Raw genomic sequence first — 57,671 nt, 5'->3', positions numbered from 1 at the left:
CCGGGCGGCCGTTCTCGGGATGCAGTTCAAGGGCATGAGCCTCTTTGCACAAGGCCACTTCACACAGGCGCGCGAATATCTCGAAGCGGCACTTCGCCATATCGCAGATGCCGACGAAATCGGCAGCGATTTTCCAAGCATGGCGATGTCGTATCTTGCATGGACATTACAACTGATTGGCTTGGAGCGCGAAGCCATCGAGTTGTATCGCGCCGCTGAGGCTGATGCGCGTCGGCATTCCGCCTATAGGCTTGCGGCCTACCTTGGCAACGGCTGCATCCTCCACGCATTCCGTGAGGATACTAAGCCGCTGCGCCGCATGGTCGACGAACTGTCCGTTCTTGCCGAAGAAAATGGCTTTCGCATGTGGCAGAACATGGCCTACTTCTTCCACGGATGGCTCATGGTGCGATTGGACAACAACTTGTCGGGCCTCGCAAAGATGCGACATACCTGCGACAACTTGGGAGAGCAGGAAACCGACAAGTCCTGTTATCTCGGCTTGCTTGCCGATTGCTATCTGCGATCGGGAGATCTCGACGGTTGCTTGGCCACCCTGAACCAAGCCCTGGAACTGGTCGCCAATACCGGCGAGAACTATTTCACGGCCGAGCTGTTGCGCTTGAAGGGCGAAGCTTTGTCACGTGCAAATTCAGCGCAGGGCGAGGCGGAGGACTGTTTGTCCAAAGCCGTCGAATTCGCCCGCCAGCAGGAAGCACGAACCTGGGAGGCGAAGGCGCTGGAAAGCCTCGATCGGATCCAGGGATTGAACGCGTGAGCCAAGTGTAAACGTCCCGTGGGCGTATCTGCTGGGAAGCAAGGCACGCCCGCGGGATTGGTACCGGAGATATGCTAGTTTATCGCGGTCAGCGTCACCGACGTACCGGTAGCAGCAACATTGAGCCCGAGCTGGCCGGTCACGCTGATTAGCTGGAGATGGACAGAGCCCGAGGAACCGCCAAGAAGAATGTTGGCACCAACGCCCGCGCCGACGGTCGCCTCGGCGGTAATGCCCGTATAAAGGCCGCTCAATGCACCATGATGATAGCCGGCTGTCGGCGCGAAGACGAGCCAGACAAGACGGCTGCCGGTCGTGAAGCCGAGATCGACGCCCAATTTTCTGATGGCGCCGTTGTAGTGGTCTATGCGCTCTCTTCCGACGGACGAACGGAAAACACAATCGACTTCCTTCGCCGATCCGAGAACATACCCGACACCGCCGCCGATATCGCAAGTGAGGTAACCGATCTTCACGCCGTTGCGCTGGTCCGGTTCCTCGTAGGCTTTCTGCAAATCGGCCGCACGCGTGGCCGCCGCGCCGGTGACGATCAACGCCGCTGCTGAAAATGCCATGGTGAGTAATTTTTTCATCTTTCCTCTCCTTGTCAGAGTATTCGGGGCGTAGGGCGCCCACTCGTCGAGCCATTGAAGTCGGCTCTAACTAACGCCTGTCATCACAGAACGATCCCAGAAAATTGAGGCGGCTACCATAATTATCACGATCATAATATAAGCGCTTACGCAAGGTCCGACCGCCATCGGACGCTTCACGTTTTGCGATCAGCGTTAACCACGTCAACGTACGACAATTGGATGGAGCGTTCGTCCCGCCGTCGGTATTACGATCGGGCTTTCTGACGTGCCACGCTATTTCCATTCGCCGCGAAAGCGAAGACGTCGACGGGTTCGCCAAGGCCCTTGAGAGGGAAGGCACCGAGGCTTTCCATCGCGACCTCACAGCCTGCCATCTCGACGAAGGCCTTGGACAACAGCACGGGCCGTTTGACCTCCTTGGTCAGCGTCTCCAGGCGCGATGCCACATTGACGGCCGGCCCGATGACCGTGAAGTCGAGGCGGCTGCGGGATCCGATGTTGCCATACATCACGTCACCGACATGCACGCCGACGCCATAGCGCAGCACCTCACGGCCATTCCGACTGTTTTCCTCATTCAGCGCGTCGACCGCCGCCTCCGCTTCGCTGATCGCTTGCAGAAGATTCGAACAAGCCTTGGGGTCGCTCAGCGGAAAAATCGCCAGCAGTCCGTCACCCATGAATTTGAGGATCTCGCCGCCATGTTTCTCGATCGGCTCCGACATCGCGTCGAAATAGCCGTTCAGGAGATCGATCACATCGTCGCGCGGCCACATGTCCGAAATCGTCGTGAAATCGCGCAGATCGCAGATGAGGATGGCCGCGCCGACGGTGGTGCCGCTGCCGCGGGTGGTCGCGCCGGCAAGGATCTGCTCGCTGGCATGGGGTCCCACATAGGTGCGCAGAAGCGTCCGGGCCAAGATGTTCTTCAGCCTGATCTCGCTCACGAGCGTCAGTGCAGGCAACAGATCCTTCAGGAAGCAGATATGCTCTTCGGTAAAACCGCCCGGTACATCGGCGGCAAAGGTGACGATGTGGCGCTTGCCGAGGGTGTGGAAGATCGGCCAGGCGATGTAATCGGTCAATCCTTCGGCATGCATTTCCTGGTATAGCGGGTAGGCCGGCCGATCGGTGTCATCCAGGTTTTCAAGGTTTTGGCGAACCTCCGTGGCGCCGTTGAAAATCTCGTTGATCGGGCTCGCCAGAAACTGCGGCGTCGTCTCGACGCCATAGCTGAATGTGCTGAGATTGGCCTCCCTAAGCCCCGTGCGCCAGAGAATTCGTGCACCGAGCCATTGCGGATGAAGGGTTCTGAAATGCAGCGTCGCCCTACCGACAGGGACGCCCGCCGCCCGCAACCTCTCGCACAGGTCCACGAGAATATTGTCGATGAAGCGCTGTTCGCGGGTATCATGCACCAACCAATCGAGGATCGCACTCCGCCTTGTTGGCCAGCTTCCCGGGCTCTCGACATGCGATCCGACTGCCGCTTCTGGTGAAAGTTGCATTACCCATACCCCACGAATACTTGCTCTTTGCTGGCGCGCAATGATCCGCGCCGAAGCGGAGAATATACGCCTGTTGTCGTGTCTCTGGAACGACAATTGACCTCGACCATCGATTTTGTAAACCGATGCGCGAAGGTATATCGCCTTCGCACACGGTGTATTCAAAGGCAGATAAGGTCAACCTCGGCGTTTGTTAAGAGTGAGGTGGTCGGCTTATTTGTCCGCCTGTTCTCTCCGAGATCAGGCCGAATGGGCAGCAGAATGAACCGCCGGTTCCTCCAGAGGCTTTGCCGTGGCCGTTTTTCCCAAAAGCTCCGAACCCGTCAGGGTGATTTGGCCGCTGGTGACGATCTGGTTCAGAGGTACGGGGCGGCCCAGCAAATATCCCTGTGCCTCATCACAGCCTTCCGCGCTCAAAAGCGCAAGTTGGCCATGCGTCTCGATGCCTTCCGCCAGCACCGGAATATCTAGGCTCTTGCCGAGAGCCAGCACAGCGCGAATGATCGCCTTGGCCTGCGGATTGGATTCGATTTCGCTCATGAACGAGCGATCGAGCTTGATCTTGTCGAAGGGGAAGGAGCGCAGCGTGTCGAGCGACGAATACCCCGTCCCGAAATCGTCAAGAGCGATGCTGACGCCGAGTGCCTTGATCTGGCGCAGCATATGTAGTGAGCGCTCCCGATCGGCGAAGATGGTCGATTCCGTCAGTTCCAGTTCCAGTCGATCTGCTGGCAGTCCCGTTTCAATCAGGATTTCGAGGACGAGCTTCGGCAGATCGCCATGCGCGAATTGAACCGGGGAAAGATTGACGGCAACCTTATACGGAGGGTCCCAGGACGCCGCCTTGGTACAAGCGGTTCGCAGCACCCATTCCCCCATTTGCTGGATCAGGCCATTTTCCTCCGCCAGCGGGATGAACTCCGAAGGTGGAATGAATCCATGTTGCGTATGCTCCCAGCGAAGGAGGGCCTCATATCCGCAGACTTCGCCGGTCGAGATGGACGTCTGTACCTGGTAATGAATATCCAATTGGTTGTTTTCGATTGCTTGCCGAAGCTCGCTTGCCAGGGTCCTGCGCGCTCTGACGATTTCATCCATTGATTGCTCGTAGAGGCAAACCGCGCGCGTGATGTCCGTCTTGGCGCGGTACATGGCGAGGTCTGCGTTATTGATCAAGGCCTCTTTGTTGTCGGCATTATCGGGGTAGAGGGCAACGCCAATGCTGGCTCCCGGGACGACCTCATAATCATCGAGCCGAATGGGCTTGAAGAGAGCGGCTTCGAGACGCGCCAGAAAATCGGCAAGGCCGGCCTGGTGCTGCATGCGGTAAACAGCAGCAAATTCATCGCCGCCGAGCCGGGAAGCGAATTCGCCGTCACCCAGAAGATTGCTCATGCGCCGCGCGAGGATCTTTAACACCTCGTCGCCGGCGGCATGGCCACGAAGATCGTTAATCTCTTTGAAGCGGTCGAGATCAATGCCAATCAGAGCAACCTTACCTCCCGTTTCGTCCGCGATACGGAGTTCATGATCGAGATGATCGTTGAAGCTTGCCCTGTTCGGCAGGCTGGTCAAATTATCATTCATGGCCATGTGCCGAAGTCGTTCATACGATTCCGCGCGCATGCTGGAATCGATAAGATAGCTGGCAAGCCCTGCACCGACGATGATTAACGCAACCCCGGCAACGGCCAGTGCAAGCGCCTGCAGGGCGGCTGGGTTCGAAAAAGAGCCGTCGATCAGCATCGGAGAAACGCGGAAAGCCGTCATTCCAGTGAAATGCAGGCTGACGATCGCCAGAACGAGAAAGCCCATCGCGATATATTTATCGTTCCGGGAGACGCGGCGCATCGCGAAATGCAGGGCCAAACCAGAAAATACGACAGAGAGGAAGATCGACGCCGCGAGGTAGGACCGGTCCCACGAGACGATGCCCTGCACGCGGTAGGCCATCATGCCGGTATAGTGCATCGCGACGATCGCAAGACCGACGATACCCCCTCCCACGGTAGGTGCCAGCCCCGTGAGGCCGCTCGCTGCCACAACAAGGCCCAGTTGAACACCGACCATGGCGACCAATAGCGACACAATGGTCATGACCGGATCGAAGCTCACCGGCGCATCCGGATAATAGGCCAGCATTGCGATGAAGTGCGTGCACCAGATCGCGGAGCCGGCCGCTGCCGTCGTCAGAAGATGCCACCCGATCCGCTGCGCGCCTGTCGTGCTGGCTGCCCGGTCGAACAGGCGGATGATAACCCAGGATCCCGCGATGCATACAACTGCTGCAACGATCACCAGCCAGATATTATGTTTGCCGACAATACAGCCCAATACGGTCATCATTATCTAATAGCTTTCAAGACGCAGAAGTGCGCTTAGCATTATTCTCTAAATTCCGTTTCTTTAATTCTAGTGAAGACAGTCAGCCCATTAAGGTGCGGCCATCCACAACGTCGAAACTGTTACCAAACCTCACCGACATTTCCGGTCCTCGGCGGCTACGAGCGTCTTGCCCTGAACAGCGGAAATCGGCGTATGGTTTGCAGGGCGCGATCTGCGCTCGCTTCGACTTGGCCTCCAATTGAAGACGCACATGCCGGGTATTAACCGCTTTTCCTATCAAGTGGGAAAGTGTGTCTGCAGTACCTTTTGCTGCTCGCAAATGTGATTATACCAGCATGCCGCTCAAGACTATGGCAAAGATAGTCCCGGACCGTTCTCCGTTTCGCGGGCGGCGGCAATCCGAGCGCCAACAATAGACCATCGCAAGGAGGCGATTCATGAACCCGTCCGAAACGTCGCGGATCATCGCAAACGAGGCCAAAAACTGGCGCCGCGAGATTCACCAATATCCGGAGCTTCTGTTTGACCTGCCGCGCACCGCGGCGATGGTGGCGGAGAAGTTGAAGGCCTTCGGCTGCGACGAGGTGGTGAGCGGGATTGCCAAATCAGGTGTCGTGGCGGTGATTAATGGCAACCGGGGCAATGGCAAAACCATCGCCCTTCGTTGCGACATGGACGCACTGCCGATGTCGGAACAGACGAACCTGCCCTATGCATCGAAAGTGCCGAACATGATGCATGCTTGCGGACATGACGGCCATACCGCCATTTTGCTCGGCGCCGCCAAGCGCTTTACGGCTAATCGGGATTTCGCCGGCGAAATCGTTCTGATCTTCCAGCCGGCGGAGGAAGGTGGCGGCGGCGGACGCGTCATGCTGGAAGAAGGACTGCTCGATCGCTTTGGCATCGATGAAGTCTATGGAATGCACAATCAGCCGGGACTTGCCGTCGGTTCGTTCGCCATCCGCAGCGGCCCGATGATGGCAGCAGGCGATCGCTTCGTTATCACCATCAATGGGCGAGGTGGACATGCGGCTTCGCCGCATCTTGCCCGCGACCCGGTGCTTGTCGCTTCGCATGTCATCGTCGCGCTCCAGTCGATCGCATCACGCTTTACCGATCCGTTCGATCCGGTGGTCGTCTCCGTCACCTTCATCAGCGGCGGTGACAGGAAAGCGCTGAATGTCATCCCTCCCGCGGTCGAAGTCGGCGGCACGATCCGGACGATGCTACCGGCGACGCGCAAGGCCGTCGAACAGCGGTTTCGAGATGTGGTCTTGGGGACGGCGAAGCTCTACGACGCGCAGGCCGAAATCGATTGGCGTCCGGGATATCCGGTGACCGTCAACAATGCCGAGAAGACTTCGGTTGCAATCGCTGCCGCCAGCAGCATCGTTGGCGCCGAGCGTGTCGACGGCAACTGGCCAATGACGATGGGCTCGGAGGACTTTTCCTACATGCTCGAAAAGCGGCCCGGCGCGATCATCTGGCTCGGCAATGGCGACAGCGCTGATCTGCACAATCCTGCATATGATTTCAATGACAATGCGATCGCTTACGGCATCGATTATTGGGCAGCCCTCGTGGCGCAACAACTGTCGTAGCTGAGCGGAAGACCGCAACCTCGGCTGCCATGGGTCGTCGCCCGTCAAGGGCGACCGGCCTATCCTATTTCCGAGCGGTCTCGATCCTGATCCAGTCCAACTCCAAGGTATCAGAAGACGGTATATAGTCGCGATACTGGCCGATCTTAAACTTTGTCATCGGCGGAGATAATGGGTCAGGCTCGTACCCGATCCTGCCCGTTATCTTGGCGATGAACCTGCCGTCCTGATGAATCTCGATGAATGCGTTGCCGTCGCGGCCCGCCTGCACACGATAGCGCATCTCGACCCACTGCCCTGCCGGCGTCGACAGGACGGGATTGCGCCCGTATTCCACCTTCAAATTGGGTGTGCAAGCTTTGCCGCTGCTGTCTTCCGGCCGGATGGATTGGCAATAGTGCGGCGTGCCATTTCTCCAGACGAGATTGCTTCCTTTTGCGGGCGCCGACGCGATCATGCATCTGCACATGTCATCCTGAACTGTTACATGTAGGATGCCGTCGTCAAAGCGCTGCGCGAGAAACGGGCTCGGCGACCAGCCCTCGAACTCCTGCTCATACCTTTTGTTGATCGGCTCCTGCTTCCATTGCGCCGTTATCCAGCGAATGGAATCCTTATCGTTCAATACATCCTTCGGCATGCGGAACCGGAAGGAATAGACGAGCGGCACGTCGGATCTTCTGAAGAAGGATTTTTGCAGACGAAGCTCTTCACGTTGAATGCATTCGTCCTCCTGATGGGCGGCCTTGACCCGGTCCCAGACGGCTTCGTCGCAATATCGATCAGGCTGGCCCGCCGTCGGCGCCCACCTCGCCTTCGGTTTGGCAAAGAAATTCGTTCCGAGAAACTCCGGTCTGCTGAAGTCTGTCATCAAATAGTGTTGTGCAGCCAGCGTGTCCTGCGGCGTCCTGCAGGCAGGCTCACACCTCTTGCCGCCGAGCGAGGTCTCGTTGACGGTAATTTCGGCAACATAATCTTTCCTGTCGGCAGGATTGGCGGAGAATGTGACAGGCGTATTTGTGTTGTCGATCTGGCAGGAACACCATTGGTTCGGATTGAGCGCCGGCGACCTGAAATCCTCGCGAAGAAGCTCTGCGGCCAAGGTGTTGGACGTGGCTGCGGCAAAAAGCGAAAGAAACATTGCACCAGGCGTCAAACGCCGCATCGTCATTCCCCACAGGTGCGTAATTGCGCCCTTGGAGGAAGTTTTAAACACAGAATTTCGCCAATGGGAATGTAGCCAAAGGACGAAGGCTCGATGTATTCCCGCCGCATCTTCATGGCGCCCCAGCGAGCTCACTTCGTCACCAAAGTGACTGCAATTTTTGCGGCGACTAGTTGGTTTAGGAAACGAGGGAGGGAGGATCATCCCGATAGGTTTAGAGGACTTCTCTTGAGAGCTATCCGCTCCGAATTCTGCTTCATTACCTTGGACGGATGCAAATTTGCGCCGGAGCTAAATGGCTGTTAAATTTAAGGCAAGCCGTCAAACGGAAGCAATCTGAGCATTTACTTCCGCCACCCCCTACTCCCATTGGGCGATCGAATTCCGATTGATAGGGGTGTTCCTGATAGGAAAGATCTGCGGGGTGCGAGAGACCAAGCTGAGACCGATTTGGACAGGGAGAAAGCTACTACAATAATGCCCGAACGCAAAGTGAAATAGGTGACATAATTGATCTTTTGGCGCAGATGTCGCCTGCAACGGCGTCTCAAGCGTTTGATCGACAGAACCTGAAGATCCGCTTCACTTTCCTCATATCGAAGCTTCAGCGCGACTTGCGAAATGAACTGCTCAGCGTCTTCCTCCACTGCCCTGAACAGGCGCCAAGAGGAATCTCGATCTCCGTTATCATCACCGTGGGACAGCCTCTCATGCCTGGTCATGCTCGACGAGGCTTCGGGCCGTAGATTGCGGAGAGAGCGGGCAAGCTCAAGGTCGTTGGCATATCCAATCACCCTTTCCGCCAGGACGCGTGGGACGACATGCTTCATCCCGCATGTCGCTCTAGCAGCCCGCGGGACCGCGCCAAAGCCATCAGCATCGGACCGATAGCGAACTCGCCGCAGTGCGCTCTCCGCGTCAGATGGCGCAGATAACCTCCTGCGGATTTGATGTGCTCGGCTCTTTGCAGCATGCAGGCCATAACGGTCGCCGCATTCTCGGGGCCCATCACGTCGCATGCCTCTTGGTAAACCGACGGACTGATGGCCAACATGGAACGAATGACGATTGCCGCCGTCATGAGGTCACGCCAGCTCTCAACTTTGCCGCTGGAGCCGTATGACACAACATCGGGGCAGGCCTGGATGACGAGACCGAGTGGGAATGATTTGAGCGGCGCAGATCTCGACGCTTGGACGGTCGTACCTGTCAGCTGTTCAGGTTCGGATAGGGCTGATTGAGGCGTGTCGGCTGTGCGTGCTGTCGGGTGTGACAGGTTCTCCTCGCGCTGGCATTGGCTGCTGACAGGTTCCTTCGTCAAATCCGGAGCGGAATTTGTGCCCGCGCATGGTTCAGATTCAAAAATGTTTTTAAGATTTGTATTCTGTATATGGCGCTCAGTTTGGGATTCTTTGGCGCTTTGTTTTTGTGTTTCCAGTCGTCTTTCCAATCGGATAAGCACTTCGCCGCGTAGCATCTCGAGTTCTTCAAGAACTGCGGTTAAATCGCTGATGTGCGGGGTGCGCGGTATCGTTCCGGCAATGGACTGGAAGGTTGATTGGATCATTAACCAATCGTCGGGTGCTTGTTCATCGAGCGCGATCTCGATCAGTTTCGCGATGTCGCGGCGGCAGATGGAGAGACGTTCTTTGGTGATACGCAAGCGGTCGCGATCGGCAGCGATCCGGGCGGCATGAGCAAAGATTTCGTCGGCACGTGCAACGAGAGCCGCCAAGCTGAAACCGAAGGCCTCATCGATCTCCCCTTTCCGATCCCGCCTGGCATATCGTTTTCCGTTCGGGCTGTCTTTTCGGATGAGCAATCCTGCGTTAACCAGTGCGGCGAGATGGCGCCTCAAGGTCGCGGGAGCAATTCCATGGGCCCGCAGCGACAATTGCGCATTGGATGGAAAGATCACCAGGCCGTTTTCCTGCGACAGAGTATTTTCCGGATAGAAGCTCAGCAGCGCATTCAAGACGGCAAGCGCGCGATCGGAAACTCCAAACACGGTCCTGGCTTCGCAGAGTGCGCGAAACAGTTTCCACTTGTCGATGGATTTTCCGGGCTCGATATCGCTGGCGTCGTATTGATTTGCCAACATGCCAAGCGTCATCGACCGCCGCCCAAAAGGCGTCGTTACGAAATTTGTGTTGTGCATATCTTCGCCTTTTGATCGCAGGCAAAACGAATACGGCCACCGAAACGACTTCGATGCGTTGACAACTGATTCGGGGGGAGCTATTGATATCTTCGCTACAAGAATGCAAAGGCTCTCGAATGGTTCGCCGTTTGGGGGCCTTTTCTTTTTGCCGTCGCTTACCTTTCTCTCTTCGTTTCAACCATGGTTTCTCGGTGGTTTCACCGAGTTATTCCGCTGATTAAGCGGACACCAAACGGTTCGAAGGTCGCGGCAAAAGAGCAATGATATCTTCGCTACAAGAATGCAAAGGCTCTCGAATGGTTCGCCGTGAGGGCTTCTTCCGTTGATACGTCAATTCCAAAAATCCACGCAGAACGTGGGGATGAAAACCCTGTCAGTTGACAGGGTTTTATGGATCATCCTGTTCGTCGCTCGCATCAAATTTCGCGATAAGCGCCGGCATTTCGCCCTCGATGAAGGCCGCAAACCGCGCTCCGCGCTCGGACTCTGGCACCAGTCGCAGCTCTTTCCTCGAAATCTGAAGCCTTGCCAGGGATTCACCGCGGCGATCGCGAAGATCCCGTCCAAGCGGACGCGCAGCCGCAGGTGTCTTCAGCACACCCATGGCCTGACTGAAGCGCTCATTAGACATCAGCTGCAAAACCCTGTCAGTTGACAGGGCTTTTCTGATGTCGGCCAGCGCATTAGGTTTCGCTTTTAGTGATCCACCGAATTCAACCCATCGCGGCCGTCCGATTTTTGGCGCGCGTCCAATCGCCTGGATGACGTCGATGGGGACGACACGATAGACTGCACGCATGCGCGAAAGCTCCGCGTCGTCGATCCCAAGCGCGGCATAAATGTCTCTCGGTCGGATGCCGGCTTCGTCCATGCGCCATGCAAAAAGCGCGCGTTCGATCCAGCTCAAATCTTGACGCGCAGCATTCTCAATACCTTGCACAACAACAAGGTCTCGATCCGACATCTCCAAAATCAACGCCTTTACGGGGCGTTGGAGCTCACGCGCAGCACGCAAACGGCGATGCCCGTAGATCACCTGATATCGACCCGTAAGCGTCGGGTGATGACGGACCTGTATGGGGATCTTCTGCCCTTCTTCTTCGATGCTCCTTTTGAACTCCGCAAAGGATGCATCGTTGTCGTCGGGAAGCCGGTCGGGGAAAGGCGATGGGTCGATCAAACCAGCGTCGATCTCCGTCGAACCACCCGATCCTGCTTCCAGCATGGCAAGAAGGCGATCGCGCTCGCCCCTAAGGTCGCTGATGGCCTTATGGGTGGCACCAATTACGCCGGCGCCTACACGCGCAGACACCGGGGATTGCGGCGCCTGTTGATCGGGGTTCTTCATAGTATCGGCATTGATGTCGGCTGCGAGCAGGCCAAAGCTTGCTGCGAGCGATGACCTTTTTGGGGGCTTTGTCATCCACGCCCCCAACTGCTTTTTATCAAGTCTAGGATTGCTTCATTTACGGCATCCATAGCATCTCGGGCTCGGCGATGCGTATCGCGGCCGACTTGGCCCATCTCCAGTTCGTAGAGGCTGCGCTTGGCGAGACCAGCGGCCTCGATTGCGGTACTTTCGATCGCGGTTGGCAATATGACATCGTCGCCGAAAAGATGGCGAAGCATGGCCACGACTTGGGACTGAGGCTGGTCATTCGGATCATGACGGGTGATCAAATAGCGGAAAAAATCCTGCCGCAACACGGCACCGCTCTCGCCCAGAACCTGAATAAGATCGCCCATCATCAGAAGGAATTGGCTCATCGAGGATACATCCAGCATCGCCGGGTGCACTGTCACGACCATCCCTGTCGACGCATGAATGGCGCTAAGCGTCAGAAAACCGAGGGAAGGGGGAGTGTCCAGAATCACCACGTCGTAGCGATCGTCGACCTCATTCAGGGCGAGCTTCAGGCGCTCAAAAAACATTCCTTCGCGGCTGCCCAGTCGCTGGGCGAGGATACGAGGGGTCTCGTGCTCATATTCCATTACTTCGAGATTACCCGGAATAAGATCAATGCCATCGAAATAGGTCTGATGGATAATCTCCTGCATCGGTCGACGTTCGTCGTCATATCGCAGGGCAGCGTAGATAGTCTCGTTTGCTTGCACATCGAGCTCGGGTTGGAAACCGAACATCGCGGAAAGTGAGGCCTGCGGATCGAGATCGATCGCGAGGACACGATAGCCATGGAGCGCGAGATATTGCGCAAGATGGACGCTGGTCGTCGTCTTCGCACTGCCACCCTTGAAGTTTGCAACCGCAAGCACCTGGAGATGCTCCCTATCTTGCCGATAGGGGAGAAACCGCAACGCGTCCGAAGGCTTTTGCTCGGCAAACATGGTACGCAGCTCATTGATCTGCTGCAGCGTATAGGCGCGGTGGTTGTTTTCAAGCCTGCTTGGGACTGGCCCGCGGCCCTCATTGGATAATAGCTTCAGGGTTGAATCGGGAATGGAGGTCAGTTTGGAGACTTCATTCGTCATGAAGTGCCGGAGACTCTTTTTTGCCCTCGGGGGATACATACGTGTCCGCAGCGCCTGGAGCTGGTTCGAAAGCATACCGGCGTGCCGGACGATCTTGGTCGCAGCATCCTCGGAAAAAGTAGCTTCCTGCTCGATTTGTCTTGTTAGCGCCATCTGTCCCTCTTGGCGGTCTACAGTCGTTCTATCGACCACCGCCCGCTAACAAAGGACATGATTCTGCGTTTACGTCCAGCAAAATAAGGTTTGCGTTATCTTAACGCCATCGCTCGGCAAAAAATGAAAAGCCAATTTCCATCATGTTTCCCGTATGTTAGCTATGCTACCGACTGAAGCGGGCGGCTACGTTAGAGCTTTGGCGTAGATAGCGGCGGTTGCATTCGAGCGGCAGAATTATCCTTCGAGCAGCCGTTAACATAGTGAGTCGCGACTCGCTCTTTGTGACGACTATGGTGGATAACACCAATCTCCTGACTATCCCGCGGCGCGCCAAGAAATAGCTGCGGGCTATGAGCGGTGAGCTTTCAGAAATTCCAAAAGCACGACTGCGTGGTTGTGTACAGGATCCTTTGCGCCGTAGACCAGCGTCACGGGCCCGTCTAAATGGAGCAGCGTCTGCACAGCCGGGTTCGATGCCAGCTCTTGCCGGTAGCTTTCGCGAAAGTCCGCGAATCGTTCCGGCTTATGACCAAACCACTTCCTGAGTTCAGGCGATGGGGCCACATCCTTGATCCAGTCAGCGAGCTTCGCTTCGCCCTTAGAGAGGCCGCGTGGCCACAGCCGATCAATGAGCACTCTATGCCCGTCGTCGTTTGCGGGTTCCTCATATACGCGTTTCAGCTTCAAGAGCGAGGGAGCCATCCAAAAACCCTTACCATCTCAGACCATGCCGCCGCCAATGTAAGCCAAGCGTTTACAGCGGCAATCGGTATTGAGTATATCCGACTGTCACGAAAAGGGGACTGCTCGCGCGACAACATTACCCTCGCCTGGTACAGGGCGGATCGGTAACGTCGGGAGATTGAGCCGCGTTTTCGTACGGGTTCTGGAATACCGCCAGTGAGGAGGATGATCGATGGCAGCCCATGCAGACAATAGAGACAGCCAGCCCAAAATAGCCGTGATAGGTCTCGGCTCCATGGGCCTCGGCATGGCGCTGTCGCTTCGAAAGGCCGGGCTGGACGTGACCGGTTTCGATGTCTCCGCGGCATCGATGGATCGATTTCTAGGGGAGGGCGGCAGATGCGGGCTGACCCCGGCCGAGGCCGCCGAAGGAGCCGACATTGTCGTTTCCGTGGTCGTCAATGCTGCACAAACCGAGGCGGTGCTTTTCGGTGAGGACGGCGTCGCGGCGGCAATGTCACCTGCCGGCGTTTTCATATCCTCGGCGACGATGGATCCTGCCATCGCCAGGAAGTTGGCTGAACGGCTGGAAAAAGACGGCCGGCACTATCTCGATGCGCCGATATCCGGGGGTGCCGCAAGGGCTGGGAGCGGCGAACTTACCGTCATGGCATCAGGTTCGACCACAGCTTTCGAAAAGGCGCGGCCGGCACTCAATGCCATGGCGTCGAAAGTCTACGAACTTGGGCCGACGGCCGGCACAGGGGCCGCGTTCAAGATGATCAACCAGCTCTTGGCCGGCGTCCACATTGCAGCCGCATGCGAGGCAATCAGCCTTGCAGCCAAGCAGGGCCTTGATCTGAATATGGTCTACGAAGTCATCACGGCGTCGGCCGGCAATTCATGGATGTTTGAAAACCGCATTCCGCATGTGCTGTCGGGCGATTACAGCCCGCTCAGCGCCATCGAAATCTTCGTCAAGGATCTAGGGATCGTTCAGGATATGGCGCGCGCCGAACGATATCCGGCACCGATTGCGGCCGCTGCGCTGCAAATGTATCTGGCCGCAGCCGGTGCCGGCATGGGGCGGGATGACGATGCTTCCGTCGCCCGGGTCTATGCGCAACTTTCCGGGGCGACCCTGCCTGCAAAGCAGAATCGCAAACCCTGACGCCATCGCGGGGCGCTGGAATTCAATCGGCCTGGCTGACTGAAACGGAACGGAGCGGGGCCGCACAAGAACTTGCGTCAGCCCAACTTTGCCAAATGACGCAGCCTTTTGAGAGATTCGATCAGCAGTTGCTCGTTTGCCAGCATCCCTCGCAAATGGGTTTTTGCCAAACGCTCGACCAACGCATCTCCTTGAGGAGTGAGGCCGACGAGCACGCTTCGCTTGTCTTCGGGTGAGGGGATGCGCAATGCGAGTCCCGCCGTCGTGAGCCTGTCCACGAGCTGCACGGCGCCGTGGTGCTTAATAAGCATTTGATCGGCAAGATCTCGCACCATGATCTGGCCTCGCGGCGCAACCTTGATGACCAATAGTGCCTGGTATTGCTGAGACGTCACTCCTGCTTCGGAAACGGCTGCCTCGCTGAATGAAAGAAACCGCCGCATGACAAGGCGCACACCCGCAAGACCTTCGTAGACGCCAGGATCGAGTGCTTCATCGGCCGATGATTCATATTTGCTTGGGCGCTTGAGCCGCTTCCCGGGAGACATTCCAAAATTTCCTTTATTTGCATCATATCATGATATATTTTTTAATCGTATCCGCCAGTAGAGGAGCGGGGCGGGCTCCATGCCGGGATACTGCAACCGTTATGGTTGCAAAGCATATCTTAAATCTCGGCGGTTGAAAGGGTCAGCACATGGACGACCTTAATGTCAGCATCGACGGCTCAATCGTCTTGGATCGCGACGTGCGATTTTTTGGGACGTTGACCGGCACCTTGACGGTTCCGTCTGGTCGCCGGTTCGAACTCCACGGAAGTGTTGGTAAGGATCTCATTGTCGAGAAGGGCGCGGCCGCAATCGTTGCCGGAATAGTTCACGGCACGCTTATCAATAAAGGCGGAGATGTCTTGTTGACGGGCGTTGCGAAGAACTTGGAGGATCGTGATCCCGCCAAGCCCACAAAGAGGGAAGCTATTTCCTGAATGTTTCAACCAGCTTTATTGGGCGCTATACATTGACTACCACTGATACAGATTGCAGAAGATGCGGAAGGAAAGCCGTGGTGCCGGCAGCAACCCGCCTCCCATCGTAAGGCGTCAACGGATGACAGCGAATTTGTGTCAACCGAATGAAGCGATAAGTGAAGCTCGTTTTCTTGGGCCGCTCACCCGTACATTGCTAAAGTACCGCAATCGCATGAATAGATTCAGAAATGCATTTCTCATATTTCCTATGCTGGCGGTTTCGGCATATGCCGAAACGCCGCGAGCAATTCCTGTTACAGATCGCGCAGCCGATTGCACCGAGGTCGTGGAAAAAGCCCTGGCGAAGACAGGAGGGCGGCTCCTGTCGTTTCGTCCAGGCAAGAAAAAATGCACCGTCGTCATTCTCCTTCAAAAAGAAGGTGAGCGCCCGGAAAAACTCGTGTTGCAAATCGATCGCGACCTGGCCGCCGATAATGTGGAACAGCTTCTTAAATGATGCGTCGAAACATAATAGGTGACGGTACGCGGGTCTGCTGCCGCACGTGAAGGCACAGATCGACTGATGACGATACAGGGAATTAATTGAAATCGTTCGTGGATGATCAGGAACAAGAATTGTTCCTGACGGCACGCTAATGGTAGCGTCAGGAACACAGACCGCCGCCTGCCTTGTTCCTCGGAGCCGTTTTTTCAATGACTTATGTCGTTTCTATTCTTTTTGGCCTGACCTATCTCGGGATGGCGCTGGGGCGCGTCCCCGGACTGCGTATCGATCGAGCCGGCATCGCATTGGTCGTCGCCGTCGTGCTCGTAGCGGCCGGTGCGCTTCCGCGCGGCGCGATGGGCGAGGCAATTCACTTCCCGACACTGCTGCTGCTCGCCGGATTGATGATCCTGTCGGCGAGGGTTGGCGCCAGCGGCTTTTACGGCGAGGTCGCCACGTGGATTGCGCGCCAGGCCGAACGGCCGCGCCTGCTCCTGGCCCTGACGATTGCCATCGGCGGCATCCTCTCCGCCTTTCTCGTCAATGACATCGTCGTCTTCGCGATGACCCCGCCACTTTGCGCTGGCCTTGCGGCCCGCAATCTCGATCCTCGCCCCTTCCTACTCGGGCTCGCCGCAGCAAGCAATGCCGGCTCGGCGGCAACCTTGATCGGCAATCCCCAAAATATCCTCATCGGACAGGCAGGTGCGCTCAGTTTCTGGGGTTATTTCGCCGATGCGGCTATCCCGTCGCTTGCCGGACTCATTATCAGCTACGTTTGCGTGGCTTACGTTTGGCGGGCAAGCCTCAAAGCACCGTCAACAGATGCTCCGTCCGAGGCAGTCTCCTTCGACCGTCTTCAGGTGGGCATATGCGGTGCGGCGCTGCTTCTGTTGCTCATTTTGTTTGCCTCGCCTCTGCCACGGGAGATCTCCGCTCTTCTCGTCGCCGCGGCACTGATTATCAGCCGCACGCTCCCGAGCAGGCAGCTGCTCGACGAAATCGACGTGCCTTTGCTAATCCTGTTTGCGGCGCTGTTCGTTATCAACGATGCATTTGCCCGAACCGGAATTCCGGAAGAGGCCGTGCGCACACTCGCGAGCTATAACCTGCTGCCCGATCGCGTCTCTTCCCTGGTGCCGATTTCGCTGCTTCTCAGCAATACGATCGGCAATGTTCCCGCCGTCGTGATGATCCTGAAGGTTTGGCACGGAATCCCGGAAGGGACCTTGGTAGGGCTTGCCATTCTTTCCACGCTTGCCGGCAATCTGCTGCTCGTCGGAAGCCTCGCCAACCTGATCGTCGCCGAACGGGCGGCCGTCCAGGGCGTACGGGTCACATTTCGCGATCACGCAAAGGCCGGACTGCCGATGACGATCCTTTCCATGCTTGTCGCGGGCCTCTGGCTTTGGATCGGCGGCTATATGCCGCTGTAGCCATCTGGACGAAGTGGATAACCGAGCAGGTCAGCCGGACGTATCGAACTACAACGCAGGATTAGGCGTGGTGAAGCTCCGTTCCCTGGATGGCCGAAAGCTTCCAGTTAGAACCCGGCTTGCGCACGAAGGTCCAAACCTCGGTCGTTTCCGAGGCATTGCGATCGTCGCCATCGACCAGTCGGCCGGTCGTGCGATCGACGAGCGCGTCAATGCTGGAATAGCGCATTGACAGGGTGGCATATTCGGCATTGTCCTCGCGCCAGGCTTCGGCGATGTCGCCCTGCAGCAGGCGAACATTGGTGACGCTGTTGCGGACGCCTTTGGTTGCGTTCTCGCCAAGCTCCTCGGCCAGATAGGACATCGCCTCAGGCGTCGTCAGCCGGCGCAGGGTGCCGTAGTCCTCGGAACCATAGGCCGACTGGATTTCCGTCAGAAGCTGCTCGAATCGGTCGAGATCGGCTTGCGATAGCCCGATCTCGTCATTGGCCTGCCGCGTTCTCGATCCGGTCGCCGCCGTTCCGCCTCCGATCGGCGGAATGGAAAAGGACGGACGCTGCGAAGCGTTGGCATTGTATGAGGCATTCGATCCAGGTGCCGCCGCATAGCGAGTTTGCTGGCGGTTCGTAAAAAACTGTATGGCGAAGCGGATGGCCAAGAAGATCAGGACGACCTGTAGCAGCATGCCGAGGAAACCGAATCCGCCGCCGAATCCGTGGCCGATCAACATGCCGAGGAGACCGCCGGCAATCAGTCCACCGATCATCGACCCGCCGAAACCGTTGAACAGGCCTGGACGCGGCTGCGCGTTGAACGGCGGTTGTGTGGCGGTCTGGGGCTGCGTTCGAGGCGTCATCGTCCGGTCGATCGGCGCGGCCTGCGTCGGGGCTGTCCGCGTTATGGCGGGAGCATCGAAGGTTCGCGTTCCGCGGCTACCGAAGCCGCCGAACCCACCGGCGCGACGTGCGTTGGCATCGTCAAAGCTTGCGAGGCACGAGGCGGCGGCAAGCACGACGATGGCGGCGATCTGAGCAAAACGCGGTACTGCACTGAACATTGGTTCTTCCGTCCTTAGGCAGAAAGATGATCTGCGGGATATATAGGGTCGTCATTTTGCGATTATAAGTCGGCGGAAAGGTGTCGGCTTGGAGAAGGCGAGCCAACCCCCTCAATTTGCGAGCAAATTTGCCGACTGCACAGCAGTGATTTCAGGTCAATGACGGTGCGCTGCCGTCGACCATCGTGGTCCAGCGCACTGTCCGTTGCTAAGCCGAAGCGACACAACAATTCTAGTCGCAGCAAAGCATGTAACCGACCCCGGGCTGAGTCAGCAAATATTTCGGTTTCGCCGGATTTGCTTCGATCTTGCCACGGATCTGCGAGACGTAGACGCGGACATACTGGATGTCGACCTTTTTGCTCCAAAGCTGGGAAACTAGATACCGATGCGTCAACACTTTTCCGGCGTGCCGAGCAAGGATGTACAAGAGATCGAATTCCTTGCGCGAAAGCGAGACAGCGAGGTCTCCAACGCTAAGGGCTCGCTTATCGACGTCGAGGTGAAGCTCCCCGATATGAAGGGACGTCTTCTGTTCCGATCGTACTGACCGACGGCGCAACCCCACACGAATGCGTGCTAGAAGTTCTTCCATATCGAATGGCTTCGCCATGAAATCGTCGGCCCCGGCGTCGAGAGCCGCCACCTTCATGTGCGTCTCGTTCACGCGCGAGGCAGCAAGGATAGGAGTCTCGCTGAAAATCTCGCGGAGTTCCCTCACCAATGCCGATCCTTCGATGTCCGGACGTGTAAGGCCAAGCACGATAAAATCTGGCTCCATAGGTGCCAGCTGTATGACCTGTGCCAGGGATATGGCCGTCAAGGTTCTGTAGCCCATTGAGCTAAATGCCAGTTGCAAGCCCTGCTCAGTTTCGGGTTCACGATCGACAACAAGTATTTTAGGGGCGTCTACTAACATTGCAGCTCGGTTTAACAATCGCCTCAACGCGGGCGCGCAAAAGCTCCGCTTTCGATCAATATCAAGCTGCATGTCAGGATGATGCTTTGTTTTCGCGGTCTTTATAAGGACGGCATAAACATTGTATTGCGTCCGGCCCCGGTCCTTACACCATCTTTATGTATTGCCATAAAAACTCGGCACTAACCTTATACGCGACGCAATAGATGATTGTCGGCAATTCTGATCCTTCAAGGAGTCGACAATATGTGCTCGCTTTACGCCTGGCAGTTGGCATCTGCCCGATTTTTCCTCCCGCCAGGACATTCGGCCAACTCGTTGCGCCTGATCCATCGGTCCCCGGGAGAGATACTGTCATGACGCCTTCGATCATGATCTGGCTGGCCGGCCTCTGCGCACTCGGCCTCTTCGTTTATCTGTTTTACGCCCTCGTGAAGCCAGAGCGCTTCTGAGGACGGAACAGACATCGCAACAACCAACTTGGTGGCAACTATGGGCGACCTCGTATTCGTGGCGGTGACGCTTGTCTTTTTCGTATTCACAGCAGGGTTCATCGTAGCCCTGGATCGAATCTGAGGGCGTTCACATGGCACAAGACATCACTCAATTCGTCCTCATCCTTGCGATCATGACCGGGCTGGTCGTGGTCCTTGGCAAATGGATGACGCATCTTTTCACCAGCCCGGCGCACAATTTCGTCGAACGCGGCACCTACCGCATTCTCGGCGTCGACCCCGCGGAAAAAATGTCATGGCGACGCTATGGCATGGTTCTGCTGGTCAGCAACGGCGCAATGATGCTGCTCGGGTACCTCTTCCTGCGGCTGCAGCAATACCTGCCGGGTGACTCGCTGGTGCGCGCATCTCAGGGGTCGGACCTGGCCTTCAACACGGCCGCATCCTTCATCACCAACACAAATTGGCAGTCCTATTCCGGTGAAACGAGCCTTTCGAACTTCTCGCAGATGGCTGTCATCACGTTTCTTATGTCCGTGAGCGCCGCGACCGGCGTGGCAGCCGCGGGCGGTTTTATCCGCGGGCTGAGCCGCAGGAGCGCTGCCGACATCGGTAACTATTGGGTCGACTTCACCCGCGTGACCTACCGCCTGCTGCTTCCTATCTGCCTGGTCATGGCGCTTGTCTATGTTTGGCAGGGCATGCCGCAGACGCTTAACGCCGATGTAGTTGCCGCTACGCTCGAAGGTGCCAAGCAGCAGATCATCCTCGGTCCGGTTGCGAGCCTTGAGTCGATAAAGCATATCGGCACCAACGGTGGCGGCTTCTTCTCTATGAACGCCGCGCATCCGTTCGAAAACCCGACTCCTCTCACCAACACGCTGCATATCCTCAGCATGTTGCTGATCCCGTCGGCTCTCACCTACACTTTCGGCGCCATGATCCTGCGCCGCCGGCAGGGCTGGGCATTCTTTGCCGCCTTCCTGGTCATGTTCCTGGGATTCCTCACCCTCGTCTACAGCGCCGAACAAAGCGGCAATCCGCTGCTCGCTTCGTTTGGGGTCGACCAGACCCATACGCCACTTCAGGCCGGCGGCAATATGGAAGGCAAAGAGCTGCGCTTCGGCATCGCCCAGACCAGCCTGTTCGTGACCACCACGACGGCGGCGACCACCGGTTCGGTCGACGCGATGCACTCGTCGCTCACTCCGCTCGGCGGCCTGGTGCCGATCGCGCAGATGATGCTGAACAACGTCTTCGGCGGCGACGGTGTCGGTCTGATCAACCTCGTGACCTACGCGATCCTGACGGTCTTCCTGGTCGGGATGATGATCGGGCGCACACCGGAGTTCCTCGGGAAGAAAGTCGAAGCTCGCGAAATGAAGTACGTCATGCTCGCCGTGCTGGCCCATCCCTTCAGCATCCTCGGCTTCACAGCACTCGCATGCTTGGTGCCGTCGACGCTTGCCAGCCTGGCGAACATGGGCCCGCATGGCTTCAGCGAGGTGCTGTACGCCTATACCTCTGGAACGGCCAACAACGGTTCGGCTTTTGCCGGCCTCAATGCCAATACACCGTTCTTCAACACGACGATCGGCCTGGCCATGCTGATCGGACGCTATCTGACGCTGCTGCCGATGCTGGCCGTAGCCGGTGTGATGGCGGCCAAGAAGACCATTCCGGAAGGGCCGGGAACACTGTCGACGGCAACGCCCCTGTTCACCGGCCTGCTCGTCTTCGTGATCATCGTCGTCGGCGGTCTGACATTCCTGCCAGCACTCGCTCTCGGCCCGATCGTCGAGCATCTGATGATGCTCTCCGGCACGACCTTTTAAGGACGAACTTCCATGCAAGCCACATTTAATGCAACCGAACCAGTTACTCGATCCGCAACCCGCGGCATAGTGCGTCCAGCACTGGTATCCGCGGTCTTCTTCATGGTCGTGACCGGCATCGCCTATCCTTTGGCGACGACCGGCCTGGCAAAGCTGCTCTTTCCCGCCCAGGCGGACGGAAGCCTGATCATGCAGAATGATCAGGTGGTCGGCTCAGAGGTCATCGGCCAATATTTCGTCAAGCCGGACTATTTCCACGGCCGGCCGAGCGTGACATCCGGCACCGATCCGAACGATCCGTCCAAGACTGTCGATCAGCCCTACAACGCCGGCTCGAGCGCGGCCAGCAACCAGGGCGCGATCAGCAAGAAGCTGCTGGACGCCGTAGCCGACCGGACCAAGGCCTATCGCCAGGAAAACGCGCTTGCGCCGGACGCTCCGGTCCCCGTCGACGCCGTTACAGCCTCCGGCTCAGGCCTCGATCCGCATATCTCGGTCGCCAACGCCAGGCTGCAGGCGGCACGCGTTGCCAAGGCGCGTGGGCTGCCGGCGGAAAACGTGCTGGAACTGGTGGACCAGAACACGAGCGGCTCGCAGCTCGGCATCCTCGGTGATCCGAGGGTCAACGTTCTCGAACTCAATCTCGCACTGGATGCGGCCACAGCCCGTCCAGCCGCGAAGTAAGAAAGCAATGTCATCATGTCACAAGTAGACGCAACGGCGCATGGCGCAAGTATCGTCAGTAAGCCCAAGCCGGTCGAGTGGACCTCGGTGATCGGCGAGGCGTTCAAAAAGTTGTCTCCTCGGGTGCAGGTTAAAAACCCGGTGATGTTCGTCGTCTATCTCGGCAGCATTGTTGCAACCCTTCTCTGGATTCAGGCCCTTCGAGGCAATGGTGAGGCTCCCTCTGGCTTCATTTTCGCCATCGCCGTCTGGCTCTGGTTCACGGTCCTTTTCGCCAACGCCGCGGAAGCCTTGGCGGAGGGCCGGGGCAAGGCGCAGGCCGATGCGCTTCGCGCGACGCGCCAAAGGGTCGTCGCGCGGGTTCTGAAGGAGCCGAAGCGCGAGAGCGAATCCTGGCTGACGCCGAGCAACGAACTCGACGTCGGTGTCCATCTGCTGGTCGAGACCGGCGAAATCATCCCGACCGACGGCGAGGTGGTTCAAGGTGCGGCTTCGGTCGACGAGTCCGCCATCACCGGTGAATCCGCTCCCGTGATCCGCGAGGCGGGCGGTGACTTCTGCTCGGTTACCGGCGGCACCCGCGTCCTGTCCGACTGGATCGTCATGCGCGTGACGGCGAAGCCCGGCGAGGCGTTCCTCGACCGCATGATCGCCATGGTGGAAGGCGCCAAGCGCGGTAAGACGCCGAACGAGATCGCGCTCACGATTCTGCTCGTCGCGCTTACCCTGATCTTCCTCCTGGTCTGTGTGACGCTTTTGCCGTTCTCGGGCTTCGGCACGATCGTCAACGGCTCTGGATCCGTGGTGACGATCACCGTGCTCATAGCGCTGCTGGTCTGCCTGATCCCGACGACGATCGGCGCCTTGCTGTCGGCGGTCGGCATCGCCGGGATGAGCCGGATGATGAAGGCCAACGTGCTTGCGACATCGGGGCGCGCGATCGAGGCGGCCGGCGACGTCGATGTTCTGCTTCTCGACAAGACCGGCACGATTACGCTCGGCAATCGCGAGGCCACCAAGTTCTATCCGGCGCCGCGCGTCGACGAGCGCGCGCTCGCCGATGCCGCCCAGCTTGCTTCGCTTGCCGACGAGACACCGGAAGGCCGCTCGATCGTCGTTTTGGCAAAGACCGCCTTCAACATCCGCGGCCGTGAACTTCATGGCGCCGAAGCGATTGCATTTAGTGCCCAGACGCGCATGAGCGGCATCAACATCGACGGCCGCCAGATCCGCAAGGGCGCGGGAAGCGCAATCCGCGCGCATGTCGAGGCGATCGGAGGGGTCTTCCCTCGGGAAGTCACCAGTATCGTGGAGGAAGTTTCCCGGCGCGGCAGCACGCCGCTCGTCGTCAGCGACGGCATCAACGTCCTCGGCGTGGTCGAACTCAAGGACATCGTCAAGGGCGGGATCAAGGAACGTTTCGCGGAATTGCGCGCCATGGGCATCAAAACCGTGATGATCACCGGCGACAACAAGCTGACGGCCGCCGCGATCGCGGCTGAAGCCGGCGTCGACGACTATCTGGCGGAGGCCACTCCCGAGGATAAGCTGCGCCTGATCCGCGAATATCAGGCCGAGGGGCGGCTCGTCGCCATGACTGGCGACGGCACCAACGACGCTCCCGCGCTGGCGCAGGCCGACGTCGCGGTGGCGATGAATAGCGGCACGCAGGCCGCCAAGGAAGCGGGTAACATGGTCGATCTCGACAGCAACCCCACCAAGCTCCTGCGAGTCGTGGAAGTGGGGAAGCAGATGATCATGACCCGCGGCGCGCTGACCACATTCAGTGTCGCAAACGACTTGGCCAAGTACTTCGCCATCATACCGGCGGCCTTCGTCGCGACCTATCCGCCGCTGGCAGCCCTCAACATCATGGGGTTGCACAGCCCTGCGTCGGCGATCCTGTCGGCGGTGATCTTCAATGCCCTCATCATCGTTGTCCTGATCCCGCTTGCCCTGCAGGGCATCAAGTATCGGGCGGAACCGGCCGCGCGTCTGCTGAGTCGCAACCTTTTGATCTACGGATTGGGTGGGATCGTCGCTCCCTTTATTGGTATAAAGCTGATCGACATTCTGCTGACGCCCTTCTTCTGACGGAAGTTCCGAACGAGGGAGACAGCAGTCGTGAGGTAAGTGATGACGGATCAACGACCCGATCCAGACGATCTTCTGGAGGTCGCCAAGGACGAGAACCACCGCTCCAAACGCGGGCAACTGAAGATATTTTTCGGTGCCTGCGCCGGGGTGGGCAAGACCTTTGCGATGCTCCAGGCCGCGCGCCAACTCCAGGCGGACGGCGTGGCGGTGGGGATCGGTGTCGTTGAAACGCATGGGCGAAAAGATACGCAAGAGCTGACGAGCGGGCTTCCCATCTTGCCGCGCAAGATAAACGAGCGCAGCGGGAAGCTCGCCGACGAGTTAGATCTCGATGGCGCCCTGGCCTCGGGATACCAGCTCCTGGTTGTCGACGAATTGGCGCATACCAATATCGCCGGCAGCCGCCACGCCAAGCGCTGGCAGGACGTCGAGGAACTGCTCGATGCCGGAATCGACGTCTATACGGCACTGAACGTCCAGCATCTCGACAGCTTGAACGATATTGTCGGCGGCATCCTCGGGGTGCGCGTCAGGGAAACAGTGCCCGACCGCATTTTCGATGCCGCAACCGATGTCGTCCTTGTCGATCTACCGCCCGACGACCTTCTGGCGCGGATGAATGCTGGGAAGGTCTATCTGCCAGTATCGATCGAGCGCGCCCGTCAGAACTTTTTTCGCCGCGGCAATCTGATCGCCTTGCGCGAACTGGCGCTTCGCCGCGTCGCCGATCGGGTCAACTCCGATGTGCGGACTTACCGCGTCTCGCATGCGATCAAGACGGTCTGGCCCACGCGGGAATTGCTCATAGTCTGCGTCAGCGCCCACCGTTCGCAGGACAGGCTGGTCCGCGAGGGCGCGCGTCTCGCGCAGCGCCTGCAAGCCAAATGGATCGTGGTGCATGTCGACCAGCCATACCATGGTGACGATTCCAACGCCCGCGAGACTCTGCTGAATATCGCCAAGGCCGCTCAGGCGGCAGGGGCTGAGTTCGCGAACCTGCCCGGACAGGATATCGCCGAAACCCTTCTGGATTACGCACGAAAGCGCAACGCGACCAAGCTCATCATCGGCAACCGGGGCGGCCGGCGGCTTTTCTCCTTCCGGCCGCGGCTGCAGGAGCGCATCGCGCAGGCAGATCCGGAAATCGGCGTGATTTTGCTGAGCGTCGACAACAGCCCGGCCGTCAAATTCAGGCTCATGGACGAGCAACATCAGGGCTATGGCCGGATCCTTGCGATCGCCACGCTTGCTTGCGGCGTCACGACCGCGGTCGCCGCCTCGCTGCTGCGTGTTTTCGATCTTTCCAACGTTGTGATGCTGTTTCTGATGACGGTGGTTTTCGTCGCCATGCATCTCGGCCGCGTCGCGGGTGCATGGGCGGCGTTATTATGCGTTGCCTGCTTTGATTTCTTCTTCGTCGAGCCGAGACTGTCATTCGCGGTCACAGATACCCAATATATCTTCACCTTCGCCCTGATGCTTGGCGTGGCCCTGGTCATCAGCCAGCTCGCCGCCCGCATGCGCTCCGAGGCGAGGGTGGCGCGAGCCGGCGAACGCCGCGCATCCGCGCTTGCCCGGATTGCGCGTGACCTGTCGAGCGCGATAAAAGTCGAGCAGGTGATCTCCATTTGCCGCGACGCCATCACGCCCTTGTTCAGGGTGAATGTGGTCCTCCTGGTTCCCGGCGCGAAGGACCGCCTCGTTCCTACGCAGGATGTCGAAGCCGTTGATCTATCCGTGGCGCAATGGGCTTTCGATCACGCCCAAGAGGCGGGTCTTGGAACGCAGACGCTAAATGCGGCCGACGCTCTCTACCTTCCGCTGAAGGCGTCGATGGCCACCAGAGGCGTACTTGCGATCCTGCCGGCGGGGGCGCCTCTACCGAACGATCCCGACGACCGACGTCTGCTGGACGCCTGCTGCTCGTCGATCGGGCTTGCCCTCGAGCGCATCCACTTCGTGGAGGTCGCTCAGGATACGTTGGTCAGGATGGAAGGCGAGAAGCTGCGCAATGCACTGCTCTCAGCGGTATCTCACGACCTCAAGACGCCGCTCACGGCGATCCGCGGGCTGGCCGAGACCCTGGAGCGCACGAGCGAACTCTCTGAAGAAGATCGAAGCGATCTTGCACGCTCCATTCGCATTCAGGCCGACGAACTCAAGAGGCTTGTCAGCAACCTGCTCGATCTCGCTCGGATGCAGAGCGAGGGGGTACGCCTCAACAAGGAATGGCATTCCCTGAGCGAAATCGTCGGCAGCGCGCTGGCACAATCAGCTCAGATCCTGAAGCCAAGGACAATTCGAACCAGCCTGCCGGCCGATTTGCCGCTCGTTGAGGTCGACGCCACGCTCATCGAGCGCGTCTTGATCAATCTGTTCGACAATGCGGCAAAATATACGCCGCCGCCAAGCACCATCACTGTCCGCGGCGTGTCTTCAGGCGATTCGATATACCTGATCGTGGAAGACGACGGTCCCGGCTTGCCGACGACCGACCCCGCGGTGCTCTTCGAACCCTTTACCCGAGGTCGGAAGGAATCGTCGATTGCGGGGGTCGGTCTCGGGCTTGCCCTGTGCCGTAGCATCGTGACGGCCCATGGAGGAAGCATCCGGGTGGCCGCGCGCAAGCCGCATGGCGCAGCCTTTGAAATCCGGCTGCCGCTCGGCGTTCCCCCGGAAATTGAAAGCGAGACAACGCATGATCAAACAGCGCATTCTTATCGTTGAGGACGAAGCCGACATTCGACGCTTCGTCCGCATGGCCCTCGAAAAGGAAGGCATGAACGTGTTCGAAACAGCGACCGGCGAGGAAGCACGGATCAATGCGGTCAGCCGCAAGCCGGATCTCGTCATTGTCGATCTCGGGCTGCCCGATGGAGATGGCAAGGGCTTGATCCGCGATTTGAGGAGCTGGGTATCCGCGCCGATCCTGGTGCTTTCCGCGCGCGAGCAGGAGACGGAAAAGGTGGACGCTCTCGACGCAGGCGCCGATGATTATTTGACCAAGCCCTTCGGCGTTCCGGAGCTGCTCGCCCGGGTACGCGCCCAATTGCGACGCGCGAACGCCGCCTCAAACGGTTCGGCGACGTCACCAATCGCAAGGTTCGGTAAAGTGGTGGTCAATCTTGCTACTCATGAGGTGACGTACGGTGGAGTGCCTATTCATCTTACTCCAAACGAGTACCGGCTGCTTACCGCTCTGATCCGCGGACATGGCAAAGTCCTCACCCATCGCCAACTCCTCATGGAGATTTGGGGCCCCGGTTACGCGGAACGATCGCATTACATCCGGATTTACATGGCTCAACTTAGACAGAAGCTGGAGGAGGACCCATCGCAGCCTGTCCACCTCGTAACGGAATTGCAGGTCGGTTACCGGCTCTCCGGACTGGAGGACTTCAAGGCGAACTTAGCCTGACGATGGCGTGAGCTTGGATTTGACCGCCCAATTTCCTGTCAGCTGCAGGTGTCAATGCTCTTTAAACGACACGACGGATTTGAGGTCCCGAAATTGGATTGTCGGCGCGCTGTGGATGGGCGAATTCGCCGGAATCCTGGGCTTCAATTTCCTGGAGCGATGCAGCGGTCGAGAACGTGCTGACCGTGTTGCGACCGGCACGTTTCGACCGGTAAAGCGCCTGATCCGCCTGATTGAGCAGCGTCGCCAGGTCAGTCCGGGCGTTCGGTGCCATTGAGATGCCGATGCTTAGCGTCGGCTCGGTGCGATCATGGCGCAACCGCGCCGCGTCCTGAAACCGGGTTCTGATCCGCTCCGCGACGAGGAAAGCGGCCTCAAGGTCTGCCCCCCGCAGAAGTACGACGAATTCGTCTCCGCCCTGTCGCGAGATCAAATCCGTCTTTCGGATTTCCGAGCGCATGATCTCCGTCACCAGACACAGGAGCGCGTCGCCTGCATCGTGGCCTTCGCTGTCGTTGACCGCCTTGAATCGGTCCACATCGATCAGGAGGACGCAAGCCGACAGCGAACTGGCACCAGCGGCGTCTTGCGTGTGGCGTTGCGTCATCTCCAGAAGGCCTGCCCTGTTCAATGCACCGGTCAGGGGATCATGCAAGGCCAGCCGCTCCCAGTCTTGTTGGCGGCGTTCGCCGCCAACAAGCAGCATCGTCATCGGGCGCAAGCAAACCACGGTGACGGCAATGAGGGCCAGGAAGATGTGGCCGGAAGGATTGGCGTTCAAAGCGCCGGAAAAAGCCAGGTACGATCGTGCGAGGAAGACGAAGCCGGTCGTCGCGAAAACCGCGGCCAGCGTCCAGGCGGTCTTGAGGTGCTCGTTTCTCGCAATATGCACGCCGACATACGCCACGAAAAATTCACAGGCCGCAAACACGAGGGACATTATGCCGACCCGAACGCCATACCCGGTTTCAGCGTCTCCGAGCAGCAGCGCTCCGAAAAGTGCAGACGCGACAAGACATGGCCAAACGAAAAAGGGGATTGGTCGTTCTGCGAGGGCCCGGGCGCTAATCACCGAAGTCAGGAAACCGGCGATAGTCAGACCGTTGGCGCAGGTTATGGTCACGAATTTCGGCGCCCACTCGAGCGAGGAGTTCGCCGCGAAGCCAAGACCAAGCAGAAGATTGCTGACGCTGCACCACAGGGCCCAACTATCTCTTATACGGACAAGCGCCTTCGCTAAAAGCAAGGCCCCGAGACACAAGCAGATGCAGGCGACGGTGAAATACAACGTGCGAAGGTCAAGCATGATATCCTCAAAACGCTTCGTTCGTACCATAACGAGACACGCTTAAGGTTCTGTGATCATCGACGGGTTCGACGCCCGCCATTATCCACGGCAAGACCGCCGTTACTGCCACGCGCGCCTGACCTAGGCGCAGTTATGCACCTACCTCATTCTTCGCCAGAAACCTGGCAACACCCAATTGCTGCCTCGCGGCGTCCTATCTCGCACTCAAGGCGGCAACACGATCCAGGGCGGCTGAGAAGCCACGTAGCGACACCTGAAAGCTCAGCGGTTTATCCGGATCAGCTGTAACCTTGAGGTTGAGCCGGGAGCCCACCCGCAGTTTCGTAAGTGTTGCTGAATCGAGGGGAAGTAAGGCAATACATCCCGTCGGCAAACAGGTGCGGAAACGCACCGGCTTCAGAGGCGGCTGATCATCGACATTCGGCGTCACGCCGGAGTCGAGAATAATGCCGAACGGGAGGAGAAGCGTCGCGACCGCGCTGCCATCGGGGCGCGTTTGCATCTCGACGGCAAGCAGCCTCTGACCATTCTGCTGCGTCTGATCCTGGGAAATTACGCAGGCCGCTGCCTTATCGGCTGCGTTGCACGCGACCCGCCAGTCCTGATAGGTCTCCTGCAGTGCCGATGCGCCGTTTGGCAGAGCTGATTGAGCAAAGGCTGCCGGCGCAAGCATAAAAATCATGCCCGAACAAAGAAAAGCGAACCGCGCGCGAGATCTGCCAAACCCATGTTTCGGCGGCAGCTCAGCGAGGATGGAAGATCGCGATTGGTTCATGTGCATACCCATTCGCGGATCTTGCATTGCGTTCCTGAGATCTCGCATGCCTTGATGGCAAGGTCTTCGGCTTCCCGGCGGGTTGCTGCCGACTTTGCGCTCCAGGGCGTGATTCGCTTGCCGGCTTCCTTGCCGACAGCCAGCGCGCCACAATGCTCATAGGGAAAACCGGTATTGTCGTCATCGTCCCAATGCCGATGATTGCGGAACACGCTCACCACGACGCACGCGCTGCCGCCATCCCGCTTGCAATATTTGAGTGCGCTGTCCATGGCTTCTTGCCGCTTGTCGGCGCCCCAGAAGAAGCCGTGCTTTTCATCGGGCGTGGAGTAGGCGATTGCCGCCCATATGCCGCGTTCCTCCTGCGGCGGCGGAGCTGGTGGCTCCTCCGCCTTGAAGAGATCAGCTGCCCCCAGTTGGCCGGTGGAGACAAACAACATGCCTATCGCCGCAACGGCAGAACGGAATCTCATTTTGCGCTCCCTTGTTGTCCTGCTGCCGAGGCCACGGAAATGACGACGCAGCTGTTTCCGGTCGGCAGAAGCATGGCGTTGCCGCCACCATTGCCAAGTTCGTAGACGCTGATCTGTCCGAGATTGTTGACGAGCTTGCTTCCGTTCGGAAACTTGGCCGGAATGTCCGTGCAAGGGGCCACAAACGGCGCCACGCGAACCATCGCGCCTTCGCAACCTGCTGCGACCGGCGCAGCAAATACGATGCCCGCGGCCGGACCGCTATAGCCCTGGGAGGCATAGTTCATGCCGACAAGCGCCTCCACGGCATGCTTGTCCGCGGCATCGCTGTTCCATTTCGACTGCACATTGTATTGAGTGCCGTTTGTCAGCAATTCCCCGAGAACCGGAAAGACGGTGGAGCAGGATTGCAAGCCGGCCCGTTTGGCGTGCTGCAGAAATGGCGTGTCGGCGAGGGCCTGATTGGCTTCGTTCGTCTCGGCAACCGCCGGCTGCGATATGAAATTCCCGACCGCATCGTATCGCCAGGCGGCGTAGCCGGCCGCTCCGACAACGGCGATCCCGAGCAGTGAGAGAACGGCCGTTTTCCACCAGTTCCGTTGCGGCCTCGCTTGGTCATCGACTGCGCTCTGAACGGCAAGGCTGGTCTGATTCCGGGACATGATTCGATCGTGGATTGATTGCTGGTTCATTGGAGATCTATCCGTCAATTTATCGCCTTAACGGCGGCAGAAAGGCCCTTGAGGGTCGCGGTCACGCTGATCGTCCTCCCATCCGTCGTCGGATAGGAGACCGTCGGCGCCGCGCTTTTGGAAATCTGTTCACGCATGATGGTCCCCACCGGCAGCATGCCGACGCAAACCACCTGGCTGCATCCATCGAGTTTGATTTGTACCGGGTCTTTACGTCCCTCGAAGCTTAGCGAGATGAGGCCATTGCTCTTGGCAACCGGCGCGGTGCGCAAAATCATATAGGGCTTGCCGGCCTTGTTGGCCGCAAGCGACCAACTGAAGGCGATCTGCCCCGCTTGGTTTTCGATGATCTGGGTGACGTTGCAAACCCGTTGGCGCACCTTCAGGTTTTCGTCACAGATCAGCGTCCAGTTTTCGAATGGACGAATGGTCCTCTGATAGTCGCCAAGCTTTGCGTCCGGAGGCAACACCACTTCGGAAGGCCTTATACGATAGCCGGAAGCATTTGCCTCCTGTCCGACCGCGTTTGGGACGGACAGGAGCAGGCAAGCCATGAAAGCCGAGACGCCGAGGAGCGCTCCTTTGAACATGACAGGCTCAATTCAAAGTGAAGCTGAGACCAGCGCCGACACCCAACTGCCCGCCGGCTGCCGTACCAGACAAATTCCCGCGAACTCGACCGTTTTCACTGGTGTAACCGGCGCCGAAGGCCAGAGCACCTTCACCCCGCCACACGCCGCCACCGACGGCAACGCTTAGCTTGCCCGGACGGTCGTCATAACGAAGCGATGCCGCAGCAAGCCCGATTGCGGCCCCCTGTCTCGCCTCCGAGCGAACGTCCCCTAGCTCGTGGTTCAGCTGCCCAAACTTCTGGTCGGTATAGGCGTTGGCAGTGTTGATGCCATACTGAACCTGGGTATCGGTGTAGGATTTGACCTGGGTGATCCCATCGTTCAATTGAGCGACGTTGACGGCATCGGTGTCGGCCACGCCCTTGCCGACATTCGAGATGATGACCGGCGCATTTACGTCGCCGCCCTGCAGCGTGATGCTGTTCTTTTTGCTGCCATCCGCATTCAGGTCGTATTGAACCGCATTTTGGGTGAGGTTCCCGACACCGGTCTGCAGATCGTTGATGGCCGAATTGGTCGCAAAAAGCTCCGATCCGTTTATGGCATCCGTGCTGTCTGCCGAAATCCGACCGGCTGCCACGTTCGTTATGGTTCTTTCCGCCCCTTGAGCACCGACGCTGACGGTGCCGACTGGTGCAGTACCGGCAAAATCATAGTGCTTGTTCTGGATGGTGGTTCCGGATGTGCCGACTGCCGTGTCCGTCACAGAGCCTGAACCGAGCGCCACGCTATTCGCGTTGTTGGCCTGCGCCCCTTGACCGAGAGCGATCGAGCCCTGTCCGGCGGCGGCAGCTCCGTGGCCGGCAGCCATGCTGTCAACCCCGCTTGCCACGCTCTCGGGGCCGATTGCGACACTATTGGTCCCCGAGGCTGCGGAATCGGCCAGCGCAGAATCGGCGTGGAAATATTTGATGCCGCCGCCGTTGGTGATGTTGGTCAGCGTGTTGTCGACCGCGCCGAAGGCGTCGGAGACGGTCGTGTAGTTGTTGCCTTGGATGTTGTAGGTCGGGCCTGTAATCGAGCCGTCGGGATTTACCACGGTGGTGCCGCCAAAGAGATTGGTGACATTCTGCGAAACACCGCGCAACTGAGAGACGTTGACCGCGTCCGTATCCGCCGAGCCGGCGGCCACATTCGTCAGCTGGCGCTCTGCGCCAGCGGCACCGATCGACACCTCGCCGATTGAGGTCTGCGGGGTCGCAAGGGCAAAAGCCGTGTAATTCGTCTGGGCGCCGACGGTCGTCGTGGAGTTGCCGCCCAGAGCCACGCTATTGGCAAAGGTGCTGTTGGCACCGGCACCGATGGCGATCGCCTGGATACCGGCTGCGGTCGAGTTTGTGCCGAGCGCCAGGCCGTCTGCCAGCATGACGTGGGAATTCTGGCCAATCGCCGTGCCGCCCGGCGCGATCTGATCGACGACTGCGCCGTTACCGATACCGATGCCGTTGTCGCCGTTGACCACCGTGGTCGGGCCGACCGCGACCGACTCGGCGCCGACCGCGAGGGAGTCGCCGGCCGCCGAGTTGGCATGGAAATATTTGGTCGGGGTCGTCGCGACCGAGGCGATCGCGCCCTGGAGCTGGCGTACCGTCACCGCATCCTGGGCTTGGTTACCGTCCGCGACATTCGTGATCTGTCGATACGACGTGGCGTTACCGACCGATACCGCCCCAAGAAGGTTCTTGTCGGTCGTATTGTACTGGATGATGGCGGGACCGGCGGTGATCTGGCCGGTGGCCGGCGCCAGGGGGCGATCGGATACCGATTGAGAGCCGAGCGCCACGCCGTCGCCAATCGTGGATTGGCTGTTTCTGCCGAGCGCGAGCGAATTGTCGGCTACAGCAGTCGCGTTATATCCGACGGCGGTGGAGCCGATGCCTTGAGCGGAGGAATCGCTGACGGCAAGCGTCGTGTCGTTGGTGCGCACATATCGGATGCCCTCGCCGTTTGCGTCGGTAAAGACCGTCGATGTGTCACCGGCAATGTTATTGATCGTATTGCCGAGATTGGCGATGTCGGTCGTATTCTGGGTGACCTGGCCCCCGATGGTGGTGACCGTATTGCCAAGATTGGTGATATCGGTCGTGTTCTGGGTGACCTGAGTGTTAAGAGTGTCAACCGCCTGATTGGTCGCAAAAAGCTGCGAGCCGTTGATCGCGTCTGTCGAGCCGGACGAGAGCTGTCCCGCCGCAACATTCTGGATCTGGCGCTCGGCGCCGGCCGAGCCGACCGAGAAAGCGCCGCCCGCCGGCGTGCCGGCAAAGCTGTAGGTTGTCGTTCCGATAGTGACACCCGAGACCGTTGTCGTCGGACCTGACGCAGCATTCAGGCCGATCGCAACGTCGCCGGCATTGTTGGCCACGGCGTTCGGACCGACGGCAACGGAATTGGAGCCAACGGCCTGGGAATCCGGCAAAGTCGAATTGGCATGGAAATACTTGATGCCGCCGCCAGTGTTGATGTTGGTGACAGTATTGTTGAGATTGGCGATGTCGGTCGTGTTCAGGTCAACCTGCTGGTTGGTCGCAAAGAGCTGCGAGCCGTTGACGGCATCCGTCGAACCGTTATTGAGCCTGCCCGCCGCGACATTGGTGATCGTGCGCTCCGCACCCACAGCGCCCACGCTCACCGTCGAGTTCGGCGTCGTGCCGGCGAAGCTGTAAGTGTTGCCGCCGATCACAGTACTGGAGGTGCCGACCGCGGCGACGGTAACCGATCCAGAGCCGAGCGCCACGTCGCCGGAGCTCGCTGCCGCCGTCGCGCCATTGCCCAGCGCGACATTGCCGACGAAACCGGAAGCACCCGCCGTGGAACCATTGCCGAGCGCAACCGAGCCCTGGCCGATCGCCTTGTTGTTGTTACCGATCGCGACCGCGCCGACCGCCTGGTTGGCGGCGGTGGCGCTTGCCGTGCCATCGCTGTTGGCGATGTTGTTGGCGCCACCGGTAAAGGCGCCCGTGCCGCTAGCATAGCTCGGATCACCGATTGCGACCGCGCCGTCGCCGTAAGCGGTATTGCCCGCGCCGATTGCGACCGCCTTGCCGCCATCAGCGGCCGCGCCCGTGCCGATGGCGACGGAATCGGCGGTGATGGCGCTGGCGGCGGTGCCGACGGCAATCCCATTTACGTCGAGCGCCACCGCGCCTGCTCCGAGTGCTGTGGAGCTTGCCCCCGAAGAGACGGCCGCCGTGCCAATCGCGACGGAATCGTCGCCTCCGGCCGTGACTGAACGGCCGCCCGCGAACGCACGGGCGCCGGTGGCGTTGGCTGCAGAACCAACCGAAGTGGAGTTCGCTCCCGTCGCGCTGGCCTGGAAGCCCATGGCTGCCGAATTGCCGCCGCTAGCTACGGTGCCGATACCGAGTGCGGTACTGCCGGCCCCGCTGGCGTTGGCGCTGACGCCGGCAGCGAGAGAATTGTCTCCCGTCGCCTTCGTTCCAGATCCGTACGAGGAGGCGTTTGTGCCGCTGGCGACAGCTGTACGTCCCGTGGCGATGGAATTGTCGCCGCTGGCGTTGGCACCGGCGCCCGTGGCAACCGACAAAACACCGCCGGCATTTGCATTGTTGCCAAGCGCGACGCCTGAGGTCGCGGTGCTTGCGACAATTGCGCCCGAGCCTATCGCAACACCACCACCGGCAGCCAGCGCCTGTGTCTGGTTACCCAACGCAACGCCGAAGGCCCCTGACGCAACACTAGTTGGGCCGATGGCGACCGAGTTAGTCGCCGATGCGGCGGCTGACGTGCCTATGGCGATGGAATCGGTGTTCGAGGCCTTCGCGAGGTAACCCATCGCCGAACCTCTTAGGGCGGAAGCCGCTGCCCCATTTCCAATCGCCGTAGCCTGGTCCGCCGTCGCGGCGGCTGATGTGCCGAAAGCGCTGGACCCAGTACCCGTTGCAGATGAGCTCGAACCCACGGCATTGGACCATGCCCCCGTGGCGTTTGAGGCTGTGCCGAGCGCTACCGCCTCGAAGCTGAACCCGGCAGGTGCCGTCCCGCTTGCATTGGCATTCACGCCGATGGCAATCGGAGAGCCTTGGCCCGTCGAGACCGCCTTGGCACCGGTGCCCAAGGCAACACTGCCACCGTTGCCAGTATTGGCGACTGCACTGGGACCGATTGCGAGCGTGTTCGCCGCCTGGGCTTGAGCCCCAGCACCCAGGGCGACAGCGGAGGCTCCGGTTGCAGTGGAGTTAATGCCGTAGGCGGCGGCGTTCGCGCCTGTTGCGTTGGCATGGGTGCCTACGGCGACGGTATTGGCAGCATTAGCGGTTACATCCGTGCCAATCCCGATGGCGCCGTCAGCCAGCGCGCCTGTCGAAGGGGCAGTGCGGGCGCCAAAATAGATGGAGTTGACCCCTGTGGCAAAAGACCCGAAACCTATGGCGATGCCATTCTGGGCGGCGCTATGCGCGTCATACCCTACTGCGAGCGCGCCGAGGACATCGGCGGCCGAGAGCGAGCCCAGCGCGGTTGCCCCAATCCCCGAGGCCGTGGCCGACAAGCCCACGCATGAAGCGGTGCTGTTATACGCGTTATAAGGTGCCACAGAGCAGTCTACCGTCTGCGCCTGCGCCGGCAAGGCCAATCCGATCCCGCCCAGTGCCACCGCCAACATTCCACTGATACCGAGCGTGCCGAGGCCCAGCCGCTTACGCCGCATGCCCAATACGCGATACGCCATGCGCAGAACCGCTATCAGGCGACGGCGGAGCGTGCGATTGTCGCTATGGCTTGAAATCCAGTTTCCGACAAATCCCGGACGAGATTTGAACTGCAAATGCTCCTCGATGCATTCGGTCATGCTGCTTTGTCCTCGCTGTTGCCTGAACGACCGGGCGCGCTTGGATCCGCATCGGCGGCCGAGTCGTCATTGAAATTGCGCATTTCCTGAAGTGTGCGACCCATCCTGGCGCCTTGGCTTTCGAGCTGCTCGCGGACGCTTTCGACCCACGGCTGTGTCGGCTCCGGTACGGCATGCAATGCAGCATAGGTCCGATCGGGGGGAAGCATCGTCGCCACCAACGCGTGGCAGATATCGAAATGATGGGCCGGTTCGTGTTCGGCATAGGTCGGAGAGGTCAATCCGAAAACGAGGCAGGCAAATAGATGGTCGACCTCTGCGCCGGTTAGGTGACCGGCGTACCGCTGTTGCAGCGCGGTCCAGGCGATCTCGACTTTCGGAGCAAAGATTTCAAATTCCGGGAATTGAGTGTCCATACCGCACCGAATGGTTGCCGTAGCGAGCATGGCCTTATTTCAGGGCTGCGGTATTTTAAGAAATTACGGACTATTTTTAGAAAACTACGGTTTTTGCTAAGCTGGCCAAGCGTGTAACCGCTGTGCCACACTTACCGCAGGCTGTTTTGATCCGCCGTTGCGAAGAGACCGTTGCACACGAATGAATGATTCGGGTGCATGCTTACATTTCTTTTGGTTCAAACTGTCCTCGGCTGCTTTGGGACCGATAAGACAAGCGTGTTCCCCCATGCGCTGCTTGGATAAGCCTATGGGATGATTTAGGATTCTGGAAAATGGCTTCCGTCTGAAATATCCGAGGCTATTTCGCGAATCGCAATTCCGTTGGCGTTCTTCCTCGAAAACGCTTCATTGTGGTCGCCAAATGGCTTTGATCGGAAAAACCTGCCAGGTAGGCGATTTCGGCAATCGGGACCTCGCCTTCGACAAGCAGTTTTTCCGCAAAGTCCAGGCGCAAGTTGATCAGGTATCGATGCGGCGGCATGCCGAACGTCTTGGCAAACCTCAATATGAAATGATTGGATGAAATGCCGGCGACCGCCGCGAGCTCTGCGACGTGTATCTTTTGGGCAAAATGTTCGTGGAGATACTCTTGCACGCGTCGAGCGCTTTTCGCAGAGAGACCTCCCCTGAGTGGTGGAAGCTGTTTCATGCGGCTGGCATAAGTACGAAGAAGGTGAACACTAAACAACGTAACCAATGAATCCAGAAAGAGTTCATTTGGTGTCGCCTTCCCCGTTAGCTCGACAGAAATCCGCTGGGCAATGTCGAGAGCGCGCATGTCCACAGTGCCGAAAATAGGCGGCTCAAGCTCGACATTGGCTAGATCGAATTCCTGAACGGCCAAGTCGGACAAAACCTCTGGAGGTATGGCTACGACAAGATTCTTCCGCGTCTCCGACCAGGCGAGGCGACTGTCCACACCTGCAGGGTTGACCGCAATGCAGCCAGTTGGCGCATCATATTCGGTGATCCTATCGCTCCCAAGCGACGCCCTCAACTTGCGTACAGGCTCCAACACAACTCCCACGGCATGCTCCTTGGCCAGGAACGTCTGTGAACCGGGAGCGCGTACAGAATGTATGACGCTCCCCCTCACGGTGGATTTTCTTGGCCCTGCATTTTCAGGAATTATGTCAAATACATATCGATCGGCCCGCTCCCGGGCCTCATCCGCATGTCTCATTCCGCCCGCCCGAACGAAAATCCTTTAAATATCCATAAGTTGCTGAAAAACCCAGCCTATGATTGAATTTTATTGCACAACAGTGGTTGCTGAGCGCCACCGCATATCAACCGGTAGCGCGCAATTAGATAGTACAAATTGCGGAGTTGGGAAGGGCGCCTGCGCGCATGGTTAAAAAAGAATGAAACGGAGAAGTTGCCAATCATTGCGTGGTCGAACAGCCGCGTCGTTAGCGACCGATTCTGGTACATTTCAATTACCGGGGGTATGGAAAACGCTATTTAGCGGGCCGCTGCTCTTAAAGATCGTCCTGACGCTTTTCGTAAAGAGCCCACGCCACCTCCACGAGCCCGAGCAAGACATCATTCTGATTCCATCCGTCCGCAACCGCAGCGCGAACGATCTCATTCACCATAGGCTTTAGCCGACGTTGGCATTCGCTCGAAATGTCGCCAACCTCTTCTCCTCGAGGGGGCTCACCAAACTTGATTTCCACCATTAACGCTCCGACGCACTCAATATATATCGGCTAGCACATTCCAAAAATAAAATAAATCCGGGCTAGTGCCTAGCAGTTTTGTAGGACAATATGCAGATCACACCAGGGCTATGCTGCAATCAGTCTGCGCTGGATCACTATGAGTAAGATGATATCCCTCTACGCTGAATAGACTATCCTTTTAGAGATACAAGAACAGATAGAATTTATTTCGGGCGCGCGGCCGGCGTCATATTGTTCCCGACCAGCGTCGACGCGCCTGCACCGAACGACCTTCGATGTCACGCAGGTTGAACTCTTTGCCCGATGTGGGCGACTGCAGCCATCTCATGACGTGGCCCATCTCGCGATCCGATCGTCCGCAATCTTTGGATTCTATGTTTCCTTTCCGATGGCTTACGCGGCGGCTGGCCAGCATTTACCATTTTACCCAAGGATATCGGCGAGGGGACATTTAGCCCCGCACGTCCAAGCAAACATTGACTTACGTCAAAGTCACATGCGGCGGCATTGATCCTTTGGGCGGGCAGGGATGATCGTTCCAACCGGACGCAAGCCGCAACCTCTTACAACTAGGACTGGGATAAGATGAGCGAGTTGAAATGCCTCCCACAGGATGCCGTCATATGGGGACTGGACATACTTGCAAACTCGGTTGCGCGGCTACCCAGTTACGGTATCGAGCGACCGATCGTATTCACGGCGGAGCCGCTGGTTCCGCTCTACGAAAGTCATATCCGGCCGGGACTGGATCAGCCGCGAGGCTTGATTACAGATCTGCCGGCGCATGTACCTGACTTTGCTGTCAATGCTGCACTCGATGTCGCACTTAATGCGGGCGCCCGGTCTATTGTTGCCCTGGGTGGCGGTTCGGTCCTCGATGCCGCAAAGGGCGTTTCCCATTTCCATGAACAACGCACGGGACAGTATCTTCCCATCGCGGCCTTCCCGACGACGCTCTCCGGCTCTGAATTTTCTCATTATTTCGGTGTCACTGAAACCACCGGCGCGCAGAAGTTCAAGCGAGGCTATGCCGTCCGGGCGACAACGCCGCGGGTCGTCGTCATCGATCCGGTCCTTGTCGAAGGTACGCCACGGCCCCTTCTGCTGTCCTCCGCAATCAAAGGGCTCGACCATGCGGTAGAGGGCATGCGGCGAGTAGAGCGGGATCACCCGCATGCCATACTGGCGGCGAGCGGAGTGGAACGCTTCCTTTCGATCCTGGAACGCTGGCCCTCCGGCCTGGATAGCGCTGCTGCACTCGCCGCCGGAAAGATCACGCATGGCGACCTGCTGCAGCTCCAGCTTGCCGCATGGCAGTGCTATTTCTATCCCGCCTCTGTCATCTACGGTCTGAGCCATCGCATCGGCCACATTTTGGGCGGGACTTACGGGCTGCCTCATAGCGTCACCTCTTGTATTACCTTGGGTCCGGTTATTCGCGCCTGTGCCGACTTTTACGGTGACAAGCTGACGGTGTTCGCTCCTGGAAAAGACCGGGCAATTGCGGCTGGTGTACTGGCCGATCGTATCGAGGCTGTGGTGCGCACGCTTGAATTGCCCAACAAGATTGGCGCTTTTGACCTTCCCGCCAGCGAATTGGCCGCTGTCGCCGCGCTGCTTGAAATGAATTATCCAGACGAGGTGGCTGATTTAGGTGCGAATGCCTCCGAAAAACTTGCCGACCTGCTTAGGAGCATCTGGTGAGCGCCGCCAATCAATACGCGCTTGCAAAACCGCTCGGCATCAGGTCGTCGTTGGATTTCCTGGCCAGTGGAACGGCCACTCTTGCCGATCTGGTCAAGCAGGCGATCGACGGCGCAAATGCTTTGAACTCGAGACTTCACGCCATTGCCACGATCGCTACGGATCGCCCTCTGCGAGACGCGGCCGAAAGCGCAAAGAGATGGCGAGAGGGCCGCGCGCGATCGCTCGAGGAGATTCCGATTGCCGTGAAGGACCTCATCGACACCGAGGATATGGAAACGGGCTACGGCTCTGCCGCTTATCACGGTCACATTCCCTGTGCCGATGCCGAGGTCGTCCGTCAGCTCCGCCAACAGGGCGCGATTATTGTCGGAAAGACCACGACTCACGAATTTGCCTTGGGGGATGACAACCTCAAGCACAAATTTAGGGGACACACGAAATCCGGTCGATGAAACGCGTATCCCCGGCGGATCTAGTGGCGGTGCTGCCGTCGCCATCAGATCCGGCGTCGTGGCTGCCGGGCTCGGTACCGACACCGGCGGATCGGTGCGAATTCCAGCGGCCTTGTGCGGGACCATCGGCTACAAACCGACCTTTGGTAGGCTCCCGACCGCCGGCATATTCCCGTTCGCGCCAACGCTCGATCACGCCGGCATGGTCACTATGCGACGAACCCACCAGGCTCACGCAATGACTTCCCACCACAAAGCTACACATCAAACGCAACTGTAGTACTAGGGCCGCGCTGTCGCTGTAACGGCAAGAGCCGGTAACGGCCGCACAACAACCTTCACACTTGAACCGTGGCCAAAACGCGCAACGTCCGCGCTGGCAATCTGAGCCTGCACCAAGGTGTCGTCATGCAGTCTCACCTGCACACGGGCTATCGGGCCGAGGAAGCTTGCCGCTACGACTCGGGCAGCGCCCTCAGTGTCAGGCACCAGATCAAGACACTCAGGCCTGACCAGTACGATCGCCGATCCCTCGGCCACGGAACCGTCAAGCACGGGAACCGTGCAGCCAAGCACGGTTGCCACTCCATCACGCACTTCGCCGCGAAGGCGGTTCGAAATGCCGACAAATTCGGCGACGCGCTGCGAGCAGGGGCGTTCATAAAGCTCGATCGGGGTCGCAATCTGCTCGATCCGTCCGGCATGCATCACCGCGACACGATCGGCCGCAGCCATCGCCTCCTCCTGATCGTGAGTTACGAACAAAGTCGTCGTTCGCAGATCCAATTGAATTCTGCGGATTTCGTCGCGCAATTGGGTTCGAACCTTGGCATCGAGCGCGGAAAGGGGCTCGTCCAGCAGCAACACGCTTGGCTGGATCGCCAGCGCGCGCGCCAGGGCAACACGTTGTTGTTGTCCGCCGGACAGCTGATGCGGATATCGTTCCGCGCGATCGATCAGCCCAACGACATCGAGAAAATGGTGTGCAATCCGCTTTCTCTCGCCCCTACTCATCCGGCGCATGAGCAGCCCGAAGGCCACATTCTCCAGCGCAGTCATGTGCGGAAACAGACTGTAGGCCTGAAAGACCATACCGATGTCGCGACCACTCGTCGCCAATTGGGTGACGTCGGTGCTTCCAATGACGATCTTGCCCTCATCGACCCGCTCAAGACCGGCAACTGCACGAAGCGCCGTGGTCTTGCCGCATCCGGAGGGGCCGAGCAGTGCCACCAGCTCGCCGGGGCGGATATCGAGGGTCAACCCGTCCAGTGCCCGGATGCTTCCGTATCGCCGTTGAAGGTCCAAGAGCTGGACAGGGACACCGCCATCGGGCCGATCGTTGCCGGACTGGGCCGGAGACATTTTCATCATCATTCCTCTTTTTCGGCGATTTCCCGAACCTCGGGACGCTGTCCCGCGAAGGACAGAATGAACAGCAGCATGAAGGCAAAGCAGAGAGCGGCGAGCGATACGGAGACGGCGACGCTCGCATTGCGCTTGCCGATCTCGTTGATGATGACCTGAAGCGTCTCGAAACTCAAAAGCGAAGAGATTGTGAATTCCCCGAGGACCAGTGCCACCGAGATCAGCGCGGCCGCAAGCAGGGCGCCGCGGATATTGGGTACGACGATCCGCCAGATCACGCCGCTCCAGGAACTGCCGAAAACCCGCGCCGCCTCCGACAACGTCACCAGATCGAGCGTATCGAGCCCCGATGCGATGGCACGATAATTATAGGGCAGGACCAGGATGACGTAGATGAAGGTGAGCGTCAGCGGCGATTCGCTGATGAACCGCCCAACGAGACCGTAGACCGGGCCAAGTCCGACAACGAGGACGATCGCCGGCACCGTCAGTGGCAATAGACAGATGAATTCGAGCACACGGTTGAGGCGGGGCCGTTTCAGCCGCACCAGGATCATCGTCGGCACCAGCAGCGCCAGCGCCAGCAATACCGTGAGCGCGGAAAGCTCAAGCTGAAGAATGATGGCGCCTAGAAGATCGGGGTTAGTGCCGATTTCCGCCCAGGCCGCCAATGTGCGCTGGCCACCCACACCACGGGTGGAGAATTCGAACATCGCCAGCATCGGCAGCAGGAGATAGCCCAGCACTGAGAAAAGCACTACCAGCCGAAGGATCGCTTCACCCCTTCTTGCGCGTGCTCGATCGATGCTCTTCATGCGAGCCACCGGCTGGTTCTCGCTTTGAGCAGCCCGTACAGAACCGTCGTCGTCACGACGATGACGATCATGCCGAATGCCAATGCTGCCCCGAGATTTTCCTGGCCTAGCATGACTTCGCTGGTCAGAAGGGTTCCGATGCGTAGGGTGACGAGCGGATCGGCCTGGGAAAGCAGGGCCGCCGCCGTGGCATAGGCGGAAAAGGCATTGGCGAAAAGCAGGAGCGTGGCGCCGGCAAAGGACGGCCAGAGGATGGGCAGCCCGACATGCCGCCAATAGGCGATACTGCCGCCCCCCAACGTCTCGCAGGCTTCGCGCCACTGCGGGCGCAGCCCCTCGATCGCTGGCAGAAACACGATGACCATCAGCGGAATCTGGAAATAGGTGTAGACCAGCGCCAGGCCCGGGAGCGAGTAAAGCCATTGTCCCCAGGCAAAGATATCGACACTCAACTGTTGCTTCAGGAACAGCGTGACGAAACCGTTGAAGCCGAAGGTGGCGAGGAACGCAAAAGCGAGCATGACGCCGCCAAATTGCGCCAGCGTGCCGGACGCCGCAAGGATGGCGCGGCGCAGGAGGCCGTGGCGCGGGCCGGTCGCGACAGCCCAGGCAAGCAGCCCGCCCAGGACAGCGCCGGCAACCGCGGTAATCGCCGACAACATGATCGACAGCGTGAAGACACGCAGGTTCTGATTGGAAACCGCATCGATCAGATTGCGCAGGGTAAAGGCGCCTTCGGAGGTTTGGAAGGCGCCTGTGACAACGACGACCGTCGGCCAGAAGAGGAACAGCGAAACAAAAATGAAAAAAGGCAGAACGCCGAGCTGATCAAGGCCGAGGCGACGCTGCACCGGCGCCTTCCGTGCCGGTGCAGTCCATGCCGGCGTCTCGCCACCGCTCGGGGTAGCGAAACGCGTTTGCGGCTTGCCTGCTGTCATTGGACTGCCTGATCCCAATGCTCCTTCAGGTAATCCTGGGCCTTCTTGAGCTGGTCCTTGGTCAGGACGACAGGCTTTCCGTCAACCTGGGGAAGCTGGCCAATCGCCGCCTTGTCCACGGTACCCGCCTTGGTCATGGCATCGAGGCGTACCGGGCGGGCAAAGCCCTGAAGCCAGATGTTTTGACCTTCGTCGGAATAGAGGAATTCCTCCCACAGGCGTGCGGCGGCCGGATGCGGCGCGTCCTTGTTGATCGCCTGCACATAATAGGCGCCCACCGGCCCGCCAGGCGGGACCACGACCTTCCAGTCGATCGAGCCCTTCAATGCCTTGGATTGCGCCAGGTTCAGGTACTCCCAATCGATGACGACAGGGGTCTGCCCGGAGGCAATGGTGGCGGGGGTCGGATCGACCGGAAGCATGTTTCCGGCCTGATGCAGCTTCTTGAAGAAGTCCACGCCCTGAGAGATATCGTCGGCGGAGCCGCCGTTTGCGAGAGCGGCCATCATCACGCCATGAAAGCCGGCCGATGCGCGCGTCGGATTCCCGTTAAGCGCGACCTTGCCCTTGAACTCGGGCTTCAGCAGATCTGCAGCACTGGTGATCGCCGGAACTTGCTTGGCGTCATAGCCGATCGAGGCATAACCGCCGTAATCGGCAAACCACGCGCCATTCGCGTCCTTGAGGTTGTCGGGAATGTCGCCCCATACTGCGACCTTATAGGGCGCAAAGGTCGGTACGGCCGACAAGGCGACATTGATGCCGAGATCGAAGACGTCCGGCGCCCTGTTTTGTCCCTGCAAGCGTTTTGCCGCATTGAGTTCGTCCTGGCTGTCCGCGTCCGGCTGGGCGCTGTTGACCTTTATCCCGTATTTGTCCTGGAAGGTCTTTATCATCGCGCCGTAATTCGCCCAGTCCGGCGGCAGGGCGATGACGTTCAACTCACCTTCCTTCTTGGCGGCTGCGATCAGACCGTCCATGCCGCCGAATGCGGAGACGCTGGTTGCCGTACTGTCCGCCGATGCGGCCTCAGCACTCTGTGGTAGGCTCGCGAGGCTGAAAGCCATTGCGACCGACGCACACAACATGGTTGTGCCGGCGAGACACCGGCGAAAATATACATGATGTTTCATTTTTTCCTCTCCCTCTGTAGTCCTGACACGCGCCTTCTACGAAGGCGATAGCAAGCTGCTTTTGCTTTGATTATGTCTTTGGCCGGCATGCGAGGATAGTCAGCATCGCTGACGTCTTATTCCAATCGCAACTGCTCCCTTGCACCGGATCATCCCCCATGTCCGAATTCAAGTCGATGGTATGCACGTTCCGACACTACGAATAGGCCCAGTTTCGATGGATTGGCAGGCCATTTTATTTCGACCTAACATTGCCATGAAACCGATCGAAAAGAACCTACCCGATCCCGAATTCAGATCCTAATCGTGACCGATTTCGTTCGGCAGTAGCTCGCCAACGCGATCAATCCCTTTTCCCGGCCGATTCCGGATTGCCGGTTGCCGCCGAACGGCGTCTCCACCCCGCCGGCGAAATATTCGTTGACGAAGACCTGGCCGGCATCGACGTCGCGGGCGATGCGATGCGCCTTGGAGAGGTCTTTGGTAAAAAGACCCGCCACAAGCGCATAATTGGTGCAGTTGGCCGCCGCGACCGCTTCCTCGATACTATCGACGACCTGAACCGCCAGCACCGGTCCGAATATCTCTTCCTGAACGATCGGATCGCTCCAGTTCACGGCGTCGAAAATGGTCGGTTCGAAAAACCATCCCTTGCCGGTTACGGGATCCACCGTTTCGTTCCCGCCGGTCACGACCTCCACCCCGCGCGCCTTGGCGCCTTCGACATAGGATGCGATCTTGTTCAGATGCTCTTTTGAGTTGATTGCGCCGAAATTGACCCCTTCGGTCAGTCCGTGCCCAATCTTCAGCTGACGCACCCGTGCCACAAGCCGCTCGATGAATTCGGCGTGGATGGAGCGCTCGATGACCAGACGCGAGCCGGCCGAGCAAATTTGGCCGGCGTTCTCGAAGATGGCGCCGATGACATTGCCGACCGCCAAGTCGATATCCGCATCGGCCAGAACGATATTAGGAGACTTGCCGCCGAGCTCCAGCGTCACCGAGGCGATATTCTGCGCTGCGGCTTTCATGACGTTGATGCCTGTCACCGTCGACCCCGTAAACGTCACATGGCGCACATCAGGATGGGAAACGAGAGGAGCGCCGGCGGAAATCCCGGTCCCGGTCACCACGTTGCAGACGCCATGCGGCAAACCGGCCCGAACGAGGATCTCTGCCAGTAGCAACGCGGTCAAAGGCGTTTGTTCGGCCGGCTTCACAATGGCGGTGCAGCCTGCCGCAAGCGCCGGCGCAATCGAGCGGCAGGCCGTCGACAGCGGGTAGTTCCAGGGAACGATATGGGCGGTGACGCCGACCGGCTCTGCGATGGAATAGGACGTATAGTCAGGCCCCAGCGGATAGGCCTTACCCTCCTGCTTGTCGGCCGCACCGGCGTAGTACTCGAATGTCCGCGCAGAGCCGCGAACATCGCCGCGCGCCTCCTCCAACGTCTTGCCGCTGTCCAAGACCTCGGCCCGTGCCAGGCGCTCGACGTTCTGGCGGATCAGCTCGGCAGCGCGCATCAGGATACGCCCGCGCTCAGCCGGGAGCGATTTTCCCCACACGGTCTCTTCAGCGCGTCGGGCAGATGCGACAGCATCGGCGACATCGTCCGAGGTTCCCGCCGCAAACTGCGCATGCGGTTCGGCTTTTCCGGGATCGTACGTCTCCATTAGACTGCCGGACCTCGGCTTGCGCCACGCGCCGTCGATAAAATGGCCGGACGGCCATTCTTCCGTCGCTACGCTTGAGGATTGAACTGTCATTGCTCCGCCTCGCTCACCTGATAACTGGATTTTGCAAGCCATTCCGGATCGATCTCGATGCCCCAGCCGGGTGCGTCCGTAACGGTGACCATGCCGTCTTCCACCATGTAAGGCGAATTGACGAAAAGCCCATCCTGCCACGGATAGTAATCCGGCCCTTCGATGGAAAACTCCAGATATTTGCCGCCGCCGTCTATGGCGCGAAGCAGATGCATGGTGAACAAGGTGACCAGACCGAGATTGGCGCTGTGCGGCGTCACGGGCAAGCCGGCCGCTTTTGCCATGGCGCAAACCCTAAGCGTGCGGCTGATCCCTCCAAGATACAGGATATCAGGCTGGACGATATCGACTGCACGCATCTCTATCATATGACGCCAGGTCGCAATCTCGCAATCCTGCTCGCCGCCGGTCACCGCAATATCGAGAGCATCGGTGACTTCCTTTGTCTGCTCCAGTTCCCAATAGAGGCAAGGCTCTTCGAAGTGCTCTATGCCGTTATCCTGCAGCATCCGCCCGACTTCGATGGCCCGCTTGGGACTGAAGCCACTGTTTGCGTCCACGAGCAGCGCGATGTCGTCTCCCAGCGATTTGCGGATTGTCGGAACGATTTCTTCAGTCCGTCCCGGCCACTCGTCGACATCGTGGCCATATTCGGCAGCAACACGGAATTTGAAGGCGTCGAAACCGAACCGGTCGCGCAGGCGCTGAAACCGCTCCGCCTCCGCCGCCGGCGTGATATCGCGCCTCATCGACGACGCGTAGGCGCGCAACTTGCCGGGCGAGCCGCCAAGCAGGCTAGCGACCGGTAGGCCGGCAGCCTTTCCGCGCAGGTCCCAGATCGCCGTATCGAGGCCGCCAAGTGCCCGCTTCATGTAGGACCCGGGAAACTTGTGCTCCCGCTCGATAGTCCGCTCCGTCAGGGCATCGATATCATCGAACTCGGCTCCCAGGACATGCGGGGCGACCTGACGGTGGAGAACGGTCGAGGTAATGTCGGAATTGTACGTGGATACCTGACCGATGCCTTCGCTACCGTCCTCGGCAGTAATACGAACGAAGCCGACGAAAGGCGTTGCGAATGTTTCTATGCGTTTTATCTTCACGTCCGGTCTCCCCGAAACAGCCCGACTGAAAGCCTGCCGTCCGTCCTACCGAACATCGCCTATTGCAGTTAGGTCCACTTTCGAAAAACGGGATAGCCGATCTGGTGCAGCCGCCCACGGCGCGGTCGCTGAAAGATCAGGCTTCGGGGAAACAGCGTCGCAGTTGGGATCGCAATTCGATCGAAAACGACGATAGTTGGATCCATCCATCGAAGTGATTTGTGAAATGAAGCAAGGTAAGAGACGCCAGACATGGTGAAAAGATCATCAGGTGAACTGCTATTCTCAATCGCCGTTGATCGCGCAATCGATAAGTCGATCACGACCCAGGTCTATGGCGCTATGCATCAGATGATCCTGTCAGGCGATCTCGCGGCGGGTAAGCGCCTGCCTTCGACGCGTATTCTTGCGAAGGAACTGGGCATCTCGCGGACCACGGCCATGGCCGTCTTCGAGCGCCTGACGTCGGAAGGACTGATTGAATCCCGCACAGGTTCGGGTTCGTTTATCTCGAACTCCGCTGGTGCTGCCCGACCCCGGCAACCGCTTCTGGTCGACGCGCAGGGGGCGCCGATGTCCGCGACCCTGGCCGATATCATCTCGGACGCCTCGCCTCGCTTTTTCCAGCGCCTGTCACATCCGCAGACACCGCGGCCGTTCATGACGGGATTGCCGGATTACAAGGCGTTTCCGCTCGCCACGTGGGCACGGCTGACTGCCAAACATTGGCGTGAACCGCGCGAAGAGATCATGGGATATTCAGATGCGGCGGGCGACCCGCATCTGCGAGCGGTGCTTGCGGAACATCTTCGCTCGAACCGCGGCATTTCCTGTGACCCCGAACAGATATTTATCGTCAACGGCGCGCAACAGGCGTTCGATCTGATCGGACGCATGCTTCTCAACCCCGGTGATTTCGTCTGGTTCGAAAATCCCGGTGCGATCGGTGCTCGCAACAGTCTGATCGCCTGCGGCGCACGGATGGTTCCGGTCCCCGTCGACGATGAGGGACTCTCGGTCGCCGAGGGCTTACGGATGGCGCCGAATTTCCGATTGGCTTTCGTCACACCTTCGCATCAACATCCGATGGGGGTGGAAATGAGCCTGCAGCGCCGGGGCGAACTTCTGGCGGCTGCAATCAGGCACCAAGCCTGGATCATCGAAGACGATTACGACGGGGAGTTCCGCTACGACAACAGGCCACTTCCAACCTTGAAAAGCGGCGACGCAGGCGAGCGGGTGATCTATGTCGGGACGTTCTCCAAGACGATGTTCCCGTCGCTCAGGCTCGGTTTCTATATCGTTCCGAAGCCATTGGCGGCCGTGTTCAAACGCATTTCCGGAGCTTTTCTCCAGGGCGTGCCATCAAGCATCCAGGCGGTCATGGCGGCATTTATCGAAGAGGGACATTTTGCGACCCATCTTCGGCACATGCGCGAGATCTATGCCGAACGACATGCCGCATTCCATGCGGCCGCGCAGCGCCATCTTGGAGGGCTTCTTCATGTGAAGCGGTCGGTGGCCGGTTTTCACGTCGTGGGGACCTTCGCGTCGCCCGCAATGGACGAAGACAAGATCATGATCGACGCCGCGAAGGCCGGCCTTGTCGTTTCACCGATCAGTCGCTTTTGCATCGAGCAATCAAACGTCGAGCGCGGCCTTGTGCTGGGCGTGAGCGCAATCGATACGCGGATGATCGAAGAAGGCGTCCGGACGCTGGCCCGTGTATTGGAGGCCAATCGCGGCTGATGCACGGGTCCGCCTAACGATTGTCTTCCAGGATCATCGCTGCGCCCTTTTCCGCCACCATTAAAGTTGGCGCGTTCGTGTTGCCGGATGTGAGATTTGGAAAAACGGACGCATCGACGACGCGCAGGCGACCGATGTCATGAACCCGCAGACGTGCATCCACGACATTTGTCCCATCGGCCGGTCCCATACGGCAGGTGCAGGTCGCATGGAACACGCTCCCTGACCGGGCACGGATATCGGCAATCAGATCTTGTTCGTTCTGGACATTCTGTCCGGGCTGCATTTCATCGACAATGATCGCCTTCATTGCCGGCTGCTCGGCAATGCGGCGGATTAGGCGGACGCCGGCAAGCATGGATTGCATGTCTTCCGGTGTCGCGAGGTAATTCGGCTCGATGACCGGCGACGCCTTGATATCAGGCGAGCCGATCTCGATATGGCCCCGGCTTGTCGGACGGCAGGGTTGGATACCGATGAAGAAGCCCGGAAACGGATCCGGCATCGTCAGGCGGCGAACGCCCGGCGTCGGCTTGCTGTAGCTGACAGGCGAGAAATAGAGCTGGATGTCGACATGCTCGAGATCGGGGCTGGATTTGACGAAGCCGCCCGCCTGATTGACGCTGAGCGAAAGCGGCCCGTCGCGAAACAAGACATACCTCGCTCCGAGCAGCAGACGACCCGACCAGGGACGGAGAAGCGAGTTCAGGGTGGGCTTGCGCGAGCGATAGAGATAATCGATGCCGAGATGATCCTGAAGGTTTTGTCCGACCGCCGGTATGTCTTTGACGACGGATTTGCCGAGCTTCTGGAGAAGCCCGCCTGGACCGACGCCGGAATGCTGGAGAAGCGTGGGAGACTGGACGGCGCCCGCCGACAGGATGACCTCCCGGCCCGCGAAGATCTGCCGTCTCTCATTTCCCTGCTCGAATTCGACCCCGATCGCGGTCTGGCCATCGAAGAGGATGCGTGTGACGAGAGCGTCGGTGATGACCTTCAAATTGGGCCGCCGGGCCGCCGGATGCAGGAACGCGGTGGCGGAGGAAACACGAAAACCGCCCTTGGCGCTGATCTGATAGGCCGAAATGCCTTCTTGAATTGCGCCGTTATAGTCCGCGGTACGATGAAATCCCGCCTGTTCGGCTGCACGGAGCCAGTCACCACAAAGCGAATGGACTGCAGGCGCCATGTCGGTGACGAAGACCTCGCCCTTGTCTCCCCGCCAGTCGTCACCGCCCCGTTCGAACGTCTCGATAGACTTGAAGTAGGGCAGAACATCATCAAAAGCCCAGCCGATATTGCCGGCCGCACGCCAATCATCGAAATCGTTGCGCTGGCCGCGTACGTAAATCATCGCATTGATCGACGATGAGCCTCCCAACACTTTGCCTCTCGGCCAATAGCTTTTGCGTCCAGCCAACGCGGCCTGTGGCCCGGTTTCGAACCGCCAATTGACCGCTGGATTGTAAAAACTATGCCCGTATCCGATTGGCATGCGGATCATGAAACGGCGGTCGCTACCACCGGCCTCAAGCAATAGTACCCGAAACCGTTTCGAATCCGTCAGGCGGTTAGCCAGCAGACAACCGGCCGATCCGGCGCCAATTATGATAAAGTCAAAATCCGCCAATTCTCTCCCCTTCCACTTTCACTCAGCGATTTAGCATGTGAAGAAATGGGAGGGAGCAGCCATTTCAGTAAGGTTATAAAGCCAATCCCGTGAAGCCTTGCGCCATCGCAGGCCCGGAGAAATCGCGTGATAGGAATCGAACCGATGGCAGCTGGTTTGCCTCAATCTGCGGCTCTTGCGCGAATGTAGGCTCCTGCTTACAACGCTTGTCGCGTTATGGCCGCGTTCCGGCGTTCCACAACCATGCCTCGGAGGGATGAGAGGTCTCCGGATCAGCGGGGATTTTTCGGACCTCGGTAGTCCCCTCGTGGAGCGCGTTCAATGGACTCAGCTGGAGTTAGACAGTGTCCGACCGGCTGAGAAAGCCGGTCGTTTTTGATTTCATCTGATTGAGGGTCCTTAGTGCCCCGCCTTGATGAAAGTTCCGTTCTGCAGTTCGCGCATCGCCTGCCTGATCTCTTCGTGGGAGTTCATGACGATCGGCCCATGCCAGGCGACGGGCTCCTGGATCGGCTTGCCGGAGACCAGCAGGAAGCGGATGCCCTTTTCGCCGGCCTGTACGGTTATTTCGTCGCCCGTGTCGAAGACGACGAGTGTGCGATTGCCGGACATGTCGCGAATATTCAGCTCCTCGCCGTTCACTTCCTTTTCCACGCGCACGCCGAAGGGTTTCGATGCATCGCGGAAGGTGCCGGAGCCGGCGAAGATATAGGCGAAGGCATTGCGGTAGGTGTCGACCGGCAGCCGCTTGGTCTTGCCGGGCGGCACCGATACATCGAGATAGATCGGTTCGGCGGCGATGCCGTCGACCGGACCGGCCTTGCCCCAGAAGTTGCCGCAAATGATGCGGACTGCCGTGCCGTCATCATCAACCACGACGGGGATGTCGGTCGATTTGATGTCCTGGTAGCGCGGCGCGGTCATCTTCAGTGAAGAGGGCAGGTTGGCCCAGAGCTGGAAGCCATGCATGCGCCCGGCGAAATCGCCCTTCGGCATTTCCTGATGCATGATGCCACTGCCGGCCGTCATCCACTGGATGTCGCCGGCGCCGAGCAGGCCGCGATTGCCGAGGCTGTCGCCATGCTCGACGGTGCCGGCCAGCACATAGGTGATCGTCTCAATGCCGCGATGCGGATGCCAGGGAAAGCCGCGTAGGTATTCCGCCGGATTGTCGTTGCGGAAGTCGTCCATCATCAGGAACGGGTCGGTCATTGACGGCTCGCCAAAACCGAAGACGCGGTGCAGCTTCACACCAGCGCCTTCCATTGTCGGAACGGCCATGCTTTCATGCTTAACGGGTCTGATCGACATCTCATCCACCTTTCTGTTGGGTGGAAAGGTAGCGATGCTTCATGGACGCGTTAAGCTTCGGTTTCGAGGAAACACTGTCCACTATCCTGCGATTAAAAAAATCATGTTGGGTCCGAGATAATCATTCAGCACTCACCATAAGGGCGGGCTACGTCCCGCGATTTGTGCTGACCAAGAGTTGAAGTCAGACGACCAAAGATCGGGCCCGCGTGATTCTGTAGGTATCCTTCCAAGGGCGAAGGCGTTCAAAGGCTGCGCAAGCCGCAAGCACATCCATGTCGCCATAACGCCTGCCGATGATCTGCAGGCCCACAGGTAAACCCCTGGACATCCCGCAGGGGACCGATGCGGCGGCGTTGCCGGTCATGTTCGTGAGATAGGTCATGCACCAACCGATTTGAGGATCGATCTTGATGCCGTTTATCTGGCTCGGGCCAGTTGTGAGCCCGCCTGTCGCATTGTCGACCGGCAAGGTGGCGGTGGTAGGGGAGACGATCAGGTCATACCGAAGAAATAGATCGGCGAAGGCATCGAAGACGATCGAGCGCATTTCCTGATCATGTTGCGTTTCTTCCAAGGGCTGTTTCGACACATGATGCAGCCAATGCAGCAGCGGCTCCGGCATCTCATCGCTGTTGTCGCCGAGAAGATCGATGCCGGAGTGCTTCAGATTTCTCAGAGCTGCGCAACTTCCTGCGGTGATGAGACGGCACCACAGATCGCTAAGTTCCGTCACGCTGAACGGCAGTGCGAACTGAACTTCGTCGACGATTGCCCCCGCGTCAGTAAACGCCTGGACTGCGGTCGCAACACAGTCTGCCACCTCTCGCTCGACCGGAAATACTCCAAAATCAGCGGTATATCCGATCCGCTTACCGGCAAGGTCAGCAAATTGAAGAGCCTCCGAAAAGCTTCCCGAAGTAGCGATGCTGAAGGGATCATGAGGGTCATAGCCGGCCAAACTGTCCATAACTAACGCGATATCAGCGACCGTGCGCGCTATCGGCCCCTGATAGACGAAGGGCGATATCGCTTCGAAGGCATTCGGCCTGGTGATCAGAGGAACTCTTCCGAATGACGGCTGAAATCCGACCACTCCGCACCATGATGCAGGAATTCGAATAGACCCGCCCCCGTCCGAAGCTCCCGCAACGGGAACGAAACCGTCGGCCACGGCGGCCGCACTTCCCCCCGAAGATCCGCCGCTGTTCTTCGACAGATCGAAAGGATTTTTGGTCGGCCCAAACAAAGGATTATCGGTCGTTCCGCGAAACCCCATGACCGGGCTGTTGGTTTTACCGAGGAGAACGGCGTCTGCGGCCTCCATTTTCTTCGGATAAGTGCTCCAGATGTTCGGACGGTAATCCCGCAGCCTGGGAATGCCGCCAAGGGTCGAAGGCCAACCGGGTTTAAAATCGAAGAGGTCCTTCATCAGGGTCGGTAGTCCGGCCAAGGGACCAACGCCGTCCCCGCGCATAATGCGTTTTTCGAGGTCGGTCGCCTGATTGAGAGCACCATCGAAATCCGTAAAAATTACCGCATTGATACTGGGATTTCGTTGCTCGATGCACTTGATGGCTGCGCGCACCGTCTCGACTGGCGAGATCGCTTTTTTCCTGACCAGTTCCGTGGTTTCGACCGCAGTTAGCGCTGAAATATCTCCTCCCGTCATCGTGCCTTCTCCTCAGGATCGTTGAACGGCAATTACCTTGGCTGGTTTGGTAGCGATGGGCGACCCAGCCGGAAGATCAGTGGCTTCGATCGCGGCAGGTCGCGGAACTGCTTGGATCATCCTCCACAACCATGGTGTCATCAACCCAAAGCGGCAGAGATCCTAAATCTCGGCAATCGGTTTGGGACTACCTTTTTCGTCAAGGGCAACCATGATGAAAGTTGCTGCGGTCACTTTTTCCAGTCCGTTATATCGGGAGCGATGCGCCCAGGCTTCGATGTGGAGGGTGACCGAGGTGCGACCAATGCGTTCGATGTCGGTATAAATTGATAGTGTATCACCGATTTTGACAGGCGATACGAAGGCCATTTCCTTGACCGCGGCCGTCACCACCCGACCTTTGGCTCGCTCAGCAGCGCGAATACCGCTCGCAAGGTCCATCTGCGCCATCACCCAGCCACCGAAGATATCGCCGGCTGGATTTGCATCTCCGGGCATCGCGAGCGTGCGCAATGTTAACTGACCTCGTGGCTTGGGACTCTCAGCCATATGATCTCCTAGTTCCACCTGTCTTGGCTCGACCCGCGTCCTGCCCCTAGCGCCAGCCTAACGCGGGAGCGACATGTTTGAGGATGGATTCTATGATATGTGCGTTGTAGTCGACGCCAAGCTGGTTCGGGACCGTCAGAAGCAACGTATCAGCCTCGGCGATAGCCTGGTCCGCCCTTAGCTGCTCGACCAGAGCGTCGGGTTCTGCGGCATAGCCGCGGCCGAAAATCGCCCTCGTCTTGTCATCGATGAAGCCGATCGTATCGTCGGATTCGGATTGCCGGCCGAAATAGGCATGGTCACGGTCCGTCACCAAGGCGAAGATGCTGCGGCTGACCGAAACGCGTGCTTCCCGCTCGTGGCCTGCCGCTTTCCAGGCGTCGCGATATGCGCGAATCTGCTCAGCCTGCTGGACGTGGAAAGGGCGCCCGTTTTCGTCTGTTTTGAGGGTCGAGCTCTGCAGATGCATTCCGAGCTTTGCGGCCCACACCGCGGTTGCATTCGAACTGGATCCCCACCAGATCCTCTCCTTGAGTGTCGGCGAATGCGGCTCGATGCGCAGCAGGCCGGGAGGATTTGGAAACATGGGCCTGGGGTTGGGCTCGGCAAAGCCGTTACCCTGCAAGGCACTCAAATAGACTTCAGCATTGCGACGCGCCATTTCCTCTTCCGAACCGTTTTTGTCCGGTGAGAAGCCGAAGTAGCGCCAGCCGTCCATGACCTGCTCCGGAGAACCGCGGCTGATGCCAAGTTGAAGCCGGCCGCCGGCAATCAGGTCGGCAGCGCCGGAATCCTCGGCCATGTACAGAGGATTCTCATATCGCATGTCGATAACTGCGGTGCCGATCTCGATGCGCTTGGTCTTCGCGCCGACAGCCGCAAGCAATGGAAACGGCGAAGCGAGCTGGCGCGCGAAATGATGGACGCGAAAATATGCGCCATCGGCGCCCAACTCTTCGGCAGCGACCGCGAGATCGATCGATTGTAGGAGAGCGTCTCCTGCGGTACGCGTCGCCGACTGGGACGATGGCGTCCAATGTCCAAAGGAAAGAAAGCCGATCTTTTTCATTTGCCTTGCTCCAGCGCTGAGCACTTGCCCTCGAAAGAGCAGTCAGAAAAGAGAGTGCCGGCGCGAGAGGCGCCGGCACCGTCTCAGGCTTAGTTGAAAAAAGCTTCTGTGCCTACAGTAAGACGGCGGGCAACGGAGGCTACTCGCCGGCCTTGAAAACGCGCCACTTCAAGCTGCTTGGCGTTCGGGGCGACCGTATCTTGGACCGAGACATGCGTAGCGCCATAGGGCGTTCCGGCCTCGAACAGGACAGGGTCGGCATAGCCGAGCGGAACAATGATCAGACCGAGATGAGCCATCGGATTGTAAAGGGATAGAAGCGTCGATTCATTGCCGCCATGCGTGGAAGACGTAGACCCGAACACAGAGCCGACCTTGCCATTCAGCTTGCCCTGGAACCAAAGGCCACCCAGGCTATCGATATAGGCTTTGAGTTCGGAAGTGACCGCGCCAAAGCGTGTCGGCGTGCCAAAGATAATGGCATCGGCCCATTCCGCATCTTCCTCCGTCGGCATCGGGTATTTTGCGTTCATTTCCGTCGCCTTCTCCACCCAACCCGGCGCTTTCGCCATGACTTCGGCAGGGACCACCTCGCGTGCGCGTCTCAGTCTGACATCAGCGCCTTCGATTTCAGCGCCTTCAGCAATGGCCTTCGCCAAAGCCTCGGTGGAACCGTTTCGGGAATAAAAGGCGATCAAAATCTTGGGTACGGTCATAATTTTCTCCTGAAACCAGAGCGATGTCTCATCGCAATTAGGCCCGGCCCCGCGCTCCACGCTAGGTGGCAATCATCAAACTCAGGTTCCGTCATAAGAGGACAATTGGCGGTTTTCTTATTGATGCGGAGGCGTCTGGCGCGCGAACGAAGTTTGCGATTCATCGAGAGAGCGAAATGGGCGTCAGGAATTATTTGATCGAAGGCGTTTCCGGGACTGGCAAGACCTCAGTCGCCACCGAACTGCAGCAGCGCGGTTACCACGTCATCCACGGTGACCGCGAGCTGGCTTATCAAGGCGATCCCCAGACAGGTGAACCCCTGGACGGCTCTGCGCATGAGCAGAACATTGCGGATGTGGCCTTTGGGCACGAGCACCATCTTTGGGATGTCGACAAAGTCAAATCCCTGGTGGCCGATCAAAGCCACCCGATCTCCTTCTTCTGCGGCGGCTCCAGGAATTTCCATCACTTTATTGATCTCTTTGACGGCGTCTTCGTTCTCGATGTCGATTTGGACACGTTGAAGCGGCGGCTTGCCAGCAGACCTGAAGACGAGTTTGGCGGAAAACCAGCCGAACGAGAAATAGTCTTACGACTGCATGCGACGAAAGAAGACATTCCGAAGAACGCGACGACCATCGACGCCACTGCGCCGCTTGCCTCCGTTGTCGACGATATTTTGTCGAAATGCGGAGAGGTCGGCTAAGGGCCGGCGCCTTTAAGGTTCGAGCGCAGTGTCCGCTCCATCAAGAAACTGTGTCCTTGATTGTCCGGCTATCGAATGAGGCCGCAAGCCCTATACTAACCTGCAATCAGAGGCGCCGCTGAT

General features: G+C 58.8%; 48 protein-coding genes (1 of these 48 running past the window's edge). 17 read left to right on the top strand and 31 right to left on the bottom strand.

Going from position 1 to position 57,671, the window contains the following annotated elements; translation table 11 throughout:
* Positions 1 to 778 carry the 3' portion of an ATP-binding protein gene (locus PY649_RS18785; RefSeq protein WP_285870117.1) on the top strand. The gene continues 2,393 nt to the left of window position 1, outside the view, so only the last 778 of its 3,171 coding nucleotides appear in the window; the start codon falls outside the window, past its left edge; its stop codon occupies positions 776 to 778.
* Between the two features lie 74 nt (positions 779 to 852).
* On the opposite strand, the gene PY649_RS18780 is transcribed toward PY649_RS18785, so the two are convergent.
* From PY649_RS18780 to PY649_RS18770, 3 genes are all read right to left on the bottom strand, one after another.
* Entirely contained in the window at positions 853 to 1,371 is a 519-nt protein-coding gene (locus PY649_RS18780) for a DUF992 domain-containing protein (RefSeq protein WP_285870116.1), read from the bottom strand.
* A 248-nt stretch (positions 1,372 to 1,619) separates the two neighbouring features.
* Positions 1,620 to 2,882 (bottom strand): adenylate/guanylate cyclase domain-containing protein, encoded by a 1,263-nt coding sequence (locus PY649_RS18775; protein ID WP_285870115.1) that lies wholly within the window; start codon positions 2,880 to 2,882, stop codon positions 1,620 to 1,622.
* Between the two features lie 240 nt (positions 2,883 to 3,122).
* Entirely contained in the window at positions 3,123 to 5,228 is a 2,106-nt protein-coding gene (locus tag PY649_RS18770; protein WP_349644433.1) for a putative bifunctional diguanylate cyclase/phosphodiesterase, read from the bottom strand.
* A 437-nt stretch (positions 5,229 to 5,665) separates the two neighbouring features.
* Here PY649_RS18770 and PY649_RS18765 point away from each other — a divergent pair, with 437 nt between their 5' ends.
* On the top strand, positions 5,666 to 6,832 hold the full coding sequence (locus PY649_RS18765; protein WP_285870114.1) for a M20 aminoacylase family protein: 1,167 nt from the start codon (positions 5,666 to 5,668) through the stop codon (positions 6,830 to 6,832).
* Positions 6,833 to 6,896: 64 nt separating this feature from the next.
* Here the strand turns inward: PY649_RS18765 and PY649_RS18760 are convergent, their stop codons facing one another.
* From PY649_RS18760 to PY649_RS18740, 5 genes are all read right to left on the bottom strand, one after another.
* Positions 6,897 to 8,201 (bottom strand): heparin lyase I family protein, encoded by a 1,305-nt coding sequence (locus PY649_RS18760; protein ID WP_285870112.1) that lies wholly within the window; start codon positions 8,199 to 8,201, stop codon positions 6,897 to 6,899.
* Positions 8,202 to 8,823: 622 nt separating this feature from the next.
* Complete coding sequence (repC, locus tag PY649_RS18755) at positions 8,824 to 10,155, bottom strand: plasmid replication protein RepC (RefSeq protein ID WP_285870111.1); 1,332 nt, start codon at positions 10,153 to 10,155, stop codon at positions 8,824 to 8,826.
* A 391-nt stretch (positions 10,156 to 10,546) separates the two neighbouring features.
* On the bottom strand, positions 10,547 to 11,581 hold the full coding sequence (repB, locus tag PY649_RS18750; protein ID WP_285870110.1) for a plasmid partitioning protein RepB: 1,035 nt from the start codon (positions 11,579 to 11,581) through the stop codon (positions 10,547 to 10,549).
* Positions 11,578 to 12,801: a plasmid partitioning protein RepA gene (repA, locus tag PY649_RS18745; protein ID WP_285870189.1), complete on the bottom strand. Its 1,224-nt coding sequence runs from the start codon at positions 12,799 to 12,801 to the stop codon at positions 11,578 to 11,580. Before repA ends, repB begins: the two co-directional genes overlap by 4 nt.
* A gap of 351 nt (positions 12,802 to 13,152) precedes the next feature.
* Complete coding sequence (locus PY649_RS18740) at positions 13,153 to 13,506, bottom strand: DUF488 domain-containing protein (RefSeq protein ID WP_285870109.1); 354 nt, start codon at positions 13,504 to 13,506, stop codon at positions 13,153 to 13,155.
* A gap of 214 nt (positions 13,507 to 13,720) precedes the next feature.
* On the opposite strand from PY649_RS18740, the gene ltnD reads away from it, so the two are divergent.
* A complete protein-coding gene (gene ltnD / locus PY649_RS18735) occupies positions 13,721 to 14,659 on the top strand; it encodes an L-threonate dehydrogenase (RefSeq protein ID WP_285870108.1) in 939 nt (312 codons plus the stop codon).
* A gap of 77 nt (positions 14,660 to 14,736) precedes the next feature.
* On the opposite strand, the gene PY649_RS18730 is transcribed toward ltnD, so the two are convergent.
* Positions 14,737 to 15,207, bottom strand: a complete 471-nt coding sequence (locus PY649_RS18730) for a MarR family winged helix-turn-helix transcriptional regulator (RefSeq protein WP_285870107.1) — start codon at positions 15,205 to 15,207, stop codon at positions 14,737 to 14,739.
* Positions 15,208 to 15,356: 149 nt separating this feature from the next.
* Here PY649_RS18730 and PY649_RS18725 point away from each other — a divergent pair, with 149 nt between their 5' ends.
* The 3 genes from PY649_RS18725 to PY649_RS18715 all read left to right on the top strand — a co-directional run bounded on the left by PY649_RS18725 (position 15,357) and on the right by PY649_RS18715 (position 17,567).
* On the top strand, positions 15,357 to 15,644 hold the full coding sequence (locus PY649_RS18725; protein WP_285870106.1) for a hypothetical protein: 288 nt from the start codon (positions 15,357 to 15,359) through the stop codon (positions 15,642 to 15,644).
* A 121-nt stretch (positions 15,645 to 15,765) separates the two neighbouring features.
* On the top strand, positions 15,766 to 16,143 hold the full coding sequence (locus PY649_RS18720) for a hypothetical protein (RefSeq protein ID WP_285870105.1): 378 nt from the start codon (positions 15,766 to 15,768) through the stop codon (positions 16,141 to 16,143).
* Positions 16,144 to 16,340: 197 nt separating this feature from the next.
* Complete coding sequence (locus PY649_RS18715) at positions 16,341 to 17,567, top strand: SLC13 family permease (RefSeq protein ID WP_285870104.1); 1,227 nt, start codon at positions 16,341 to 16,343, stop codon at positions 17,565 to 17,567.
* Positions 17,568 to 17,628: 61 nt separating this feature from the next.
* Here the strand turns inward: PY649_RS18715 and PY649_RS18710 are convergent, their stop codons facing one another.
* Complete coding sequence (locus PY649_RS18710; RefSeq protein WP_285870103.1) at positions 17,629 to 18,624, bottom strand: Tim44 domain-containing protein; 996 nt, start codon at positions 18,622 to 18,624, stop codon at positions 17,629 to 17,631.
* A gap of 232 nt (positions 18,625 to 18,856) precedes the next feature.
* The gene (locus tag PY649_RS18705; RefSeq protein ID WP_285870102.1) at positions 18,857 to 19,615 is read right to left on the bottom strand and encodes a winged helix-turn-helix domain-containing protein; all 759 of its coding nucleotides are present in this window, start codon (positions 19,613 to 19,615) and stop codon (positions 18,857 to 18,859) included.
* A gap of 284 nt (positions 19,616 to 19,899) precedes the next feature.
* Between PY649_RS18705 and kdpF the strand changes: the two genes are divergently transcribed.
* The 6 genes from kdpF to PY649_RS18675 all read left to right on the top strand — a co-directional run bounded on the left by kdpF (position 19,900) and on the right by PY649_RS18675 (position 28,032).
* On the top strand, positions 19,900 to 19,995 hold the full coding sequence (gene kdpF, locus PY649_RS18700) for a K(+)-transporting ATPase subunit F (RefSeq protein WP_285870101.1): 96 nt from the start codon (positions 19,900 to 19,902) through the stop codon (positions 19,993 to 19,995).
* Between the two features lie 134 nt (positions 19,996 to 20,129).
* Positions 20,130 to 21,833: a potassium-transporting ATPase subunit KdpA gene (gene kdpA / locus PY649_RS18695; RefSeq protein ID WP_285870100.1), complete on the top strand. Its 1,704-nt coding sequence runs from the start codon at positions 20,130 to 20,132 to the stop codon at positions 21,831 to 21,833.
* Positions 21,834 to 21,845: 12 nt separating this feature from the next.
* Positions 21,846 to 22,517 carry a potassium-transporting ATPase subunit KdpC gene (gene kdpC / locus PY649_RS18690; protein ID WP_285870099.1) on the top strand — a complete coding sequence of 224 codons (672 nt, stop codon included), beginning with the start codon at positions 21,846 to 21,848 and terminating at the stop codon, positions 22,515 to 22,517.
* 15 nt (positions 22,518 to 22,532) lie between these two features.
* The gene (gene kdpB, locus PY649_RS18685; RefSeq protein ID WP_285870098.1) at positions 22,533 to 24,611 is read left to right on the top strand and encodes a potassium-transporting ATPase subunit KdpB; all 2,079 of its coding nucleotides are present in this window, start codon (positions 22,533 to 22,535) and stop codon (positions 24,609 to 24,611) included.
* A 42-nt stretch (positions 24,612 to 24,653) separates the two neighbouring features.
* Positions 24,654 to 27,341: a sensor histidine kinase gene (locus PY649_RS18680; protein ID WP_285870097.1), complete on the top strand. Its 2,688-nt coding sequence runs from the start codon at positions 24,654 to 24,656 to the stop codon at positions 27,339 to 27,341.
* Positions 27,313 to 28,032, top strand: a complete 720-nt coding sequence (locus PY649_RS18675) for a response regulator (protein ID WP_285870096.1) — start codon at positions 27,313 to 27,315, stop codon at positions 28,030 to 28,032. The genes PY649_RS18680 and PY649_RS18675 overlap by 29 nt, the downstream gene beginning before the upstream one ends.
* 61 nt (positions 28,033 to 28,093) lie before the next feature.
* Here the strand turns inward: PY649_RS18675 and PY649_RS18670 are convergent, their stop codons facing one another.
* The 8 genes from PY649_RS18670 to PY649_RS18635 all read right to left on the bottom strand — a co-directional run bounded on the left by PY649_RS18670 (position 28,094) and on the right by PY649_RS18635 (position 38,205).
* Positions 28,094 to 29,338, bottom strand: coding sequence for a GGDEF domain-containing protein (locus PY649_RS18670; protein ID WP_285870095.1), 1,245 nt, complete (start codon positions 29,336 to 29,338; stop codon positions 28,094 to 28,096).
* Positions 29,339 to 29,534: 196 nt separating this feature from the next.
* The gene (locus PY649_RS18665) at positions 29,535 to 30,116 is read right to left on the bottom strand and encodes an invasion associated locus B family protein (RefSeq protein ID WP_432761374.1); all 582 of its coding nucleotides are present in this window, start codon (positions 30,114 to 30,116) and stop codon (positions 29,535 to 29,537) included.
* Positions 30,113 to 30,589 (bottom strand): DUF4189 domain-containing protein, encoded by a 477-nt coding sequence (locus PY649_RS18660; protein WP_285870094.1) that lies wholly within the window; start codon positions 30,587 to 30,589, stop codon positions 30,113 to 30,115. Before PY649_RS18660 ends, PY649_RS18665 begins: the two co-directional genes overlap by 4 nt.
* Positions 30,586 to 31,281 (bottom strand): hypothetical protein, encoded by a 696-nt coding sequence (locus PY649_RS18655; protein WP_285870092.1) that lies wholly within the window; start codon positions 31,279 to 31,281, stop codon positions 30,586 to 30,588. Before PY649_RS18655 ends, PY649_RS18660 begins: the two co-directional genes overlap by 4 nt.
* 14 nt (positions 31,282 to 31,295) lie before the next feature.
* Positions 31,296 to 31,871 (bottom strand): invasion associated locus B family protein, encoded by a 576-nt coding sequence (locus tag PY649_RS18650; RefSeq protein WP_285870091.1) that lies wholly within the window; start codon positions 31,869 to 31,871, stop codon positions 31,296 to 31,298.
* Between the two features lie 7 nt (positions 31,872 to 31,878).
* Complete coding sequence (locus PY649_RS18645; protein ID WP_285870090.1) at positions 31,879 to 36,720, bottom strand: YadA-like family protein; 4,842 nt, start codon at positions 36,718 to 36,720, stop codon at positions 31,879 to 31,881.
* Entirely contained in the window at positions 36,717 to 37,136 is a 420-nt protein-coding gene (locus tag PY649_RS18640; protein WP_285870089.1) for a hypothetical protein, read from the bottom strand. Before PY649_RS18640 ends, PY649_RS18645 begins: the two co-directional genes overlap by 4 nt.
* 340 nt (positions 37,137 to 37,476) lie before the next feature.
* A complete protein-coding gene (locus tag PY649_RS18635; RefSeq protein WP_285870088.1) occupies positions 37,477 to 38,205 on the bottom strand; it encodes a helix-turn-helix domain-containing protein in 729 nt (242 codons plus the stop codon).
* Between the two features lie 1,243 nt (positions 38,206 to 39,448).
* Here PY649_RS18635 and PY649_RS18625 point away from each other — a divergent pair.
* The 3 genes from PY649_RS18625 to PY649_RS35170 are packed head-to-tail and all read left to right on the top strand — an operon-like array spanning position 39,449 to position 41,302.
* Positions 39,449 to 40,567: an iron-containing alcohol dehydrogenase gene (locus PY649_RS18625; protein ID WP_285870086.1), complete on the top strand. Its 1,119-nt coding sequence runs from the start codon at positions 39,449 to 39,451 to the stop codon at positions 40,565 to 40,567.
* Positions 40,564 to 41,022, top strand: a complete 459-nt coding sequence (locus tag PY649_RS18620) for an amidase family protein (protein WP_285870085.1) — start codon at positions 40,564 to 40,566, stop codon at positions 41,020 to 41,022. The genes PY649_RS18625 and PY649_RS18620 overlap by 4 nt, the downstream gene beginning before the upstream one ends.
* Positions 40,973 to 41,302: an amidase family protein gene (locus tag PY649_RS35170; protein WP_432761373.1), complete on the top strand. Its 330-nt coding sequence runs from the start codon at positions 40,973 to 40,975 to the stop codon at positions 41,300 to 41,302. Before PY649_RS18620 ends, PY649_RS35170 begins: the two co-directional genes overlap by 50 nt.
* Before the next feature lie 2 nt (positions 41,303 to 41,304).
* Here PY649_RS35170 and PY649_RS18615 read toward each other — a convergent pair whose 3' ends face one another.
* The 6 genes from PY649_RS18615 to PY649_RS18590 form a co-directional block, all read right to left on the bottom strand.
* On the bottom strand, positions 41,305 to 42,393 hold the full coding sequence (locus PY649_RS18615) for an ABC transporter ATP-binding protein (RefSeq protein ID WP_285870084.1): 1,089 nt from the start codon (positions 42,391 to 42,393) through the stop codon (positions 41,305 to 41,307).
* A 2-nt stretch (positions 42,394 to 42,395) separates the two neighbouring features.
* Entirely contained in the window at positions 42,396 to 43,205 is an 810-nt protein-coding gene (locus tag PY649_RS18610; protein WP_285870083.1) for an ABC transporter permease, read from the bottom strand.
* Positions 43,202 to 44,143, bottom strand: a complete 942-nt coding sequence (locus tag PY649_RS18605; RefSeq protein WP_285870081.1) for an ABC transporter permease — start codon at positions 44,141 to 44,143, stop codon at positions 43,202 to 43,204. Before PY649_RS18605 ends, PY649_RS18610 begins: the two co-directional genes overlap by 4 nt.
* On the bottom strand, positions 44,140 to 45,276 hold the full coding sequence (locus tag PY649_RS18600) for an extracellular solute-binding protein (protein ID WP_285870080.1): 1,137 nt from the start codon (positions 45,274 to 45,276) through the stop codon (positions 44,140 to 44,142). Before PY649_RS18600 ends, PY649_RS18605 begins: the two co-directional genes overlap by 4 nt.
* 293 nt (positions 45,277 to 45,569) lie before the next feature.
* On the bottom strand, positions 45,570 to 47,042 hold the full coding sequence (locus tag PY649_RS18595) for an aldehyde dehydrogenase family protein (RefSeq protein WP_285870078.1): 1,473 nt from the start codon (positions 47,040 to 47,042) through the stop codon (positions 45,570 to 45,572).
* Entirely contained in the window at positions 47,039 to 48,145 is a 1,107-nt protein-coding gene (locus PY649_RS18590) for a mandelate racemase/muconate lactonizing enzyme family protein (protein ID WP_285870077.1), read from the bottom strand. Before PY649_RS18590 ends, PY649_RS18595 begins: the two co-directional genes overlap by 4 nt.
* A gap of 252 nt (positions 48,146 to 48,397) precedes the next feature.
* Between PY649_RS18590 and pdxR the strand changes: the two genes are divergently transcribed.
* Positions 48,398 to 49,894 carry a MocR-like pyridoxine biosynthesis transcription factor PdxR gene (gene pdxR, locus PY649_RS18585; RefSeq protein WP_285870075.1) on the top strand — a complete coding sequence of 499 codons (1,497 nt, stop codon included), beginning with the start codon at positions 48,398 to 48,400 and terminating at the stop codon, positions 49,892 to 49,894.
* Positions 49,895 to 49,907: 13 nt separating this feature from the next.
* Here the strand turns inward: pdxR and PY649_RS18580 are convergent, their stop codons facing one another.
* The 6 genes from PY649_RS18580 to wrbA all read right to left on the bottom strand — a co-directional run bounded on the left by PY649_RS18580 (position 49,908) and on the right by wrbA (position 56,841).
* Complete coding sequence (locus tag PY649_RS18580) at positions 49,908 to 51,524, bottom strand: GMC family oxidoreductase (protein WP_285870074.1); 1,617 nt, start codon at positions 51,522 to 51,524, stop codon at positions 49,908 to 49,910.
* 399 nt (positions 51,525 to 51,923) lie between these two features.
* Entirely contained in the window at positions 51,924 to 52,835 is a 912-nt protein-coding gene (locus PY649_RS18575) for a pirin family protein (RefSeq protein WP_285870073.1), read from the bottom strand.
* Positions 52,836 to 53,019: 184 nt separating this feature from the next.
* Positions 53,020 to 54,507 carry an amidase gene (locus tag PY649_RS18570; RefSeq protein ID WP_285870072.1) on the bottom strand — a complete coding sequence of 496 codons (1,488 nt, stop codon included), beginning with the start codon at positions 54,505 to 54,507 and terminating at the stop codon, positions 53,020 to 53,022.
* 162 nt (positions 54,508 to 54,669) lie between these two features.
* Complete coding sequence (locus PY649_RS18565) at positions 54,670 to 55,056, bottom strand: acyl-CoA thioesterase (protein ID WP_285870071.1); 387 nt, start codon at positions 55,054 to 55,056, stop codon at positions 54,670 to 54,672.
* Positions 55,057 to 55,102: 46 nt separating this feature from the next.
* Positions 55,103 to 56,125: an LLM class flavin-dependent oxidoreductase gene (locus tag PY649_RS18560; protein WP_285870070.1), complete on the bottom strand. Its 1,023-nt coding sequence runs from the start codon at positions 56,123 to 56,125 to the stop codon at positions 55,103 to 55,105.
* An 89-nt stretch (positions 56,126 to 56,214) separates the two neighbouring features.
* Complete coding sequence (gene wrbA, locus PY649_RS18555) at positions 56,215 to 56,841, bottom strand: NAD(P)H:quinone oxidoreductase (RefSeq protein ID WP_285870069.1); 627 nt, start codon at positions 56,839 to 56,841, stop codon at positions 56,215 to 56,217.
* Between the two features lie 176 nt (positions 56,842 to 57,017).
* Between wrbA and PY649_RS18550 the strand changes: the two genes are divergently transcribed.
* Positions 57,018 to 57,548 carry an AAA family ATPase gene (locus PY649_RS18550; protein WP_285870187.1) on the top strand — a complete coding sequence of 177 codons (531 nt, stop codon included), beginning with the start codon at positions 57,018 to 57,020 and terminating at the stop codon, positions 57,546 to 57,548.
* Positions 57,549 to 57,671 lie beyond the last annotated feature (123 nt).

The sequence above is a fragment of the Rhizobium mayense genome (assembly GCF_030272705.1).
Classification (GTDB): Bacteria; Pseudomonadota; Alphaproteobacteria; order Rhizobiales; family Rhizobiaceae; genus Rhizobium; species Rhizobium mayense.
This window is presented reverse-complemented; position numbering and strand designations above follow the sequence as displayed.

Coding starts and splice junctions, on each gene's coding strand:
- PY649_RS18710 (WP_285870103.1), bottom strand. CDS start 18,624: ATGTTCAGTGCAGTACCGCGTTTTGCTCAGATCGCCGCCATCGTCGTG.
- pdxR (WP_285870075.1), top strand. CDS start 48,398: ATGGTGAAAAGATCATCAGGTGAACTGCTATTCTCAATCGCCGTTGAT.
- PY649_RS18655 (WP_285870092.1), bottom strand. CDS start 31,281: ATGAACCAGCAATCAATCCACGATCGAATCATGTCCCGGAATCAGACC.
- PY649_RS18705 (WP_285870102.1), bottom strand. CDS start 19,615: ATGCAGCTTGATATTGATCGAAAGCGGAGCTTTTGCGCGCCCGCGTTG.
- PY649_RS18605 (WP_285870081.1), bottom strand. CDS start 44,143: ATGACAGCAGGCAAGCCGCAAACGCGTTTCGCTACCCCGAGCGGTGGC.
- PY649_RS18640 (WP_285870089.1), bottom strand. CDS start 37,136: ATGGACACTCAATTCCCGGAATTTGAAATCTTTGCTCCGAAAGTCGAG.
- kdpF (WP_285870101.1), top strand. CDS start 19,900: ATGACGCCTTCGATCATGATCTGGCTGGCCGGCCTCTGCGCACTCGGC.
- kdpA (WP_285870100.1), top strand. CDS start 20,130: ATGGCACAAGACATCACTCAATTCGTCCTCATCCTTGCGATCATGACC.
- PY649_RS18770 (WP_349644433.1), bottom strand. CDS start 5,228: ATGATGACCGTATTGGGCTGTATTGTCGGCAAACATAATATCTGGCTG.
- PY649_RS18565 (WP_285870071.1), bottom strand. CDS start 55,056: ATGGCTGAGAGTCCCAAGCCACGAGGTCAGTTAACATTGCGCACGCTC.
- PY649_RS18570 (WP_285870072.1), bottom strand. CDS start 54,507: ATGACGGGAGGAGATATTTCAGCGCTAACTGCGGTCGAAACCACGGAA.
- PY649_RS18740 (WP_285870109.1), bottom strand. CDS start 13,506: ATGGCTCCCTCGCTCTTGAAGCTGAAACGCGTATATGAGGAACCCGCA.
- PY649_RS18560 (WP_285870070.1), bottom strand. CDS start 56,125: ATGAAAAAGATCGGCTTTCTTTCCTTTGGACATTGGACGCCATCGTCC.
- PY649_RS18780 (WP_285870116.1), bottom strand. CDS start 1,371: ATGAAAAAATTACTCACCATGGCATTTTCAGCAGCGGCGTTGATCGTC.
- PY649_RS18725 (WP_285870106.1), top strand. CDS start 15,357: ATGGACGACCTTAATGTCAGCATCGACGGCTCAATCGTCTTGGATCGC.
- PY649_RS18665 (WP_432761374.1), bottom strand. CDS start 30,116: ATGAACCAATCGCGATCTTCCATCCTCGCTGAGCTGCCGCCGAAACAT.
- PY649_RS18575 (WP_285870073.1), bottom strand. CDS start 52,835: ATGTCGATCAGACCCGTTAAGCATGAAAGCATGGCCGTTCCGACAATG.
- repA (WP_285870189.1), bottom strand. CDS start 12,801: ATGGCGCTAACAAGACAAATCGAGCAGGAAGCTACTTTTTCCGAGGAT.
- PY649_RS18550 (WP_285870187.1), top strand. CDS start 57,018: ATGGGCGTCAGGAATTATTTGATCGAAGGCGTTTCCGGGACTGGCAAG.
- PY649_RS18625 (WP_285870086.1), top strand. CDS start 39,449: ATGAGCGAGTTGAAATGCCTCCCACAGGATGCCGTCATATGGGGACTG.
- PY649_RS35170 (WP_432761373.1), top strand. CDS start 40,973: ATGACAACCTCAAGCACAAATTTAGGGGACACACGAAATCCGGTCGAT.
- kdpB (WP_285870098.1), top strand. CDS start 22,533: ATGTCACAAGTAGACGCAACGGCGCATGGCGCAAGTATCGTCAGTAAG.
- repB (WP_285870110.1), bottom strand. CDS start 11,581: ATGACAAAGCCCCCAAAAAGGTCATCGCTCGCAGCAAGCTTTGGCCTG.
- PY649_RS18775 (WP_285870115.1), bottom strand. CDS start 2,882: ATGCAACTTTCACCAGAAGCGGCAGTCGGATCGCATGTCGAGAGCCCG.
- PY649_RS18760 (WP_285870112.1), bottom strand. CDS start 8,201: ATGATCCTCCCTCCCTCGTTTCCTAAACCAACTAGTCGCCGCAAAAAT.
- PY649_RS18615 (WP_285870084.1), bottom strand. CDS start 42,393: ATGAAAATGTCTCCGGCCCAGTCCGGCAACGATCGGCCCGATGGCGGT.
- PY649_RS18650 (WP_285870091.1), bottom strand. CDS start 31,871: ATGTTCAAAGGAGCGCTCCTCGGCGTCTCGGCTTTCATGGCTTGCCTG.
- PY649_RS18765 (WP_285870114.1), top strand. CDS start 5,666: ATGAACCCGTCCGAAACGTCGCGGATCATCGCAAACGAGGCCAAAAAC.
- PY649_RS18670 (WP_285870095.1), bottom strand. CDS start 29,338: ATGCTTGACCTTCGCACGTTGTATTTCACCGTCGCCTGCATCTGCTTG.
- PY649_RS18645 (WP_285870090.1), bottom strand. CDS start 36,720: ATGACCGAATGCATCGAGGAGCATTTGCAGTTCAAATCTCGTCCGGGA.
- PY649_RS18680 (WP_285870097.1), top strand. CDS start 24,654: ATGACGGATCAACGACCCGATCCAGACGATCTTCTGGAGGTCGCCAAG.
- PY649_RS18660 (WP_285870094.1), bottom strand. CDS start 30,589: ATGAGATTCCGTTCTGCCGTTGCGGCGATAGGCATGTTGTTTGTCTCC.
- repC (WP_285870111.1), bottom strand. CDS start 10,155: ATGCACAACACAAATTTCGTAACGACGCCTTTTGGGCGGCGGTCGATG.
- PY649_RS18675 (WP_285870096.1), top strand. CDS start 27,313: ATGATCAAACAGCGCATTCTTATCGTTGAGGACGAAGCCGACATTCGA.
- PY649_RS18610 (WP_285870083.1), bottom strand. CDS start 43,205: ATGAAGAGCATCGATCGAGCACGCGCAAGAAGGGGTGAAGCGATCCTT.
- kdpC (WP_285870099.1), top strand. CDS start 21,846: ATGCAAGCCACATTTAATGCAACCGAACCAGTTACTCGATCCGCAACC.
- PY649_RS18600 (WP_285870080.1), bottom strand. CDS start 45,276: ATGAAACATCATGTATATTTTCGCCGGTGTCTCGCCGGCACAACCATG.
- PY649_RS18730 (WP_285870107.1), bottom strand. CDS start 15,207: ATGTCTCCCGGGAAGCGGCTCAAGCGCCCAAGCAAATATGAATCATCG.
- PY649_RS18720 (WP_285870105.1), top strand. CDS start 15,766: ATGACAGCGAATTTGTGTCAACCGAATGAAGCGATAAGTGAAGCTCGT.
- wrbA (WP_285870069.1), bottom strand. CDS start 56,841: ATGACCGTACCCAAGATTTTGATCGCCTTTTATTCCCGAAACGGTTCC.
- PY649_RS18715 (WP_285870104.1), top strand. CDS start 16,341: ATGACTTATGTCGTTTCTATTCTTTTTGGCCTGACCTATCTCGGGATG.
- PY649_RS18595 (WP_285870078.1), bottom strand. CDS start 47,042: ATGACAGTTCAATCCTCAAGCGTAGCGACGGAAGAATGGCCGTCCGGC.
- ltnD (WP_285870108.1), top strand. CDS start 13,721: ATGGCAGCCCATGCAGACAATAGAGACAGCCAGCCCAAAATAGCCGTG.